This is a genomic window from Oceanimonas aquatica, from assembly GCF_030732065.1.
Lineage (GTDB): Bacteria > Pseudomonadota > Gammaproteobacteria > Enterobacterales > Aeromonadaceae > Oceanimonas.
This window is the reverse complement of the sequence record NZ_JAVBHX010000005.1, coordinates 108,880-163,964: the sequence shown is the minus strand read 5'-3', so window position 1 is coordinate 163,964 and position 55,085 is coordinate 108,880. Positions and strand designations below refer to the sequence as shown.

The 55,085-nt window shown below is 60.3% G+C and carries 57 protein-coding genes and 1 riboswitch (2 of these 58 only partly in view); of the genes, 35 read left to right on the top strand and 22 right to left on the bottom strand.

Annotation, left to right across the window (positions count from 1 at the left end):
* The 11 genes from Q9290_RS09120 to Q9290_RS09070 all read right to left on the bottom strand — a co-directional run.
* Positions 1 to 896, bottom strand: partial view of a CBASS cGAMP synthase gene (locus tag Q9290_RS09120; RefSeq protein ID WP_306079339.1) — the 5' portion only. 244 nt of this gene lie to the left of the window's left edge; 896 of the gene's 1,140 nt are visible here — the first part of the coding sequence; the start codon lies at positions 894 to 896; its stop codon lies off the left edge, out of view.
* The gene (locus tag Q9290_RS09115) at positions 890 to 1,891 is read right to left on the bottom strand and encodes a CBASS cGAMP-activated phospholipase (protein WP_306079338.1); all 1,002 of its coding nucleotides are present in this window, start codon (positions 1,889 to 1,891) and stop codon (positions 890 to 892) included. The genes Q9290_RS09120 and Q9290_RS09115 overlap by 7 nt, the downstream gene beginning before the upstream one ends.
* A 6-nt stretch (positions 1,892 to 1,897) precedes the next feature.
* On the bottom strand, positions 1,898 to 2,122 hold the full coding sequence (locus Q9290_RS09110; protein ID WP_306079337.1) for a DUF2188 domain-containing protein: 225 nt from the start codon (positions 2,120 to 2,122) through the stop codon (positions 1,898 to 1,900).
* Between the two features lie 435 nt (positions 2,123 to 2,557).
* Positions 2,558 to 2,815: a YkvA family protein gene (locus Q9290_RS09105; RefSeq protein ID WP_306079336.1), complete on the bottom strand. Its 258-nt coding sequence runs from the start codon at positions 2,813 to 2,815 to the stop codon at positions 2,558 to 2,560.
* A 14-nt stretch (positions 2,816 to 2,829) separates the two neighbouring features.
* Positions 2,830 to 3,327 (bottom strand): RadC family protein, encoded by a 498-nt coding sequence (radC, locus tag Q9290_RS09100; protein WP_306079335.1) that lies wholly within the window; start codon positions 3,325 to 3,327, stop codon positions 2,830 to 2,832.
* Between the two features lie 201 nt (positions 3,328 to 3,528).
* The gene (locus Q9290_RS09095) at positions 3,529 to 4,425 is read right to left on the bottom strand and encodes a recombination directionality factor (RefSeq protein WP_306079334.1); all 897 of its coding nucleotides are present in this window, start codon (positions 4,423 to 4,425) and stop codon (positions 3,529 to 3,531) included.
* Complete coding sequence (locus tag Q9290_RS09090) at positions 4,422 to 5,405, bottom strand: YqaJ viral recombinase family nuclease (protein ID WP_306079333.1); 984 nt, start codon at positions 5,403 to 5,405, stop codon at positions 4,422 to 4,424. Before Q9290_RS09090 ends, Q9290_RS09095 begins: the two co-directional genes overlap by 4 nt.
* A gap of 84 nt (positions 5,406 to 5,489) precedes the next feature.
* The gene (locus tag Q9290_RS09085; RefSeq protein WP_306079332.1) at positions 5,490 to 6,443 is read right to left on the bottom strand and encodes a DUF932 domain-containing protein; all 954 of its coding nucleotides are present in this window, start codon (positions 6,441 to 6,443) and stop codon (positions 5,490 to 5,492) included.
* Positions 6,444 to 6,516: 73 nt separating this feature from the next.
* Positions 6,517 to 6,846 (bottom strand): hypothetical protein, encoded by a 330-nt coding sequence (locus Q9290_RS09080; RefSeq protein WP_306079331.1) that lies wholly within the window; start codon positions 6,844 to 6,846, stop codon positions 6,517 to 6,519.
* A 112-nt stretch (positions 6,847 to 6,958) separates the two neighbouring features.
* Positions 6,959 to 7,153, bottom strand: a complete 195-nt coding sequence (locus Q9290_RS09075; RefSeq protein WP_306079330.1) for an AlpA family transcriptional regulator — start codon at positions 7,151 to 7,153, stop codon at positions 6,959 to 6,961.
* Positions 7,154 to 7,182: 29 nt separating this feature from the next.
* Positions 7,183 to 7,812, bottom strand: coding sequence for an inovirus Gp2 family protein (locus Q9290_RS09070; RefSeq protein WP_306079329.1), 630 nt, complete (start codon positions 7,810 to 7,812; stop codon positions 7,183 to 7,185).
* A gap of 458 nt (positions 7,813 to 8,270) precedes the next feature.
* On the opposite strand from Q9290_RS09070, the gene Q9290_RS09065 reads away from it, so the two are divergent.
* The 6 genes from Q9290_RS09065 to Q9290_RS09040 all read left to right on the top strand — a co-directional run bounded on the left by Q9290_RS09065 (position 8,271) and on the right by Q9290_RS09040 (position 15,509).
* Positions 8,271 to 9,449, top strand: coding sequence for a hypothetical protein (locus tag Q9290_RS09065; protein WP_306079328.1), 1,179 nt, complete (start codon positions 8,271 to 8,273; stop codon positions 9,447 to 9,449).
* A gap of 407 nt (positions 9,450 to 9,856) precedes the next feature.
* Entirely contained in the window at positions 9,857 to 10,438 is a 582-nt protein-coding gene (locus Q9290_RS09060) for an anthranilate synthase component II (protein WP_306079327.1), read from the top strand.
* A 473-nt stretch (positions 10,439 to 10,911) separates the two neighbouring features.
* Positions 10,912 to 12,126, top strand: coding sequence for an aspartate aminotransferase family protein (locus Q9290_RS09055; protein WP_306079326.1), 1,215 nt, complete (start codon positions 10,912 to 10,914; stop codon positions 12,124 to 12,126).
* 63 nt (positions 12,127 to 12,189) lie between these two features.
* Complete coding sequence (gene astA, locus Q9290_RS09050) at positions 12,190 to 13,218, top strand: arginine N-succinyltransferase (RefSeq protein ID WP_306079325.1); 1,029 nt, start codon at positions 12,190 to 12,192, stop codon at positions 13,216 to 13,218.
* The gene (gene astD, locus Q9290_RS09045) at positions 13,211 to 14,680 is read left to right on the top strand and encodes a succinylglutamate-semialdehyde dehydrogenase (RefSeq protein ID WP_306079324.1); all 1,470 of its coding nucleotides are present in this window, start codon (positions 13,211 to 13,213) and stop codon (positions 14,678 to 14,680) included. Before astA ends, astD begins: the two co-directional genes overlap by 8 nt.
* 19 nt (positions 14,681 to 14,699) lie before the next feature.
* Positions 14,700 to 15,509: a DUF1338 domain-containing protein gene (locus Q9290_RS09040; protein ID WP_306079323.1), complete on the top strand. Its 810-nt coding sequence runs from the start codon at positions 14,700 to 14,702 to the stop codon at positions 15,507 to 15,509.
* A 1-nt stretch (position 15,510) separates the two neighbouring features.
* On the opposite strand, the gene Q9290_RS09035 is transcribed toward Q9290_RS09040, so the two are convergent.
* Positions 15,511 to 16,695 (bottom strand): MFS transporter, encoded by a 1,185-nt coding sequence (locus Q9290_RS09035; RefSeq protein ID WP_306079322.1) that lies wholly within the window; start codon positions 16,693 to 16,695, stop codon positions 15,511 to 15,513.
* A 140-nt stretch (positions 16,696 to 16,835) separates the two neighbouring features.
* On the opposite strand from Q9290_RS09035, the gene Q9290_RS09030 reads away from it, so the two are divergent.
* From Q9290_RS09030 to Q9290_RS09010, 5 genes are all read left to right on the top strand, one after another.
* Positions 16,836 to 17,729 (top strand): LysR family transcriptional regulator, encoded by an 894-nt coding sequence (locus tag Q9290_RS09030; RefSeq protein WP_306079321.1) that lies wholly within the window; start codon positions 16,836 to 16,838, stop codon positions 17,727 to 17,729.
* A gap of 92 nt (positions 17,730 to 17,821) precedes the next feature.
* The gene (locus tag Q9290_RS09025) at positions 17,822 to 18,685 is read left to right on the top strand and encodes an NAD(P)-dependent oxidoreductase (protein ID WP_306079320.1); all 864 of its coding nucleotides are present in this window, start codon (positions 17,822 to 17,824) and stop codon (positions 18,683 to 18,685) included.
* A 218-nt stretch (positions 18,686 to 18,903) separates the two neighbouring features.
* On the top strand, positions 18,904 to 19,176 hold the full coding sequence (hupA, locus tag Q9290_RS09020; RefSeq protein ID WP_306079319.1) for a nucleoid-associated protein HU-alpha: 273 nt from the start codon (positions 18,904 to 18,906) through the stop codon (positions 19,174 to 19,176).
* Between the two features lie 122 nt (positions 19,177 to 19,298).
* Positions 19,299 to 19,721, top strand: a complete 423-nt coding sequence (locus Q9290_RS09015; protein ID WP_306079318.1) for a hypothetical protein — start codon at positions 19,299 to 19,301, stop codon at positions 19,719 to 19,721.
* 1 nt (position 19,722) lies between these two features.
* Positions 19,723 to 20,094, top strand: a complete 372-nt coding sequence (locus Q9290_RS09010) for a sirohydrochlorin chelatase (RefSeq protein WP_306079317.1) — start codon at positions 19,723 to 19,725, stop codon at positions 20,092 to 20,094.
* A gap of 209 nt (positions 20,095 to 20,303) precedes the next feature.
* Here Q9290_RS09010 and purD read toward each other — a convergent pair whose 3' ends face one another.
* Positions 20,304 to 21,590: a phosphoribosylamine--glycine ligase gene (gene purD, locus Q9290_RS09005; RefSeq protein WP_306079316.1), complete on the bottom strand. Its 1,287-nt coding sequence runs from the start codon at positions 21,588 to 21,590 to the stop codon at positions 20,304 to 20,306.
* A gap of 16 nt (positions 21,591 to 21,606) precedes the next feature.
* Positions 21,607 to 23,190 (bottom strand): bifunctional phosphoribosylaminoimidazolecarboxamide formyltransferase/IMP cyclohydrolase, encoded by a 1,584-nt coding sequence (gene purH, locus Q9290_RS09000; protein WP_306079315.1) that lies wholly within the window; start codon positions 23,188 to 23,190, stop codon positions 21,607 to 21,609.
* A 200-nt stretch (positions 23,191 to 23,390) separates the two neighbouring features.
* Here purH and zntR point away from each other — a divergent pair, with 200 nt between their 5' ends.
* Both zntR and Q9290_RS08990 read left to right on the top strand, forming a co-directional pair.
* Positions 23,391 to 23,819: a Zn(2+)-responsive transcriptional regulator gene (zntR, locus tag Q9290_RS08995; protein ID WP_306079314.1), complete on the top strand. Its 429-nt coding sequence runs from the start codon at positions 23,391 to 23,393 to the stop codon at positions 23,817 to 23,819.
* Between the two features lie 74 nt (positions 23,820 to 23,893).
* Positions 23,894 to 25,177 (top strand): purine/pyrimidine permease, encoded by a 1,284-nt coding sequence (locus Q9290_RS08990; RefSeq protein WP_306079313.1) that lies wholly within the window; start codon positions 23,894 to 23,896, stop codon positions 25,175 to 25,177.
* A 166-nt stretch (positions 25,178 to 25,343) separates the two neighbouring features.
* On the opposite strand, the gene Q9290_RS08985 is transcribed toward Q9290_RS08990, so the two are convergent.
* The 5 genes from Q9290_RS08985 to Q9290_RS08965 form a co-directional block, all read right to left on the bottom strand.
* Positions 25,344 to 25,766, bottom strand: coding sequence for a universal stress protein (locus Q9290_RS08985; protein WP_306079312.1), 423 nt, complete (start codon positions 25,764 to 25,766; stop codon positions 25,344 to 25,346).
* A gap of 6 nt (positions 25,767 to 25,772) precedes the next feature.
* Entirely contained in the window at positions 25,773 to 27,089 is a 1,317-nt protein-coding gene (locus tag Q9290_RS08980) for a TRAP transporter large permease (protein WP_306079311.1), read from the bottom strand.
* Complete coding sequence (locus Q9290_RS08975; protein WP_306079310.1) at positions 27,086 to 27,619, bottom strand: TRAP transporter small permease subunit; 534 nt, start codon at positions 27,617 to 27,619, stop codon at positions 27,086 to 27,088. The genes Q9290_RS08980 and Q9290_RS08975 overlap by 4 nt, the downstream gene beginning before the upstream one ends.
* A 51-nt stretch (positions 27,620 to 27,670) precedes the next feature.
* The gene (gene dctP / locus Q9290_RS08970; RefSeq protein WP_306079309.1) at positions 27,671 to 28,678 is read right to left on the bottom strand and encodes a TRAP transporter substrate-binding protein DctP; all 1,008 of its coding nucleotides are present in this window, start codon (positions 28,676 to 28,678) and stop codon (positions 27,671 to 27,673) included.
* Between the two features lie 270 nt (positions 28,679 to 28,948).
* Entirely contained in the window at positions 28,949 to 29,878 is a 930-nt protein-coding gene (locus Q9290_RS08965; RefSeq protein WP_306079308.1) for a LysR family transcriptional regulator, read from the bottom strand.
* A 167-nt stretch (positions 29,879 to 30,045) separates the two neighbouring features.
* On the opposite strand from Q9290_RS08965, the gene Q9290_RS08960 reads away from it, so the two are divergent.
* The 6 genes from Q9290_RS08960 (at position 30,046) to purT (ending at position 37,400) form a co-directional block, all read left to right on the top strand.
* The gene (locus Q9290_RS08960) at positions 30,046 to 31,509 is read left to right on the top strand and encodes an NAD-dependent succinate-semialdehyde dehydrogenase (protein WP_306079307.1); all 1,464 of its coding nucleotides are present in this window, start codon (positions 30,046 to 30,048) and stop codon (positions 31,507 to 31,509) included.
* A gap of 23 nt (positions 31,510 to 31,532) precedes the next feature.
* Entirely contained in the window at positions 31,533 to 32,813 is a 1,281-nt protein-coding gene (gene gabT / locus Q9290_RS08955; RefSeq protein ID WP_306079306.1) for a 4-aminobutyrate--2-oxoglutarate transaminase, read from the top strand.
* A 189-nt stretch (positions 32,814 to 33,002) separates the two neighbouring features.
* A complete protein-coding gene (locus Q9290_RS08950; RefSeq protein WP_306079305.1) occupies positions 33,003 to 33,395 on the top strand; it encodes a hypothetical protein in 393 nt (130 codons plus the stop codon).
* A 108-nt stretch (positions 33,396 to 33,503) separates the two neighbouring features.
* Positions 33,504 to 33,695 (top strand): heavy-metal-associated domain-containing protein, encoded by a 192-nt coding sequence (locus Q9290_RS08945; RefSeq protein ID WP_306079304.1) that lies wholly within the window; start codon positions 33,504 to 33,506, stop codon positions 33,693 to 33,695.
* A gap of 13 nt (positions 33,696 to 33,708) precedes the next feature.
* Entirely contained in the window at positions 33,709 to 36,177 is a 2,469-nt protein-coding gene (locus Q9290_RS08940) for a heavy metal translocating P-type ATPase (protein WP_306079303.1), read from the top strand.
* A gap of 41 nt (positions 36,178 to 36,218) precedes the next feature.
* Positions 36,219 to 37,400 carry a formate-dependent phosphoribosylglycinamide formyltransferase gene (purT, locus tag Q9290_RS08935; RefSeq protein ID WP_306079302.1) on the top strand — a complete coding sequence of 394 codons (1,182 nt, stop codon included), beginning with the start codon at positions 36,219 to 36,221 and terminating at the stop codon, positions 37,398 to 37,400.
* Positions 37,401 to 37,600: 200 nt separating this feature from the next.
* Here purT and chrA read toward each other — a convergent pair whose 3' ends face one another.
* Positions 37,601 to 38,731, bottom strand: coding sequence for a chromate efflux transporter (chrA, locus tag Q9290_RS08930; protein WP_306079301.1), 1,131 nt, complete (start codon positions 38,729 to 38,731; stop codon positions 37,601 to 37,603).
* Between the two features lie 327 nt (positions 38,732 to 39,058).
* On the opposite strand from chrA, the gene Q9290_RS08925 reads away from it, so the two are divergent.
* The 16 genes from Q9290_RS08925 (at position 39,059) to Q9290_RS08850 (ending at position 54,613) form a co-directional block, all read left to right on the top strand.
* Complete coding sequence (locus tag Q9290_RS08925; protein ID WP_306079300.1) at positions 39,059 to 40,144, top strand: response regulator; 1,086 nt, start codon at positions 39,059 to 39,061, stop codon at positions 40,142 to 40,144.
* 178 nt (positions 40,145 to 40,322) lie between these two features.
* Positions 40,323 to 41,204, top strand: a complete 882-nt coding sequence (locus Q9290_RS08920) for a FliM/FliN family flagellar motor switch protein (RefSeq protein WP_306079299.1) — start codon at positions 40,323 to 40,325, stop codon at positions 41,202 to 41,204.
* Between the two features lie 18 nt (positions 41,205 to 41,222).
* Complete coding sequence (gene fliN / locus Q9290_RS08915; RefSeq protein WP_306079298.1) at positions 41,223 to 41,597, top strand: flagellar motor switch protein FliN; 375 nt, start codon at positions 41,223 to 41,225, stop codon at positions 41,595 to 41,597.
* Complete coding sequence (gene fliP / locus Q9290_RS08910) at positions 41,587 to 42,330, top strand: flagellar type III secretion system pore protein FliP (protein ID WP_306079297.1); 744 nt, start codon at positions 41,587 to 41,589, stop codon at positions 42,328 to 42,330. The genes fliN and fliP overlap by 11 nt, the downstream gene beginning before the upstream one ends.
* Positions 42,331 to 42,597 carry a flagellar biosynthetic protein FliQ gene (locus Q9290_RS08905; RefSeq protein WP_306079296.1) on the top strand — a complete coding sequence of 89 codons (267 nt, stop codon included), beginning with the start codon at positions 42,331 to 42,333 and terminating at the stop codon, positions 42,595 to 42,597. It abuts the gene before it with no gap.
* On the top strand, positions 42,598 to 43,374 hold the full coding sequence (gene fliR / locus Q9290_RS08900) for a flagellar biosynthetic protein FliR (RefSeq protein WP_306079295.1): 777 nt from the start codon (positions 42,598 to 42,600) through the stop codon (positions 43,372 to 43,374).
* 3 nt (positions 43,375 to 43,377) lie between these two features.
* Positions 43,378 to 44,508: a flagellar biosynthesis protein FlhB gene (flhB, locus tag Q9290_RS08895; protein ID WP_306079294.1), complete on the top strand. Its 1,131-nt coding sequence runs from the start codon at positions 43,378 to 43,380 to the stop codon at positions 44,506 to 44,508.
* Positions 44,509 to 44,518: 10 nt separating this feature from the next.
* A complete protein-coding gene (flhA, locus tag Q9290_RS08890; RefSeq protein WP_306079293.1) occupies positions 44,519 to 46,597 on the top strand; it encodes a flagellar biosynthesis protein FlhA in 2,079 nt (692 codons plus the stop codon).
* 131 nt (positions 46,598 to 46,728) lie between these two features.
* Positions 46,729 to 46,816: riboswitch (cyclic di-GMP riboswitch) on the top strand.
* Between the two features lie 114 nt (positions 46,817 to 46,930).
* Positions 46,931 to 47,776: a MotY family protein gene (locus Q9290_RS08885; RefSeq protein WP_306079292.1), complete on the top strand. Its 846-nt coding sequence runs from the start codon at positions 46,931 to 46,933 to the stop codon at positions 47,774 to 47,776.
* On the top strand, positions 47,773 to 49,125 hold the full coding sequence (locus Q9290_RS08880) for a sigma-54 dependent transcriptional regulator (RefSeq protein WP_306079291.1): 1,353 nt from the start codon (positions 47,773 to 47,775) through the stop codon (positions 49,123 to 49,125). The genes Q9290_RS08885 and Q9290_RS08880 overlap by 4 nt, the downstream gene beginning before the upstream one ends.
* A gap of 2 nt (positions 49,126 to 49,127) precedes the next feature.
* Positions 49,128 to 49,451, top strand: coding sequence for a flagellar hook-basal body complex protein FliE (fliE, locus tag Q9290_RS08875; protein ID WP_306079290.1), 324 nt, complete (start codon positions 49,128 to 49,130; stop codon positions 49,449 to 49,451).
* A 9-nt stretch (positions 49,452 to 49,460) separates the two neighbouring features.
* Positions 49,461 to 51,155 (top strand): flagellar basal-body MS-ring/collar protein FliF, encoded by a 1,695-nt coding sequence (gene fliF, locus Q9290_RS08870; RefSeq protein ID WP_306079289.1) that lies wholly within the window; start codon positions 49,461 to 49,463, stop codon positions 51,153 to 51,155.
* A complete protein-coding gene (locus Q9290_RS08865; protein ID WP_306079288.1) occupies positions 51,148 to 52,173 on the top strand; it encodes a FliG C-terminal domain-containing protein in 1,026 nt (341 codons plus the stop codon). The genes fliF and Q9290_RS08865 overlap by 8 nt, the downstream gene beginning before the upstream one ends.
* Positions 52,173 to 52,886, top strand: a complete 714-nt coding sequence (locus Q9290_RS08860) for a FliH/SctL family protein (RefSeq protein WP_306079287.1) — start codon at positions 52,173 to 52,175, stop codon at positions 52,884 to 52,886. The genes Q9290_RS08865 and Q9290_RS08860 overlap by 1 nt, the downstream gene beginning before the upstream one ends.
* Positions 52,873 to 54,207: a FliI/YscN family ATPase gene (locus Q9290_RS08855; protein ID WP_306079286.1), complete on the top strand. Its 1,335-nt coding sequence runs from the start codon at positions 52,873 to 52,875 to the stop codon at positions 54,205 to 54,207. The genes Q9290_RS08860 and Q9290_RS08855 overlap by 14 nt, the downstream gene beginning before the upstream one ends.
* Positions 54,200 to 54,613 (top strand): hypothetical protein, encoded by a 414-nt coding sequence (locus tag Q9290_RS08850; RefSeq protein ID WP_306079285.1) that lies wholly within the window; start codon positions 54,200 to 54,202, stop codon positions 54,611 to 54,613. Before Q9290_RS08855 ends, Q9290_RS08850 begins: the two co-directional genes overlap by 8 nt.
* On the opposite strand, the gene flgN is transcribed toward Q9290_RS08850, so the two are convergent.
* Both flgN and flgM read right to left on the bottom strand, forming a co-directional pair.
* Positions 54,585 to 54,995: a flagellar export chaperone FlgN gene (gene flgN / locus Q9290_RS08845; RefSeq protein WP_306079284.1), complete on the bottom strand. Its 411-nt coding sequence runs from the start codon at positions 54,993 to 54,995 to the stop codon at positions 54,585 to 54,587. The two genes, Q9290_RS08850 and flgN, sit on opposite strands and share 29 nt — an antisense overlap.
* Positions 54,992 to 55,085, bottom strand: partial view of a flagellar biosynthesis anti-sigma factor FlgM gene (gene flgM, locus Q9290_RS08840; protein ID WP_306079283.1) — the 3' portion only. Its footprint extends 185 nt past the window's final position; the window shows 94 of its 279 coding nt (coding positions 186-279); its start codon lies beyond the right edge, outside the window — the gene reads right to left on this strand; the stop codon is at positions 54,992 to 54,994. Before flgM ends, flgN begins: the two co-directional genes overlap by 4 nt.

Here is a 55,085-nt window from a genome sequence, read left to right as displayed (position 1 = left end):
TCTGTGAGCGATTCAGACTCTTCCACGGGGTTGTTCACTCCCTCACGCAAACGTGCTGGCAGTGCCGCGACGACATCTAGCAGAGCGAGATCGTCGCGCCTATCGCGTTTTTCAAAGAGTGGGGCAGCGGCTGCCATTAGTAGGATCGAGGCAGGTCCACCGCTGGACCACCTCCAATCGCGGAAGGCCTTCAAGTAGCGAACCACACGTCGGAACTGCTCTCCCTTGGCCGCAACTTCTGCTAAGAACCACTCCTTCACTGGCCTAGGATCTGAGGGCATCCAATCGCATTCACGATGAGCAAGCAGTACCTTGTCAGCGGGGAGCGCAGTCCAAGTATCCTGCTCCGCCATGTTTACAGCCTCCAATAACGAATCGTAGCCATACCGTTCCATCGACGCCTTCAGAGCTGCAAATTCTTCGTCTGGGATGGCATACAGAGGTATATCAATATGGGCATACGTACTAATGACGATGCGGATGCACGTCGGCTTATCGGTGACAAGCTTCCACTGCTTTTCCTCGACTAACGGTTTTAATGCTTCTTCCGCAGCAGTAAAGAATACTGTAGCTGCAGTGCTGGGACGCTTCGTTTGAGAGATGAAGCTCATTGGCAGATAGCAGCCATCATCGATATCGGCTTGCTGAGGGGGTTGTGCCGGGGAGTTCAACGTCTTGTATGCCCACGACCCTTGCGTGAAGAAGCGGGGTTGGGGAACTGCCTCTGTGTATCCATTTTCCTTTAATACACGTGGAATGCCTGCGCGTAGGCAATCCCTCACATCAGTGCGGGCGCTGGCGATCAGAGTGCGCTGTTCAGGGGCTAAATCCAACTCCCCATGCATGCAGGATTCGTTATCAATGGTGGTAAAAAAAAGTGGGCTCAGATTCAGCATTTGGCCTCCGGGACATTTTTGTTGGGGCCGTGATAGAAGATGGGAGCGCCGGCCTGGTGCGCTCTAAAAGGTTGGAAAAGAGGAGCGCCGAGCGCACGCTGCGCAGCATGGCTTCCGCGATCCTTGAGCGTATTCGTGGCGCCAATGGAAACCCGATCCAGCGCCTTCACGTCCTTACTTTGATCCGGTGTCGCTTTGTCGTCGATTTGAAAGTAGTTGTCGCCTAACGTTTGCTGCAGCATGTAGTCCACCGACGATTCCTGTGCGGAGATCACCAGATCGAAGAGTCCTCCTCGCCACTTTCCAAATCCACGGTCAAGGCTGGCACCGCCTCGAACGGTCGCACCGATCGTCATCGTGCCGATGGATAGAACTCGAATCAGTGCATCCTGTTTCGGCGAGAGGAACGTCTTGACTTCGTGCAACCCGAATAGACCGGGAGCATTGCCTACCAGTCCTCCATCCGCGAAGACACCACGGTCGTTGCGTGCCAGCGGAAAGTAGACGGGGGCAGCGGCAGTCGCCAGTGCAACATCGACGATTTTCATGCGGTGATCCAGTTCAAAGGAAGGGTGGTGAGGGGTCTTGAAAAACTGTCCGCGACCTGTCGAGTAGTTTACTGCTGGCACAAGAACACGATGCTTCAAGTCGCCGATCGTGATTCCTTGAAAGCGTTCGGTCAGTACCTCTCGCAATCCCGTCGAGTCATGCTTTGCAGTCAGCCAGAATCCCAACAGCTGCCTTAGAAGGCTACGGCAACCAAAGATGCGATTACCTTCGTCTTCGAACAATGCTTTGAGTTCGCTAGCCGGAATCTCCGCTGCTAGCCCCAAAGCCAACATCCCTCCCGCCGATGTGCCACAAATCAGGTCAAAGTGGGAAGCAATAGGGCGACCCAGCACTGATTCAAGCTCGGCAAGAACTGTAGCCGTATAGAGGCCGCGATAACCACCACCCGACAGGGCGAGCACATGGTAGGTAGGGATGTCGGTCATGACGTTTTAACCTCTCGGAGGGAAAGGGTCGTTGCCGTGACTATCCTTGTTACGGATACGGCCATCTGGGCGATGAATGACAAGTTCAGATTTTTGGTTACGTGCAATATCTCGCCCTGCATCTATTGCCTGTTGCTGCGTCTCATGCACAGATGTCGCCCGCTGGTTGCCTGCACTTTTAACGGCCCAACCGTTTTGATGAGGAACAATATGCTGATTTTTACCTGCCATAGTGGAGCACCAAGTCTTGAATTATCGGGATTTCGGCCAGTCGGGGTTTTGTCATTGGATGGCCGCTGTAGCAAGATTTCTGCGTATTCAAATAGTAGGAAGGTCAAGATACTTAACCTAGATCATGCGTAAACCTACATTTATTCTGTTTCTGGTCAAAAATTTATCAGAGTCAGTGCTTTGCGGCAAATATTGGGCGGCTACCATTGAAGAATAAAAAGGGTGCTGTGTGTAACTGCGTAGATATCCCTACAGCAGAACGGAACTTATAAATAAGGCCACAGCCGAGTTCGAGCAGGAAATCTCCCTAGTGCTGAATCAAACCTGCCCTTGGTCGAAATTCGACTACTCATCACTATTTTACTTCCAGTACCTCCGGTCCATGATTCTTGGTTTCAAGTGAAAAAAAAAAGCGACGGCAGGTCGCTTTTTTTTTCAGTCCCCAAACCACTCCCGCAGCTTGCGGTCGGCTTGGCGCTCTACCTCGGCATCCAGCGGGATTAGGAAGTAGGCCAAGGCACCATACACCACCGTTTTGGCCCAGAGCGGGGTCTCCGGCTTCTGAGCCGCGTAGTGCAGGCACAGGCAGTGGCGGATCACTTCTTTACCTGCCCGGCGCAGGTTGGCCCTGAGCTTGCGCCAGAACTGTTGCTCATTGAACTGGGGCTCCAGCTCATTCGGGTTGAACTCCATGTGGGCTCCTTGGGTTAAATCTGGCCGCGCTCAGCCAGAGACACGCAGCCTTCCAGGCCGACAACCACATGATCCAGAGTGCGGATATCTACCAAGTTAAGCGCATCGCGCAGGCGCTGAGTAATGGCTACGTCCGCCCGGCTGGGCTCGGGATCGCCGGACGGGTGGTTATGCACAAAGATGGCGGCGGCTGCGTTACAGGTTAAAGCCAGCTTGACCACTTCTCGGGGGTAGACGCTGGCGGCGTCGATGGTGCCGCGAAACAGCTGCTCGAAGCGCAGAATGCGGTGCTGATTGTCGAGCAGTACCACCGCAAAGATCTCATGCTCACATTCCTGCAGCAGGGTTTGCAGCGCCTCAAAGGTTTTGCTCGGGGCGTCGAGTACACGGCCCTTGGCCAGTCGCCGGCGGGCCAACTTGTGGGCCATGTGCAGAATGTCGGCCTCGGTTACCAGGCCAAGAGCCAGATAAGTGCCGGACTGTTCGCCGGCGATAAAGGTGTTATTGCTCATGGGATCCTCCATGCATAAAAAAACGCCGATCAGGGGCGGCGCGTAAAGGGATATGTATAACCAGGGCGTGAGGGCTAGAAGCGCTTCACTTCCAGATAAACTGAAACGCCAGCGATGACGATTAGCAGCCCCCAGGCAAGCCATTCGATCCAGGACTTGTTCATTTTGAATCTCGTATTTGCTTGTCTGATGAGAGCTTAGTTACTCAACCGTACCGAGTTTGTTGGTCAGGCGAGTTGCTTTGACCAGGTTGGCAGGTTTGGCGTTTAGGGTTGGTTCTGGCTGCTCGGTTTGTTCCGGGTAGAATTCGTCCAGCAACAGCGGGACTTCATCTTCACCGTCTTCAAACTGGCCGTTGTGCAGCAGTTGTCTGGCGGTGTGTTCCAGGTTGGCAATGTCCACGCCGGACTGCCGGTAGTGTTCGGCTTCCTGCAATGCCGTGCTGACCGCTTGCGCCAGGGTGTCCTCGTCGCGCAGGGTCAAATCCACATAGAACACTGGGGTGCGGTAAGACTGGGTGGTGCTCTTGGCTCTGAGCTTGAGTTGCAGCGCCAAATGTCGCGTATAGCCACCGGTCACTGCCTCAAAGTAGCGTAGCCGTGCCGCCAGGGTTCGCACCGAGTTATAACCCGTGGTGCGAAAGATAAAGCTGCCCAGCTCGTCGTTCTGGCCTTCCACCTGTAGGTTAAGGCGGCCATAAAGCTTGCAGCCCTGTTCATGGGCGAAGCGGCAATACTCCGGCCCCGGACAAGTCACTTCTTCTATTCCTCCTTCATTGACTCGTTTGGCGGTATCGCCATTACCCACGCACAGCGGCCGTCCGGTGCTGCGATCAAAGGCGCTGTACTCGGCCCGCAGGTTCAGCTCGCTGTCATTGAACAATACCCGCACCGGGATCGCCCGGATCTTGCCGTTGGCCGCCGTTTCAGCGTATTGCTGGTGCAGCGGGTGTAACATCCAGCCGTTACGGTTTTGAACCTGAGTGGTGAGGGTAAAGCTGTCGTCTTTTTCCGGTAGCCACTTGTCGTTCTTGTTGACCAGCTTGCCAATGCTGATCCGCCCAATGATGGGCGGAGTGATGGCCAGTCCTTTGATCATGACTTGCTCCTTTGCAGTTGCACGGTAAAGCGGCGAGAGCCAGGTACGATTTTGCTGCAATGCTGCAGCCATTCCGGATGGGAGTTACTGAGCTTTTCCATATCGGGCACCACGCGATCACGGCTGCGTTTCCAGCTGATCTTTCCTTCCTGAAATACCGCGCCACCGGCATCGCCCAAAGCGGCCTGCAGTTGCTGCTTGAGCCTGGCCTCACTGGCTTCGGCTTCTTCCTTCTTCTCCTTGGCGCTGAGAAAGTGGCTGAACAGGGTGTTCATTTCTGCCGACTCGGTAAGATCCAGCACCGGTGTCTTGTCTTCGGGATAGAGCGATTGCAGGGCCTTGCCGGCATCTGCCGAGCCGTCGGGTTCCGGCTGGGTGTCGTCGAGCACATGCTGCCAGAAAGCATTTTCCCGCCTTATGAGATCGGCAATTTTGTCGTCGTCCCGATTGATGCGGTAAATACGAAAATCCTGCCCGGCGATCAGTACCGCCACATCGGCCCAGGCATGGCCGGTAACGGCCAGCTGGTGCAGCACCTGACACTGGTAGGCGAGGGGAATGCCCTGCTCCCATTGTGGTGCAGAGTGATAGCCGGCGGTCTTGATCTCCAGCGTGCCCACGCCATCGGGGTGTCCCAGCACTTCCCGATCCAGATTGGCGAGCATGAAGGGATGGTCCGGGTGTTGCAGCACCGCATTCACCCGGCGCACCTTGAGCCTGGTGCGTTGGGCGTAAACGTAAGCCAGCACCGGCTCCAGGGTAGTGCCCCAGAACACCGCTTCGTTGTTGCTCAGATCTGGTGCCGGGCGGCGACCAGTTTTCTCCAGCCACAGTGACAAGGGGCTCTTGTAGGGGGACAGGCCAATGGCCACGGCGGCATCGGATGAGCCAATACCAGACTGGCGCACTTCCAGCCATTGTTGGTGAGTGAGTGCCTTGGTGTCGGCCAGACGCAGGGCTTGGGAATAACGAGTTTTCATGGTGAGTCTCCTCAAACGCATAAAAAACATACCCCCCGTTGGCTCATGCCAACGGGGGATATAAAGAAGTAATACTGGTGAGAATTAGTCGAGTAATGCCATGGCCTGGCCGTAGGCTTTTTGCTTGAGTTGAGCACCGAGTCCGAACCAGGCGGAGTCGAGCCGGTTATCCTGGCTGCGGGCACGACGGTGATGATCTACAAACTCGGTCATGGCGTTTACCAGGCCCCAGGCGGTGTTTTTGCTGGAAGCCAGATCAGCACCCATACCTGCACCGTCGTACAGGCTCAGCAGTTGTTGCATGGGTTTTGAAGGTGTCAAATCAGTTTCTGTTAAGCATGGGTCTTCCAGTACTTCTGCAAAGAAGCGGTGCGCTTCTTCTGGTGAAACCGGACGTTGGCTCATGGCCTTCAGGTCGTGCATAAAGGTATCCCAGCTCGACAGGCCCAGCCCCAGAGCCTCTTTTACTTGCTTGGGATCAAACACGGTGGAGTGGGGCACCTTAATGGCTCCGGCTTTCTTGTTAACGGCTACCTGCAGGGTGTTGTTGCACACCACCCGTACTGAAGTGAATTGTGCTGTGGTACACAGAGTGCCATCGCAACTGGTGGCCAGCAGCAGATAACCCTTGATGTGGTCGTTCCCCTTGAGCTTGTCTGCCTGGCCGGTTTTAGCCAGGGCCCACAGCTTGCGGCCGCCCTTGAGCACGCCGGCGGTTTCCAGCTCAAAGCCACCGGCATGCACCAGGTCTTTATAAAAATGCAGCACCTCCTTGGGCTGCACCACCTTGTAGCGATTGGACACTACCGACAGGGGAGCCAGGGTATCGGAGCGATACAGCACCTGAGCGCCATCGTGACTGCGCAAGAACAGTCCATCATCGGCGGCGTTGAACATGACATCGCTTTGCTTGATGGACCAGTCCATGCCGGCCTCCCTGAGCCAGACCGACAGCGGCTGCTGACGGCTGAGCTGATTGCCCAGGCCATGCCAGGGCGTTTGGCCCACGTAGGCCATGGACTCGATGAGGTGAGACATAACCGCCTCCTGAGAAAGTGGGTGAGTGAAGCTGTGTTGAGAGTGAGCTGCCAGAGCTGGCAGAGTTTGGTGGTTAGCCTTGCTGACGAAAGCAATGACCACAGTCGGCGCACTGGAAGTTATCCAGCAACTTGTTGTCGATCTCTTCTCCAAGTTTGGATCCTGCAGCACCACCGGCGGCACTACCCACAAGCCCCCCGATAATGGCACCAGCAAGGCCACCCAGAGTCATTCCTAGGGGGCCTCCTATGGTTCCTACCAGGGTGCCGACTCTGGCTCCACCGGCAGCGCCAGCCATGCCTGAAGCGCCTCCGGCAATAGCGCCAGTGGTGCCGCCAATTTTTCTGGCAATGTCTCGGGTAATAATGCGTTGGGAATTACAGGAAGGGCATTTAATAGACATAGGTATTCTCCTTGAGGGACGTTGTTTAACTCAGCGTTGAGTTAGCTCAAGGGAATGAAATATGTCTGAAGTTTTTTTTGGTTACTGGTTACTGGTTACTGGTTGGTTTTTCTTAGTGTGACTTTCCGTTATCTCGTAGTGCTACTTTTTCAAGTATCCAGTCCTGAATTTCGTTTTCAACCCAGGCTACGGCTCTCTCACCCAGTGGAACAGGTTTGGGAAATGCCTGCTCAGATATGTATTTGTAAATCGTAGAGCGAGCCAGGCCAGTGCAGTCCATGACTTCTTTAAGTTTGATGAGTCTCATGATGGTACCCCTTTCTGATGCTGTAAGTATTAGCTCTGGCTCGTGCCGAAAGAGCGGCCGCCATCTGCTGTGTATTTGCTGAATTCTTTCGCTAGGTAGAGGGCTCGATTTACCAACGAGTGATAGTCCTCTTCAAAGATATGGCGGTCGGCGTTTTTATTTATGGTGTAACTGGCGTTGTCTGGGAAGTGCACAAGGCTCTCTGCATCTTCAATACTTAACCCGATTGCGCTAGCCCAAGCGGAATAAACCATCCCGCTTACTCCACTATTGATTAATCGGTAGTTACCCGGTGATTGGAAGGTATCTTTATTGAGCAGTATAAGAACGTGATAGTGGCAGTGGATTGAATTATTTATTTCTCTGCACCAAATGTACCGAATGCTTGTTGGATGAACTCGCTTACCTTCACTCTTTCTTTTTCTTAGTGAATGGTTGATTTTTGACTTTAAGGATTTGAAGAACCTGGTGATGACTTCCCGATCTGCTCTGAAGTATTGAGACGGTGAGTCATAGTGAAGTGAGTCAAGTAGATCCCAGGGGAATCTAAGATCAAATCTTATCGCTATGGTTCTGGGGTGATCAGCCAATGCTCGATTGATGACAGAGATAACTTTGTCGGCTTGCTTGGGGTTTGTTGCAGTCTTGTTTGTTCTCATGGTTTGTCTCCTGTGTATCTTCCACAGGAATGACTGCTCTGGTTATTAAATATGACTGAGTTCTCTTTAGATAAGGTCTACTGATATACGCATATTAAACATACAGACATGTAGCAAGGGGGTGAGAGAGCTGCTGCGCTCTGGGTTGGAGAGGGGTAGTGCGGGAGGGAAGTGCTCGCAAGTTATAAGTTTTTGAAGTGTTTGTTTTCTACAGGCAAGCACAAATAGTAGTGGCTTAGCTTAGCTAGTCGCTTGTGTGATCTGAGTGCAAACTCTAGAGTTATCTGAATATAGACTTGACTGTGGTAGCTGATTGTAAAGCTACACTTGGCTTCAAAAAGGAGGTTTAGCTTATGAGTATTTGCGTTTTTGTAACGAAAAACCATTGACAATGCGCTGATAAGAGGATGATATTGTAATGATAAAGATATGTAATTATTACTGCGTAAGGAGTTTTTGTGGCATTTCATAGACCTGCTGATTATGAAGATTACAATTTTTTAAAATGCCGGTTTGAAGAGATTGGTTCTAAAGATCAATATAAATTGAGATATTTGGTTAGGCGAGTAGCTGAGTCGGAGGGTGTTGAAAAGATTGTTTTTGTTGATGTCAAATCAATGGCGGATTATTTAGCTAAGTTTTATATTGATAATGTGGCTGTAGGGCTTAATTCAAAAAATAAATCGAAAAAAGCTGCTGGAGGCGGTTCTGGTAGAGATAACCACCGCAAGATGGAGCCTATTATTGATTTTGGGTTTGAATGTGAAACTGAGGTTAAAAGGGATCCCATATTGGATTTTGGGTTTGAAGATATTTATAAGGAAAAGGAAAGTTCCCTGGTAGAATTTGATGATTTTTCTGATAGAAGAATAAAGCCTATTTTGGATCTTGGTATAGATTTAAATGAAGGGTTAAATGGTGTTGATAAAGTAAGTGATGAGTTTTTGTTTTTTAAATTTTTAGATGATTATAGCCTTGGTTATTCTGGTTTGTCAGCTTTTGACTGTGGTGAGTTATCTTTTCTTAAAGGAAGGGAGCTTGAGTCTACTATAGCTTGGTTAGTTATTCGTAATTTTAGAGGTGGTTATCTTTATGATAGCCTTAATCTACCGCTTGATTTAGATGACCATAGGCGGATGTATTTTTCAACACTTGAATTCTTCATGTTCTTAGATGTGGATTCTAATATTAAGATGGAACTTCTACAAAATGTAAAGGATGCTTGTAATAGAGTTAATGACGAAAAAGATCCCTTTGAATGGGTCGATGTTAATAATGATAGTTTTGTTTCTTGGGTCTGGAGGTATATAAAGGGTAAAAGTGATGATGCACATGGTGGAATGTTGGCGAAAAATATCAAAGTGATTGTAAAGTCTAGCAGGTTGAGGTTTTTATCTGCATCTTATTTTACATGGGATGTAGATGCCAATACTAAGAAGTGGTTTATGAGAGAGTTGAGAGGAGCTTGGTCACAGAAGAAGTTTAGAGATAAAAATAAAGATAATGGTCGTCTAAATACATATATAGGTAAAAGTGCAAAAGAGGCACTTGATGAGCTTGTCTCTAGAGATGGAACTAATGCAAGTGATGTGTTGAAGAAAATTATACTGGCTGAGTATTCTCGCCATAAAATATGAAGTTATTATTGTTAAAGCTGGCTGCCACTAATTAAGTCGTGACAGCTATGATCTGAAAAGTAACTTGCAGAGTGCATCTTAATTATCACAAAAATAGTCTTAGCTTAGTTAGGTGGTTTCCATTTAGGCACCGTGTCAACCCATGAGGTTCGTCAGGGGGAGCTGTGGTGCGGAGAAGCTGCTGGACGTAACCAGGTCATTGTTTTCAGGGGGGTGCTGCTCGAGGCTGCCTTTTTGTTGAGTCGTCGAGGTTTGACGCTAACCGGATAGATGCGAAAATACGGCCTCCTCATGTGTGCTGTTGAGGTCTCGGTCTTGGGTATCAAATGAAATTGCGGGTATCAGAGCGGGTATCAAAGCAGTGTTAGGCTAATCACTATCAATATAATCAAAGAGATAAGTTCAATATGCTGCTGATGATCGACAACTACGACTCCTTTACCTGGAACCTGGTGCAGTATTTTGGTGAGCTGGGGCAGGAGGTGGTGGTGCGCCGCAACGACGATATCGGCCTGGACGAGATAGCGGCGCTGCGGCCGGCAGGGTTGATCATTTCTCCCGGCCCCTGTACGCCGAACGAGACGGGCGTATCACTGGCGGCCATCGAGCGTTTTGCCGGTGAACTGCCGATACTGGGGGTGTGTCTGGGGCATCAGGCCATTGCCCAGGCCTTTGGTGGCGAAGTGGTGCGGGCCCGACAAGTGATGCACGGCAAAACCTCGGCCATTCGCCACACCGGCAAAGGTCTGTTTGCGGATCTGCCCGATCCCTTGACCGTCACCCGTTACCATTCTCTGGTGGTCAAGGCCGACACCCTGCCGGCCTGCTTTGAAGTGACCGCCTGGAGCGAAAACGAGCAGGGTGAGCGGGATGAGATCATGGGCATGCAGCACGACACCCTGCCGGTGCACAGTGTGCAGTTTCACCCGGAAAGCATTCTTACCGAAGCTGGCCATCAGCTGCTGCGTAACTTCCTGAAGCTGCTGTAGCCGCATTTCATTCGCGGGGAAAACCTCGACCCACCCCGTTATTCCGGCTTTCGCGCCGGAATCCATTCTGCGTACAGCCGTGTTGCCTGTTTTAGACTCCGGGTCAGGCCCGGAGTGACGAAATCTGTAAGACCCGCCTTTATCAGTCGCACTATAAGTTTTTCTTATATTTCTTATCAGGCTTTCTCGCTCGCAAGGTGTTCGGCCACCGGGAATAATAGCGGTGAGTCCGGCGCAAAAATTCTTTTTTCTGCCTGTTTATGCAGACGGCACCTGACTGTGGCCGGTCCGGGCTTGGCGCGTTGCGAGCTTATGCAAGATAAATGACTACAATCACTCACTCTGCAAAATAAACGACTAAAATTGTGACTCTGTGTAGAGACAAGTTGCGGTCACTTTGCAATAATGCTCGCGTGTTTACATGGATTTAACTTTTATCGCAGAGCATGCTGCGGTAAGCGGAGGAAGAACGCATGTCTGATATGGCTGTTACCCGAGAAACCTTTGACCAGGTGATGGTGCCCAACTACGCCCCCGCCCAGAGCATTCCGGTGCGGGGCCAGGGGGCCCGGGTCTGGGATCAGCAAGGAAAGGAATTTATCGACTTTGCCGGCGGCATTGCGGTGAATTGCCTGGGCCACTGTCATCCGGCGCTGGTCAATGCGCTTAAGGAGCAGGGCGAAAAGCTCTGGCACCTGAGCAACGTCTGGACCAACGAGCCGGCCCTGCGCCTGGGCAAGAAGCTGGTGGACGCCACCTTTGCCGAGCGGGTGTATTTCTGTAATTCCGGCGCCGAGGCCAACGAGGCCGCCCTCAAGCTGGCCCGTCGTTATGCCATCGATCAGTTCGGCCCGGAAAAGACCCAGATCATTGCCTTTCAGCAGGGCTTTCATGGCCGTACCTTCTTTACCGTCACCGTGGGTGGCCAGGCCGCCTATTCCGACGGCTTCGGCCCCAAACCCGCCGATGTCGATCACGTTCCCTACAATGATCTCGAGGCACTCAAGGCCATCATGTCCAGCCGCACCTGTGCCGTGGTGATGGAGCCGCTGCAGGGCGAGGGCGGCATCATCAGCCCGGACCCCGAATTTGTGCAGGCGGTGCGCGCGCTCTGCGACCAGCACCAGGCGCTGCTGGTGTTTGACGAAGTACAGACCGGCGTGGGCCGCACCGGCGCCCTCTATGCCTACATGGATACCGGCGTGACTCCCGACATTCTTACCAGTGCCAAGGCCCTGGGCGGCGGTTTCCCCATCGGTGCCATGCTGACCCGCGCCGACATTGCCGCGTCCCTCAAGCCGGGCACCCATGGCTCCACCTATGGCGGCAATCCCCTGGCCTGTGCCGTGGCCGAGGCCGCCTTTGACACCGTTAACACCCCCGAGGTATTGGCCGGCGTCAAGGAACGTGAAGCTTGGTTCCGCGAAGAACTGGCTAAAATTAATGATAAATATCAGTGTTTCGAGGAATTTCGTGGCAAGGGCCTGCTGCTGGGCTGTGTGGTGAACGAGCAGTATCAGGGCCGCGCCAAGGACTTTCTGCAGGCCGCTTCCGAAGAAGGCCTGATGGTGCTGATCGCCGGCGCCAACGTGGTGCGCTTTGCCCCCTCGCTGGTGATCACCAAAGAAGAAGTACAGGAAGGCCTGGCCCGCTTTGAGCGCGCCGTGGCCCGGGTGGTCAACGGCTAAACGACCACCGTTATTACCGGCGGGGCAGGGGTGCCCCGCCCACATTGTCATAAGGAGTGCTGCATGCTGGTGATCAGACCCATAGAGCAGCGTGATTTCGCCATTCTCAAGCAGATCGCCGTTGAGTCCGGCCACGGTTTTACCTCGCTGCCGGTGAACGACGAGCTGCTGCAAAACAAAATCGATCACTCGGTGGCATCCTTTGCCAGCCGGGCCGGCGGCAAGGGGGAATGTCTTTACTTTTTCGTGGCCGAAGACAGCGACACCGGCGAGGTGCTGGGCACCACGGCGCTGGAGTCGGCGGTGGGGCTGTCGTCCCCCTTCTATACCTACCTGCTGGGCAAGCAGGTGCACAGTTCGCGCAAGCTGGGCATTCACAATGTGGTGGAAACCCTCACCCTGACCAACGATTACACCGGGGTCAGCGAGCTGTGCACCCTGTTTCTGCGCGAGCCCGCCCGCCACGGCCTGAACGGCCGGCTGCTGTCGAAATGCCGGTTTCTGTTTCTGGCCGAATTTCCCGAGCTGTTTGATCAGCGGGTGCTGGCGGAGATGCGCGGCGTGTCCGACGAAGGCGGCAACAGCCCGTTCTGGAGCTGGCTGCAGGAGCACTTCTTTTCCATGGACTTTCCCACGGTCGATTACCTCACCGGCATCGGTCACAAGGGCTTTATCGCCGATCTCATGCCCAAATACCCCATTTACGTCAGTCTGTTGTCCAAAGAGGCGCGGGCGGTGATCGGCAAGACCCACGACAAAACCCGCCCGGCCCTGCATATGCTGGCGGAAGAAGGCTTTTGCTGGCGCGGCTACGTCGACATTTTTGACGCCGGCCCCACGGTGGAGTGCGAGGTGCGTCATATTCGGACCATTCGCAACAGCCGCCGGCTGACGGTGCAGATCGGCCACCCGGTACAGCCGGAGCATTACCTGATCAGCAATACCCGCTTTGAGGATTTTCGCGCCCTGCTGGGCGACATGGCGGTGAACGAACAGAAAGGGCAGGCGGTGATGACCGCCGAGGTGGCGCGCCTGCTGAAGGTGGAAGACGGAGATACCGTCAGGGTAGCGGAGATGAAACGCAATGACTGAAGCCGTGCAATACATCAATGGTCAGTGGCTGGCGGGAGCGGGCGAGCAGTTCGACTCCCTCGATCCGGCCAAAAACGAGGTGGTCTGGCAGGGCGCTGCCGCCGATGCCGCTCAGGTGGATGCCGCCGTGGCCGCGGCCCGTAACGCCAGTGCCGACTGGGCCTTTCGTCCGGTGGAAGAGCGGCTGGCGCTGATCAAGACCTTTGCCGGCTTGCTGGAACAACACAAGCCGCAGCTGGCAAAACTGATCGCCCGGGAAACCGGTAAACCCGAGTGGGAGGCGCTGACCGAAGTGGGTGCCATGGTCGGCAAGGCCGGCATTTCCGAAAAGGCCTATTTCGAGCGCACCGGCACGGTGGAAAACCCCATGCCCGGTGCCCGCGCCTTTGTACGCCACAAGCCTCACGGTGTGGTGGCGGTCTTTGGCCCCTACAACTTTCCCGGTCATCTTCCCAATGGCCATATTATTCCGGCGCTGATCGCCGGCAATACGGTGGTGTTCAAGCCATCCGAACTGACCCCCATGGTGGCCCAGGAAATGGTACGGCTGTGGCATGAGGCGGGCCTGCCCGCCGGCGTGCTCAACCTGGTGCAGGGGGAAGTGAATACCGGCAAGGCGCTGGCGGCCCACGAGGGCATTGACGGCCTGTTTTTCACCGGCTCCTCTAACACCGGCAAGTTGCTGCACCAGCAGCATGCCGGCCAGCCGGGTAAAATTCTGGCGCTGGAGATGGGCGGCAATAACCCCCTGGTGGTCACCGGTGTGGCCGATGAAGACGCCGCCGTGCATGCCATTGTGCAGTCGGCCTTTATCACCTCCGGCCAGCGCTGCACCTGCGCCCGCCGCCTGCTGGTGCCGAATGGTGAAGCCGGAGACCTGCTGCTGGTGCGGCTGGTGGCGGTGACCAAAGCCATTCGTGTGGGCCAATATGACGCCGACCCCCAGCCCTTTATGGGCGCCATGATCTCCGAGCGCGCCGCCCGGGGCATGGTGGCGGCCCAGGCCCACCTGCTGGCCTTTGGTGGCGAGTCGCTGCTGATGCTGAAACACCTGCAACCGGGCACAGGCCTGGTGTCGCCGGGCATTGTGGACGTGACCGGCGTCAGTCAGTTGCCCGATGAAGAATATTTCGGCCCCCTGCTGCAGGTGATCCGTTTTAACGACTTGCCCGAGGCGCTGACCATTGCCAACCGCACCCGCTACGGCCTGTCGGCGGGACTGTTATCCGACAGCGAAGCGGACTGGGATTACTTCTATCGCCATATTCGCGCCGGCATCGTCAACCGCAACCGGCCCATCACCGGTGCCTCCAGCGCCGCGCCTTTTGGCGGCGTGGGAGAGAGCGGCAACCACAGGGCCAGCGCCTATTATGCCGCCGACTACTGCGCCTATCCGGTGGCCTCGGTGGAAGGCGACAACCTGGCAATGCCCGAGACCCTGTCACCGGGGCTGAGCTTTTAAGCGAACAAAGGAGATCGTCATGCATACGTCGGTAAAGGAACTGTTTGAGGCGCTCTGGCAGCACTACCTGACCGTGACCCCCAGCGCCCTGAAAATTCACGATCTGCTGGGCGGCGGCGAGGCCATCGTCAACGATCACGTGGCCTTTCGCACCTTTAACCACCCCAAACTCGGCTTGAATAAGCTGGCGGCCCATTTTCTGGCCCTGGGCTATGAGCAAAAGGGCGAATACCACTTCGAGGCCAAAAAGCTCTATGCCCGCCACTACGAGCATTCAGATCCGGACGCACCCAAGGTGTTTATCAGCGAGCTGTTGCTGGAGCAGTGCTCGCCCGAGCTTCAGCGCATTGTGGCCGGCTTGATCGACCAGGCCGATGAGCATCTGGCGGAGCGGGAGGATTTTCTTTATTCCGGCGCGCCCTGGCGGGTCTCTCACGCCGATTACAAAACCCTGCTGGCAGAAAGCGAGTATGCCGCCTGGCTGGCGGTGTACGGCTACCGCGCCAATCACTTTACCGTGAGCGTGAACCACCTTCAGCATTACGACAGCCTGGAGGCGGTGAACAGCGCCCTCAAGCAGGCGGGGTTCCGGCTTAACGACGCCGGCGGCGAGATCAAGGGCTCCCCCGATGTGCTGCTGGAACAGTCCTCCACCCTGGCCGACACCGCCCTGGTAACCTTCACCGACGGCGAAGCGGCGCTGCCCAGCTGTTTTTACGAGTTTGCCCTGCGCTACCCCAAACCCGATGGTGAGCTCTACACCGGCTTTGTGGCGGCCTCGGCAGACAAGATTTTTGAAAGCACCGACGCCGGCCGTAACGAAAGCTGAGTCAGGGCAGTGGCACTTCCGGCACCGCAGTGACCGGCGGTGCCATAGTGGGACGCTGGCCTTGAATCCAGGCTCCCACCATCACCAGCACCAGGGCGGCACCCGCCAGGGTCATGAAGACCGCATCCAGTGAGCCGGTGGCGGCGCGCAGATAGCCGGCCAGCAGGTTGCCCAGGGTGCCGCCCAGGCCAAAGGTCACCATGCAGGCCCCGCTTATCTGCATGGTGGCGGTGGCGGAATAGGTTTTGCTCAGCCAGCCGGCCAGAATGCCCCACATGGGAAAGTACATCAGGCCATAGCCAAAACCGGCCACCAGGGCAAAACGGGCCGGATCATACACAAACGCCAGCAGGCCAAGGGCAAAGCCGCTAAAGATCACCAGCAGGGCTACACCGTGACCCTTGCGGTCGGCCAGCCGGCCGGTGAGCAGACCGGCCACCATGCCGGTGAGGCCCACCGTGGTCCAGGTGTAACCGCCAAGGCTGGCGGCCAGCCCCTGCTGATCCAGGTAGGTATTGAGCCAGCTGGAAAAGGGCATGGTGGTAAAACCGGCCAGAAAGCAGATCAGGCAGGCCAGAAAGGCGGTGCGCTCGCGGCAGATGGTGGCGAGCAGCCTGGAGGCGGGAATACTCGGCTCGGGATCGGCGGTGGCCACGGCGGGCTTTTTCAGGCTGTTCAGCAGGCGCCAGGTCAGAACCAGTACCAGCAGGCCGGTGATGCCGGCCAGTTGCCAGGCCTGCTGCCAGCCCAGCACCGGCACCACCAGCAGGATCAGCAGGCCGTTCAGGCCATAACCCCAGGCGGTGCCGCTGGAGGCGGCCGAGAGCGCGGTGGAGCGCTGACCGGGCTGCGCATGGCGACTGATGATCTCCACGATGGCGCCCCAGCTGATGGCCGCGCTGGCGGCCAGGCAGGTCAGCGCCAGCATAATGAGCCAGGGGGTTTCAAGCTGCGCCATGGTAAACAGCAGGGCGGTAGACAGAGAGCCCGTGGCCAGTGACAGGCGGGCCGTGCCCAGGCGGGGGCCGAGCACTCCCAGCAGCATGGCGCCGGCGAGGTAGGCCAGCTGGGTGAGCGCGCCAATGGCGGCCAGATGCCAGTGGCTCAGGTGAATGGCGTCCCGCATCAGCGGTACCAGGGCGGCAAACAGAAACATGCCAAATCCATGGCTGACAATCTGATTCATTCCAAAAACAACGGCCAATCTCATCCTGAATACTCCCTGATCCGGTGATGAACTGCTGACCTGTTTATCCTGAATTCTTGCCGGCATTCGGTAAATCGATGAATATTAATATCTGCGTTCAACAAGGTTGAAATCTGACCATGCGTGACTTGCCCATCACCCTGCTGCGCACCTTTGTGGTGGTAGCGGAAACCCTCAACCTGACGGTGGCCGCCGGCCGGCTGCACCGTGCCCCCTCGACCATCAGCATGCAGCTGAGCCGGCTGGAAGATCTGGTGTCCACCGAGCTGCTGGAGCGGGGGCAATACGGGGTTCGGTTAACCCCGGCGGGAGAATTGCTGCGCTCCCATGCCCAGCTACTGCTGAACCAGCATGACCGAATACTGGGCGCCTTTCTGAACGCGGAGATCGGCGGTAAGGTGCGCTTTGGCACCCATGATCAGTACGCTACCCGCAGCCTGCCGCCGCTGCTGGAAACCTTTGTGCTCAACTACCCCGAGGTGCGGCTGGAGGTGCAGTGCGACCACCGTCCTCAGCATCTGGTGGCACTGGTGCAGCAGCGCAAGCTGGATCTGGCGCTGGTGGAAATGCCCTTGCTGTCCGATGGCGGACAGCGCCTGGGGCGGGATGATCTGGTCTGGGTTCGTTCACCCCTGCACCAGGCCCATTTGCGTGAGCCCCTGCCGCTGGCGGTGTTTGTGGAAGGCTGTTACCACAGAGATGCGGCCCTGCAGGCCCTGGAGCAATGGGAAACCCCGTTCCGGGTTGCCTTTACCAGTCAGAGCCGGGCGGGCGTGCTGGCGGCGGTACGGGCGGGAATTGGGGTGGGGGTGATCCCCCGCAGCACCCTGGAAGAGGGCCTGGTGGTGGTAGAAGAAGGCTTGCCGCCCCTGCCCAAAACCGGAACCACCCTGTTCGTGGCCGAGCAGGTGAATGAGGCCACCACCCGGCTGGCGCAAATCATTCGGGAAAGCCCGCAGTTTACCCATGCCGGGTTCGAGGCCTCTCACTGGCTGTTGCACCAGCTGGGCTGAGCGGCCTTGTTTCCTGCAAGGGGCTCTGGCTTGTTCCCCGACGGCGGGCATGGGATCATGACCGCCGTTCACTATAACCAAGGAGCCAAAGCATGAAACTGGCATTTATCGGACTGGGCGTCATGGGGTTTCCCATGGCCGGGCACCTGCAGCAGGCGGGCCATGAGGTATGTGTATATAACCGCAACCCGCAAAAGGCGGCGGACTGGGTGGCCCGCTGTGGTGGCACCAGTGGCGCCACCCCGGCCGAGGCGGCCAACAATGCCGACATGGTGATGGTCTGCGTGGGCAACGACGACGATGTGCGCTCCGTTATCTACGGCGACGACGGCGTGCTGGCCGGAATGAAAAGTGGTGCCTTGCTGATCGATCACACCACTACCTCCGCCAAACTGGCTGAGGAGCTGGCAGAAGCCGCTGGCAAGCAAAATGTGCGCTTTATTGACGCGCCCGTGTCCGGCGGTCAGCTGGGCGCGGAAAACGGCGCCCTGACCATCATGATTGGCGGCAGCGAGAATGATGTGGCCGAGGCGGCGCCGGTACTGGCAGCCTATGGCAAAAAGGTGACCCGGCTGGGGCCGGTAGGCGCCGGCCAGCGCTGCAAGATGGTCAACCAGATCTGTGTGATCGGGGCCGTGCAGGGCATTGCCGAGGGCCTGATGATCGCCCAGAAGGCCGGCCTGGATATTCCCACCCTGATTGAGGTGCTGGCCGGCGGTGCCGCCCAGAGCTGGCAACTGCAGAACCGGGCCCAGACCATGGCCGATGATCAGTTTGATTTTGGCTTTGCCGCTCAGTGGATGTACAAGGATCTGGGCATTTGTCTGGACGAAGCCGAGCAGCAAGGACTCAGGCTGCCCCTTACCGAGCATGTGCACCAGGTTTACGAGCGGCTGCTGGAGCAGGGCATGGGCCGCTGCGATTCCACCGTGGTGATTCGGGATCTGAAGTCCTGAGCCGGGCGCAAGCCTTGGCAGAGCCCGGCCCGCTCGGCTATGCTGAGCACTGCTTCGGGCGCGGCCCGGGCTCGTTACTCGCGGTAATGTGATATTTTCCGCAGTTTCCGCACAAAACAACGGCACTTGATAGCAGGCCTCAAGCCAAAGGCTTTGCTTGAGCCTCGAATTTGACTAGAGTGGGCAACCGCTTAATGCCAAGTGAGAAAGGATACCCTATGAACAAGACTCAGCTTGTCGATGCAATCGCCGCCAAGGCCGATCTGAGCAAGACTCAGGCCAAGGCTGCCCTGGAAGAAGTACTCAACGGTATCACTCAGAGCCTGAAAGAAGGTGATCCTGTTCAACTGGTGGGCTTTGGCACCTTCAAGGTTAACCACCGCGCTGCCCGTACCGGTCGTAACCCGCAAACCGGCAAGGAAATCCAGATTGCAGCGGCAAACGTGCCCGCCTTTGTGGCCGGCAAGGCGCTGAAAGACGCGGTCAACTAAGACGCGAAATCAGGACACAACAAACCCGGCCCCGGCCGGGTTTTTTTAACACTACGCTTGCCCCGGCGATCATTAGGTTGTTATAACTGAAGCAGGTCCTGTCCCGAACCAGGGAGGCTGTTATGGAAGTGAACGCAATTCGTCAGGTCGCCGTGCCGTGGGCTGGTGCCCGCGGACTGACACCGGGCCTGATGCTCACCGAGCTGCATCAGGATGTCTGGAGCGGCTGCCTGGAGCTGGCCATGGGGGTGCCGTCCGATATGGACACGCCACCGCACATTGTGTACTGGCTCAGTTTTGGCCACCTGTATGGTTATCGCGTGCTGGAAGGGGCCGATGTGCCCGAGCTGCTCGAAGACGAAGACGACGATATCGACAGCCAGATCCAGCTGATCACCCCATCCCGTTTTCTCACCTGGTTTCACCAGGAAACCCAGGGGGCCCACCTGGATGAGGACATTCAGCACTATCGCATTGCCTGCTGGGACTTTTGTGTGGACGTGCTGGCGGCTCAGCCGCCTGAAGTGTGTATCAACAAGGAGTAGCATGAAAGGCTTTATTCTGGTCGCCCATGGCAGTCGGCGGGCGGCCGCCAACGAGGAAATCGCCGGGTTTGCCCAGCGTATGACGGCCGCCATGAATGGCGGCTTTGATTTGGTGGGGTATGGCTTCTGGGAGCTGGCCGAGCCGTCTCTGGCCCAGGTGATCGACGCCCAGGTGGCCGCCGGTGCCCGGGACATTACCCTGTTTCCCTATTTTCTGGCCGAGGGCAAGCATGTGGTCAAAGACCTGCCCTCGGTGCTGGCAGAGAAGAAAGAACAATATCCGGGGGTCAAGCTCACTCAGTTGCCCCACCTCGGCGCCGTGCCCGGTTTTGATCACTGGCTGGCGGCGCAATTGCAGGCCAGTGACGACTGACGTGTATCTTTGTCTATGAAGACGAGCAACTGGTATCCAGGTTGTCATGCCCGTGGAGTGTGCATCCATGAATACGCTTCAGATGCCGGCGTGGTATGCAACATGGACCCCCGTCCCCGCCTTCGCTGGGGATGACGTTCCTGCGCGGGGGTGACGTTTCATAAAAAACGGGGCCAATCTGGCCCCGTTTTACTTTCGGCTTTCAGCTTTTATTTTGCCTGTTCCCGCGCGATCGCCCGCCAGGCGATGTCGTTGCGGAAGAACACGCCGTCCCACTGGATCTGGCGAGTCAGCTCATAGGCTTTTTGCTGAGCCTGGCTGACGCTTTCGCCCAGGGCGGTGGCGCACAGCACACGGCCGCCGGCGGTGACCAGGTCATCACCCTTGAGCTGAGTGCCAGCATGGAACACCTTGGCCCCCTCGGCCTCGGCGGGAATGCCGGTGATGGCGTCACACTGGCGATAGGCGCCCGGGTAGCCGCCGGCGGCCAGTACCACACCCACGGCGGCGCGGGTGTCGAACTCGGCGTGAGCCTTGTCCAGCTCACCCTTGCAGCCGGCCTGGCACAGTTCCACCAGATCGGACTTCAGCCGCAGCATGATGGGCTGGGTTTCCGGGTCGCCGAAACGGCAGTTGAACTCGATCACCTTGGGCTGACCGGCCTTGTCGATCATCAGACCGGCATAGAGGAAGCCCTTGTAGACATGGCCTTCTTCCGCCATGCCGCGCACGGTGGGCATGATCACCTGCTCCATGATGCGATCATGGATTTCGGCGGTCACCACGGGCGCCGGGCTGTAGGCGCCCATGCCGCCGGTGTTGGGGCCGGTGTCCTTGTCGCCCACGCGCTTGTGATCCTGGCTGGTGGCCATGGGCAGCACGTGCTCGCCGTCGACCATCACGATAAATGAAGCTTCTTCGCCGTCGAGGAATTCCTCGATCACCACCCGGCTGCCGGCATCACCAAAGGCGTTGCCTGCCAGCATGTCGCGCACCGCGGCTTCGGCTTCTTCCAGGGTCATGGCCACAATCACACCCTTGCCCGCGGCCAGGCCATCGGCCTTGATCACGATGGGGGCACCCTGCTGACGCAGGTACTCCAGCGCCGGCTCCACCTCGGTGAAGTTTTGATAGGCGGCGGTAGGAATTTGCTGGCGCGCCAGGAAGTCCTTGGTAAAGGCCTTGGAGCCTTCCAGCTGGGCAGCGCCGGCGCTGGGGCCGAAAATGGCGAGATCTTCGGCTTCAAAAGCGTCAACCACACCGGCCACCAGGGGCGCTTCGGGGCCGACAATGGTCAGCTCAACCTGCTCCTGTTTGGCAAAGGCCAGCAGGGCCGGAATGTCGTTGGCCGAGATGGCCACGTTGGTCAGCTGAGGCTCAAGCTCGGTGCCGGCGTTGCCCGGAGCCACAAAAACCCGGCTTACCTTGGGTGACTGGGCGGCTTTCCAGGCCAGGGCGTGTTCACGCCCGCCACCGCCAATAACCAATACGTTCATGCTTGTTTCCTCGCAATCAGTGGCGGAAGTGGCGCATGCCGGTGAAGACCATGGCCATGCCGTGCTCGTCGGCGGCCTGGATCACTTCCTCGTCGCGCATGGAGCCACCGGGCTGGATCACACAGCTGATGCCGGCGGCGGCGGCGGCGTCGATGCCGTCACGGAAGGGGAAGAAAGCGTCGGACGCCATCACGGAGCCCTCTACTTTCAGGCCTTCGTCGGCGGCCTTGATGCCGGCGATCTTGGCGGAGTACACGCGGCTCATCTGGCCGGCGCCCACACCGATGGTCTGGCTGCCCTTGGCATAGACAATGGCGTTGGACTTGACGAACTTGGCCACTTTCCAGCAGAACAGCAGGTCTTTCAGCTCTTCCTCGGTGGGCTGGCGCTTGGAAACCACCTTGAGGTCGGCCAGGTCGACCATGCCCTGATCCCGGTCCTGCACCAGAATGCCGCCGTTCACGCGCTTGATGTCGAGGGTGCTGGTCTGGCTGCTCCACTGACCGCATTCCAGCAGGCGCACGTTCTTCTTGTCGGCCACGGCGGCCTTGGCGTCGGCGCTGATGGAGGGGGCGATGATCACTTCCACAAACTGGCGCTCGATAATGGCGCGGGCGGTGGCTTCGTCCAGCTCGCGGTTAAAGGCGATGATGCCGCCAAAGGCGGAAGTGGGATCGGTCTGGTAGGCGCGGTCGTAGGCTTCCAGCAGATCCTTGCCCAGAGCCACACCACAGGGGTTGGCGTGCTTGACGATCACACAGGCCGGCTCAATGAATTCCTTCACACACTCCAGGGCGGCGTCGGTGTCGGCGATGTTGTTGTAGGACAGTTCCTTGCCCTGCAGCTGGGTGGCAGTGGCCACGGACGCTTCGTCAACGTTGTTTTCCACGTAGAAGGCGGCACTCTGGTGGCTGTTTTCGCCGTAGCGCAGATCCTGCTTCTTGGTGAACTGGTAGTTGACAGTGCGCGGGAACTTGGAGCCCTCGGCGGACTGGTGGTAGGCCGGAACCATGGTGCCGAAGTAGTTGGCGATCATGCCGTCGTACTGGGCGGTGTGCTCAAAGGCGGCAATGGCCAGATCGAAGCGGGTGGCCTGGCTCAGGCTGTTGCCGTTGGCATCCAGCTCGGCCAGCAGGCGATCGTAGTCGCTGGCGTTGACCACGATGGCCACATCGTTGTGGTTCTTGGCCGCGGCGCGCACCATGGTGGGGCCACCGATGTCGATGTTTTCAATCGCGTCTTCCAGGCTGCAGTCGGCCTTGGCAACGGTGTTGGCGAAAGGATAGAGATTGACCACGACCATGTCGATGGGCGCAATGCCGTGCTCGTTCATGATGGCGTCGTCCTGGCCGCGACGACCAAGAATGCCGCCGTGTACCTTGGGGTGCAGTGTCTTGACGCGACCGTCCATCATTTCCGGAAAACCGGTATAGTCGGATACTTCGGTCACGGACAGGCCTTGTTCCGCCAGCAGGCGGGCAGTGCCGCCGGTAGACAGCAGTTCCACGCCACGGGCGTGCAGCCCCTGGGCGAATTCAACAATGCCTTGTTTGTCGGACACACTCAGCAGAGCTCGGCGAATGGGTCGGGCAGTTTCCATTATGTTCTCGTTCCTTTAACGATTCATCGGGGGGTTTGGTAAAATCGGCGAACGCGACGCCACCGGCTTTACCAAACCGCCTGGTACGCCAGAACAGAAGGCGGCATATTCTACTGTATTTTGTCGCGCCATGCCGGACTATTTGGTTTGGTGTCAAGAGATTTTATGTGTAACCAACCCCGCTCAGACAGGAGGAGCGAATGTATCGCATCGGCGAGCTGGCCAGGGCCTTCGGTATCAAGACCGATACCCTGCGTTTTTATGAGAAGCAAGGGCTGCTGGTGCCCAGTTTGCGCACGCCCACGGGTTACCGGCAGTACAGTGAGGAAGACAAAAAACGCCTGCACTTTATTCTGCGCAGCAAGAAGGTGGGCTTTTCCCTGAAAGACATTGAGGAGCTGCTGGCCTTGCGTATCAGCAGCTGCGAGGTCACCTGCCGCGAGGTGAAGGCGGTGGCCGATACCAAACTGGCCGACGTGGAAGAGCGCATTCGCGAGCTGGAGCAGTTTCGCCGCTCCCTGCGACAGCTGTCTGACGCCTGCTGCGGCGGCCAGGAAAGCGCCGAGCATTGCTCCATTCTGGAAGCCCTGGACGGCCGCCTGGAGAATACCGACAATAACGCCCGTTAATGCTCACCTGAAAGGGCCGCCTGCGGCGGCCTGTCCTTGCTAACTTTTCTTCTTTTTATCGCGGGAGATCTTCAATGCGACACCACCTGGGGTGGGGACTGAGCGTGACTCAGTGGTTTGTATTTTTGCTGGCCAACGCCCTGGCGTTGCCCATCGTGCTGGGGCAGGCTTTTGGTCTCGACAGCACTGAGGTGGCGGGCCTGGTGCAGCGCACCCTGCTGGTGGTGGGGCTGAGCTCCGGGCTGCAGGCCTGGCTGGGGCACCGTTACCCCATTGCCGACGGCCCGGCCGGCTCCTGGGCCATCGTATTTGTGGTGATGGCCTACATAGGCAAGGAGCAGGGGCTGGACAGTTTCGAGACGCTGCGGCTGCTTTCCGGCGGTGTGCTGGTCGCCGGCCTTATCATGCTGGTGCTGGGGCTGGCGCGTCAGGTGCACCGGCTGCTGTTTTTGTTTACGCCCCTGGTGACCGGCTGCTTTATTCTGCTGCTGGTCATTCAGCTCGCCGGTGTGTTCGTGCGTGGTATGGTCACGGATCCGCGTACCGGCACCATGAGTCTGCCGGTGCTGCTGATTGGCCTGCTGGTGTTTCTGGGCGTCTTGCTGTGCTCTTTCAGCCGTCACAATGTGCTGCGCACCTATGCGGTGCTGGTGGGCATCGTGCTGGGCTGGCTGGCGTTCTGGCTGTTCGAGCTGTCGCCGGCCACCACAACCGACAACGCCGGTCTGGCTCTGCCCGAATTGTTTGCCTGGGGTCTGCCGCGGCTGGATGCCGGCATGCTGGTGGTGGCGGTGCTGTTCTCCTTGCTACTGTTTTCCAACCAGATAGCGGCGGTCACCGCGGTATCGGCGGTGGTGCGCGAACGACAGGGCGACGACCACGCCGTGATCAACCGCAGCAGCTGGGCGTCCGGCATCAGCCATGGCCTGGCGGGCAGCTTTGCCACCATCGCCGTGGTGCCCTTGCCGGTCACCGCCGGTTTTATTCAGTTGAGCGGTGAAGACAGGCGTGCGCCCTTTCTGCTGGCCTGTGCCTTGCTGGCATTGGTGGCGTTGTTTCCTGAAGCGGTCGGCGTGCTGTCGTTGCTGCCGGCGCCGGTGGCCAATGCGGCTCTGCTGGCCACCTTTATCAAGCTGGTCAGCCTGGCCTTTCAGCTGATCACCAAAAACGGCCTCGACAACCGGGCCAGCACCATAGTGGGCGTGGCCCTGCTGCTGGGGGTGGGCTGCATGTTCCTGCCTGCTGGCCTGTACCGTCATTTCCCGAGCATGGCGCAATACCTGCTGGGCAACGGTCTGCTGACCGGCACTTTGCTGGCGTTGGCCATGGAGCAGCTCTGGCCGAAAGGGAAGGGGTAATTATTATTCTGTGAGAAACGCCGGAATTCGATGAAGCAGCAACAGGGAGTACCGGAGCCGACCGTCACATGCCACGGAAGGCATGTGCCGAGCGTCCCAAGGAAGGGCTCGAAGCGTGTCGGCGCAGGTAGCCCTGTTGCTGCTTCTTGTTGCGGGGTTTAGAGCTTTACCGCACCACCAGCACGGCGCAGTCGGCGTGGCGCACCACCTTGGACGAGTTGGAGCCCAGCAGGTAGGTTTTGGCGCCCGGACATGAGGCGGGCATGATGATCAGGTTCACCGCCAGCTTTTTGGCCCGGGCCAGTATGGTGTCGTACACCACGCCGTGGCGTACTTCCAGCCGGCCACGATGCTCGGCCGGAATATGGCTCTGCATAAAGTCGTCCAGTTGTGCGGTGATCGCCTGATCCTGCTTTTCCAGCAGTTCTTTTGAGTAAAAGGGCGCGGCAGCGTGATGTACTCGGGACGGATTCACGTACAGCAGGTGAATGCGCCCTTGCGAATGACACAGCCGCAGTGCCGATTCCACCACCTGCGGGTACAGCTCCTGGTGCTCAAAATCGAGCGGCAGCAGTATTTCCTTGAACATGAGTCGTTACCCCATCAGTTTGTTGGGCAGCCAGGTCACGATTTCCGGCACCAGCATGCACAGGATCAGTACGCCCAGCTTGAGCAGTACAAAGGGCAGGATGGACTTGTAAATATCCATCATGGTCACCCCGGGAGGGGCGATGCCCTTGAGGTAGAAGAGTGCAAAGCCGTAGGGTGGGGTCTGCACCGCGATCTCGATATTGAGGATCATCAGAATGCCGAACCAGATGGGGTCGTAGCCCAGGCTCACCGCAATGGGGGTGAACAGGGGCGCGCAGATCAGCACGATGATCATCTCGTCGATGATAAAGCCGAGCAGCAGCATCACCACCTGCATCATGATGATGATGGCGATGGGGGGCAGATCCAGGCCGGCGGCAAAGTCGGCCACCATGCCCTGTACCCCCATCAGCAGATGAAAGTTGCTGAATACCGAGGCGCCCAGCACGATCCAGATGGCCACGCTCACCAGCAGTGCGGTTTCGGCGCCGGAGCGTTTCATCATGTTGAGCTTGAACCGCCGGTAGAGAATGGCCAGCAGCAGAGCACCCACCACGCCGATGGCGCCGGATTCGGTGGGCGTGGCGATGCCGCTGATGATGCTGCCCAGTACCAGCACAATCAGCCCCAGGGCGAGAAAGCCGTCGCGCAGGGTGATCAGTTTTTCCCGCCGGTTTTTGGGGGCGTCCAGGGCATGGCCCATGGGGGCGCGCTCCGGGTTCAGCTTGCAGGAGATCACCACGTACAGCATCAGTACGGTAATGGAGATCAGCGCCGGTACCATGGCACCGATAAACATTTTGCCCACCGAGTTCTGGGTGGTGGAGCTGAACAGGATCATGGGAATGCTGGGCGGGATCAGAATGCCGAGGCCACCGCCGGCCATGATCACCCCAAGGGCCAGCTTCTTGTCGTAGCCGCGCTCCAGCATGGGGCGCAGGGCGATGCTGCCAGAGGTCATGATGCCGGCACCAATGATGCCGACCATGGCGCCGATCATGGAGCAGACGCCGATCACGCTGATCGCCAGTGAGCCGCGGATACGGCCAATTACCAATTGGCTGGCCTTGAACATGGCATCGCCAATGCCTGAGCGGGTCAGCAACTGGCCCATGTAAATGTAAAGGGGAATGGCCAGCAGTACAAAGCTGAACAGGGTGCTTTCAATGGTGGTGGGCACTATGTTGAAGATGCCTTCGCCCCAGGTGGCGTACCCCAGCAGCATGGCCACGCCGCCCAGCGCCAGACCCACCTGGGCGCCCATGATAAAGGACACCATGACGCCCACCAGCAGCAGGCCGGTGATCAGTTCAATACTCATTGTTGTTCTTCCTCGCTCAGCAGGGGCTCACCGGTGATCAGATGCCAGGTGTCCTTGATCATGTCGGCGGACAGCTGCAGCAAAAACAGCACGGCAGCGGCGGTGACCATGATCCAGAAATGGGAGATGGACGGTGCCCACTCCGACTGGCGGGTGTAGCCGAATTCCATGGCTTCCACGGCCTTTTCCCAGCCCTTGGTGGCGATCACCAGCAGGAAAAAGCCCCCCAGCGCGTTGGCCAGCAGGTCAAAGGCATTTTTCCAGCGTTGGGACACCGCCAGATACACGATATCCACGTTGATATGGGATTTTTTCAGCTGGGCATGGGCACCGCACAGGGCACCGATGTAGCCGAACAAAAACAGCGATACGTCGTAGGCCCAGAGCGTGGGGCGGTCGAGTACGTAGCGGGAGAACACCTCAAAGGCGACGGTGCCCGCCAGCAGTGGCAGGGCCAGGGAGATGGTGTGGCTGGTGGCCGACACCAGCCAGCCGGTGGCCCTGCACCAGATACTAAGCAGAGTTTTCATGATACATCCGGGTCATACAGACTGCCCCGCAGTGCGGGGCAGTAGTGAGGTTTACTTCAGCAGTTCTACCAGGCGGGCGCTGTACTTGTCGGTCTTGCCGTAGTGGGCCCAGACCGCTTCGGCGGCGTCACGCCACTTATTCTTGTCGGCTTCAGAGGCTTCCGGGCTCCAGGTCATGCCCAGTTGCTCCATGTCGGCCACGGCTTCCTTTTCCCACAGGGCGGATTTCTCGGCCTGCTGAGTGGCGTGCCACTTGGCGGCGTTGCGCACCACGTCTTTCAGATCGTCCGGCAGTTTGCTCCAGGCGTTCTTGTTGACCAGTATCGGCAGGGCCTGGGCGCTGGAGACCGGCAGCGGGTACATGAACTTGGCCACTTCGGCGAAGTTGCCGTCGCGGTGATCGATCAGGTTGGAGCCGATGGTGCCGTCGATGACGCCGGTGGCCAGGCTGGTGTAGGTTTCACCCCAGGCCAGGTTGACCGGAGAGGCACCCAGCTCACGGAAGAAGCGGCCGTAGGCACCCGGAGCTCGAATCTTCAGGCCCTTGAAGTCTTCAATGGACTCGATCTTCTTCTTGGTGATGACGTACACGCCGGGCTGAAAGTAGGGATCCAGCCACACCAGGTTGTGACGGTCGTAGGCTTCGGTCAGCACGTCACTCCAGCCTTTTTCATGAAACAGCTGGTTCAGCTCGTCCAGGCTGCCGTTGGAGCCGGGCAGGCCTACCTCTACCACACCAAAGGGAATTTCGCCGGCGTGCATGGGCTGGAAGGGCGCGGCCATGTCCAGCAGGCCGGACTTGGTGGCGCTGATGATGCCCTTGGTGTCGACGCCTTCGCCGGCGTAGAGCATGTTGATCTTCATGCGGCCGTTGGAGTCGGCTTCAATCTTGTCGGCAAAGGATTGGTAAACATCGCCAAAGGCGGTGCCGCGGGAATAGAGATTGGTAAAGCGCCAGGTGACGTCGGCGGCCATGGCTTCCATGGTGGCTCCCATGCCGGCAACGGCAATCAGGGAAGCGGCGATCTTGGTGCGGGCAGAGCTCCAGAGTCTGGTCATGTGGTTAGTCCCTTGTGTTATCACGTTCCGTTAGTGTCGGGCGAGGCCCGAGGTTGTATTTGTTTTGGCGGGAGAAGTCTGCGGCAGGTTAACGACCGGTTAAATACAGGCGAATTCAACTTGAGTTTGATGGCAATCAAACAAAAAACGGAAAACCTTTGTTTATGTAGTGGTTAGCACCGACATCGAGCTGTTGACCAGCACAACTTGTGGCAGGAACTGTGAGTGTGATCATATTGTTATGGCCGGCGAGAGGTGCCGACCAAGGGCTCAGGGGCGGTCGAGCTGCGCTTTCAGTAATTGCAGGAACAGTTGCCGCACCCGGCTCTGGCGGCCGTGGCTGCGGGTAATGGCGGACACACCCAACAGATGGGTTTTCTGCCGGGGCAGCAGGGGCCGCAGGCGGCCGCTGTCCACCCATCGGCGGGCGTAGCTTTCGGGCAGAAAGCCGATGTACTGGCCCGAGAGGATCAGCGCCGCACGAGGCTCGTAGTGATAGGCGCGCCCGGCCAGCTGCATGCCCGCCAGCTGGGCGCTGGTTTCCGGGTTGGTGTGAATGCCGGGATGAATGAGCTTGAACTCGCCCAGACGCTTGGCAATGACCTCGTCATCCTGCTCGTCAAACAGCGGATGGCGATCGCTGCAGTAAAGAAAACAGCGCACTTGGTACAGGTGATGGTAATCCAGCCCTTCCAGATCTCTGTGGTAGTGAATAAAGCCGATGTCGGCGTCCTCACTCAGCACCCGGCGCTCGATCTCGCCCATGTAGGCCACGTCCACGCTCACGTTGACGTCCGGCGCCTGCTCGCCCAGAGCTGCGAATACTTCTACCATGGAAAACTCGTCCTCCAGCCAGATGCTGTCACTGGAGACGATTTTGAGTTCGCCACTGAGTTGCTCATGCAGCTCGTTGACGGTGTAGCGAAATTCTTCCAGCCGGCTGAACAGTCGCTTGGTGGACTCGTAAATCACCTCGCCGTCGTCGGTGAGGGAAAATCCCGAGCGGCCGCGACGGCACAGTTTGAGCTTGAGCCGGCTTTCCAGGTTGGCCATGTGCACACTGATGGTGGAGCGGCTGATATTGAGCTCGGTTTCCGCCGCCGAAAAGCCACCGCACTCCACCACCGTCTTGAACAGCTTGAGCAGGCGGATCTCGTAATCACCGATCTGGCCCAGCACGGGCCGGTTGGTCTGGCTCATAGTTTGAAATTCTTCAATGTGTATGTTGAGAGGGCATCATTTACCGGACTTTGCGCCCAGGGCTAGCATGTTGTCAAACCATGGCCCGTGCCGTTGTGGTGCCGCTCACGGCAAAACCGGAATCTTGGACTCACGGGCGCGGATGGAATCAACATGAGGCAGCCTATATGAGCATTTCTGCAGTCAACAGCACCCTGGTAAGGGAAAGCGGCCATATCGACGGTCGCTGGTGTCAGGCCGAGAGCGGCGTCACCATTGCCGTTTACAACCCCGCCAACGGCGATCCGCTGGGCCGAGTGCCCGACATGGGCGAAACCGAAACCCGCGCCGCCATCGACGCCGCCAGCCGGGCCCTGCCGGCCTGGAGCGCGCTCAACCCCAAAGAGCGTGCCCGCCTGCTGCGGGACTGGTTCGATCTGATCATCGAGCATAAGGAAGATCTGGCCCGGCTGATGACCCAGGAACAGGGCAAGCCGTTGTTCGAAACCCGGGGCGAGGTGCTGTACGGCGCCTCCTACATCGAGTGGTATGCCGAAGAAGCCAAGCGCGCCTACGGTAAAGTGTTCTCCGCACCTACCGGCGACAAGCGTGCCCTGAGCATTCAGCAGCCCATCGGCGTGGTGGCGGCCATCACCCCCTGGAACTTCCCCAACGCGATGATCACCCGCAAGCTGGCTCCGGCGCTGGCGGCCGGTTGCACCACAGTGGTCAAGCCCTCGGAAGAAACCCCGTTTTCCGCCCTGGCGCTGATGGCACTGGCCGAGCAGGCGGGCATTCCCGCCGGCGTGATCAACATGGTGACCTCGAGCCAGGCCGCCGTGGTGGGTAGCGTGCTGACCAGCGATGCCCGCGTGCGCAAGCTGTCGTTCACCGGCTCCACCCGGGTGGGCAAGCTGCTCTACGGCCAGAGCGCCGACACCGTGAAAAAGCTCAGCCTGGAGCTGGGGGGCAATGCGCCCTTTATCGTGTTTGACGATGCCGACCTCGATGCCGCCGTGACCGGCGCCGTGATCTCCAAGTTCCGCAACGCCGGCCAGACCTGTGTCTGTGCCAACCGCATCCTGGTACAGGACGGCATTTACGACGAGTTCATGGCCCGCTTCAAGGCCGAAGTGGAGAAGTTCGTGATCGGCAACGGTCTCGACGCTGCCACCACCCTGGGTCCCGTGATCAACAAGGCCGCCGTCGACAAGGTGGCCGGCATGGTGGACGCGGCCCTGACCGAGGGCGCCGATCTGGTAACCGGTGGCCGTCGCCACGAGGCTGGCGAGCTGTTCTACGCCCCGACCATTCTGGGCAACGTGACGCAGCAAATGGCCATTGCCAACCAGGAAATCTTTGGTCCGGTTGCGCCGGTCATTCGCTTCAGTGATGAGGCCGAGGCCGTGGCCATTGCCAACGACACTCCCTATGGCCTGGCGGCCTATTTTTATACCGAGAGCCACAGCCGTATCTGGCGCGTCGCCGAGCAGCTGGAATACGGCATGATCGGCATTAACGAGGGCATTCTGTCCAACGAAATCGCTCCCTTTGGCGGCGTGAAGGAGTCGGGCCTGGGTCGGGAAGGCTCCGCCGAGGGCCTGGCCGATTACATGGAAACCAAATATCTGTGCATGGGCGGCATTCGCTGAGCAGCAAAGACAGGAGAATTATCATGAGCAAGAATCAGCAACTTCAGCAGCGCAAGGACGCCGTCTTTGCCCGCGGCATGGGCAACATGGCCCCCGTGTATGTGGACCACGCCAAGAACAACGAAATCTGGGACGTGGACGGCAACCGTTTTATCGACTTCGCCGCCGGCATCGCCGTGGTCAACACCGGCCACAGTCACCCGCGCATTGTGGCGGCGGTGAACGAGCAGCTGCAGCGCTTCAGCCACACCTGCGCCATGGTCACCCCCTATGAGAGCGCCGTCGAGCTGGCCGAGCGGCTGGTGGAACTGGCCCCGGGCAACAGCGCGAAAAAGGCCATTTTTGTCACCACTGGTGCCGAAGCGGTGGAAAACGCGGTGAAAATTGCCCGCGCCCACACCAGGCGCAGCGGTGTCATCGCCTTTAACGGCGGCTTTCACGGTCGTACCAACCTGGCCATGGGCCTGACCGGCAAGGTCGCTCCCTACAAGGCCGGCTTTGGTCCTTTCCCGGGCGAGATCTACCACCTGCCGTACCCGAATGCCTATCACGGCGTGACCGAAGAGCAGTCCCTCAAGGCCCTGGACGAGCTGTTCCACTGCGATATCGAGCCCGGCCGGGTCGCCGCGCTTATCATCGAGCCGGTACAGGGTGAGGGCGGCTTCTACCCGGCACCGCCGTCTTTCCTGCAAAAGCTGCGCACCCTCTGTGATCAGCACGGCATTGTGTTGATCTGTGACGAAATCCAGACCGGTTTTGCCCGTACCGGCCGACTGTTCGCCACCGAATACGCCGGCATCGAGCCGGATCTGATGACCATGGCCAAGGGCATTGCCGGCGGTTTCCCGCTGTCTGCCGTGGTCGGCAAGGCCGACATCATGGACGCCGCCAACCCGGGCGGCCTGGGTGGCACTTACGCCGCTTTTCCGCTGGCTTGCGCCGCCGGCCTGGAAGTGCTGAACATCATTGAAGAAGAGCAGCTGTGCGACAAGGCCCTGGCCATTGGCGAGCTGATGAATAAGCGCCTGTGCGAGCTGCAGGCCAAGCATCCTCACCATATCGGCCAGGTACGCAACCTGGGCGCTATGGTGGCGATGGAGCTGGTGCACAATGGGGATGTGGATCAGCCCAACCCTGAACTGACCAAGGCCGTGGTGGCCAGGGGCATTGAGAAGGGCGTGATTTTGTTGTCTTGCGGTGTGCGCGGCAATGTCATTCGCTTCCTGCCGGCCCTGACCTCACCGCTGGACGTGGTAAGTGAAGGTCTGGACTTGCTTGAGCAGGTGCTGTCCGAGCTCATCTGAGCCGGAGAATACGTCGATGTCAAAGTTATTTGGCGGGCCTTGTGCCCGCCTTTTTTATTGCTCGACTCGACGGCAGCCGGTCTCCCGCCAGATGACAGTAATGTCATGGTGATGTCAGCCTTTCGTCAGTGCCTCCTTGTTATGCTTTCTGCCGTTCACAAAGCCCACTCAAATCCGCGAGGAAACACCATGCGTAAGTTCAGCACCCTGATGATTGCCCTGACCACTGTTCTGATGCTGCCCCAGGCGGCGCTGGCCGTTGAGAGCCAGGCGCCGGCCCGGGTTTGCCTGAGCCAGACCAATATGGGCACCGACGGTAACGATCTGTTCCATGCCAAACTGGCCCAGCGCCGCGCCGAGAAAACCGGCAGCACCGAACAGGAATGTGTACCTGCCCGCGTCTTTATCAATGGTGGCAGCAACGGGACCGATGGGGTGGATCTCCATCAGGACCGCATGAGCCGCCAGGCGTCCGGCGATGCCGCCAACCTGGGCTTCGAGGCCAGGGTGTATCTTTCCAAAGGCAATATGGGAACGGATGGCGTCGACCTGCTTCAGCGTCGCCTGGCCGACGATTCCTGAAGGCGGTTGTAACGCCGACACCGGCACCGCAAAATAAAGTGGTTGACCTTACCGTGGCGGTAACCCCGATACTGGGTACTGATTACCACACTGATTGAGGAAACCACCATGATTACCCTGACGATTCCCGACATGACCTGTGGCCACTGTGTAGGCGTGATTTCCGGCATTCTGACCGAGCTGGATCCGGACTGTGAGCTCAACTTCGAGCTGGCCACCCGCAAGGTGAGCATCAGCTCCAGCCTGCCCCGGGAAGAGATTATCGAGGCGCTGAGCGACGCCGGTTACGACTGCGAGTAAAGCGGAGGCGGCCATGACCACTAAATCAGCAGAACTGCGTTTGCCCATCGAGGGCATGAGCTGCGCGTCTTGTGTCTCCCGGGTCGAAAAGGCCCTGAGCGGTGTGTCGGGGGTGCGTTCGGTCAGCGTAAATCTGGCGTCCGGCAGCGCCGAACTGGCGCTCGACAAGGGGGCGGCTACGGGCGAGCTGGTGGCGGCGGTGGAAAAGGCCGGTTATGGCTGCCCCAGCGAGCAGCTGGAGCTGGTGATTGGCGGTATGAGCTGTGCGTCCTGCACCGGCCGGGTGGAAAAGGTGCTGCGCCGGCTGCCGGGCGTGCTATCGGCCACTGTGAATCTGGCCGCCGGGCGAGCATATGTTGAGCTGCTTGCCGGCAGTCAGGATATCAGCGCCCTGAGTGCCGCAGTGGAAAAAGCCGGTTTTACCGCCGAGGCTGCCGATGATGCCCCCAAATCCAATAAGAACGACGACCATGAGCGGGAACAGCACTCACTGAAACGTTCGTTGTTAACGTCGGCCGTGCTCACCCTGCCGGTGTTTGTGCTGGAAATGGGCTCCCACTTTGTGCCCGGCATGCATCACTGGGTTGAAGCCACGCTGGGGCAGTCCCTGAACTGGCAGATTCAGTTTGTGCTGGCCACCCTGGTGCTGTTCGGCCCGGGGTTGTTGTTTCTGAAAAAAGGCTTGCCGGCGCTGCTGCGCGGCGCATCCGAGATGAATTCCCTGGTGGCGCTGGGGGGGCTGGCGGCCTGGGGCTATTCCACCGTGGCCACCTTTGCCGGTCACTGGCTGCCCGCCGGCAGCCGCCAGGTCTATTTCGAGGCGGCGGCGGTGATCGTCACCCTGATTTTGCTGGGGCGATTTCTCGAGGCCCGGGCCAAGGGGCGCACCGGCGAGGCCATTCAGAAATTGCTTGGCCTGCAGGCACCGACGGCCCGGGTGGAGCGGGATGGCAGCACTGAAGACATTCCCCTTGAGCGGGTCAAGGTCAAGGACAAGGTGCGGGTTCGCCCGGGGGAGCGTATTCCGGTGGACGGCACCGTGATAGACGGCAGTTCCTGGGTGGACGAGTCCATGCTCACCGGCGAACCCGAGCCGGTAGAAAAGGGTGAGGGCGATGAGGTCACCGGTGGTACCGTCAACAACAAAGGCTCCCTGCTGGTGCAAGTCACGCAGGTAGGCAAACAGACCCGGCTGGCACAGATCATTCGCATGGTGGAGCAGGCCCAGGGGGCCAAGCTGCCCATTCAGGCGCTGGTCGACAAGGTCACGGCCGTGTTTGTGCCCGTGGTCATGAGCCTGGCATTGCTCACCTTTGTGCTCTGGTGGTGGCTGGGGCCGGAGCCGGCGCTCAGCTTTGCCCTGGTCAACGGGGTGGCGGTGCTGATCATCGCCTGCCCCTGCGCCATGGGGCTGGCCACGCCCACCTCCATCATGGTGGGCACCGGCCGGGCCGCCGAGCTGGGCGTTTTGTTTCGCAAGGGAGAAGCGCTGCAGGCCCTGCGTGCTGTCAAGGTGATCGCCTTTGACAAGACCGGCACTCTGACCGAAGGCAAGCCCGAGCTGACCGATCTGGAGACCGCCGACGGGGTGGAGAAGGACGGCGTGCTGGCGCGAATCGCCGCGGTGGAGCAGCGCTCCGAGCACCCCATCGCCGAGGCCCTGGTGGCGGCGGCGAAAGAACGCAACCTGAACCTGCCCGAGGTGAGCGAGTTTGATACCGTCACCGGCATGGGCGTCAGGGCAAAGGTCGATGGTGTACGGGTGGAGGTGGGGGCGGACCGCTATCTCAAGTCCCTGAATATGGACCTCTCGGTGTTTGCCGACACCGCCAAAAGGCTGGCCGGTGAGGGCAAAACGCCGCTGTATGCCGCCATCGACGGCCAGCCGGCGGCCATTCTGGCGGTGGCCGACCGGGTCAAGGAAGGCAGCCCCGAGGCCATTGCCGCGCTGCATGAACAGGGGCTCAAGGTGGCCATGATCACCGGCGACAACAAGGGCACGGCCCGGGCCATTGCTGATGAGCTGGGCATTGATGTAGTGGAAGCCGAGGTCATGCCCGACGGCAAGGTGGAGGCGCTCGAACACCTGCGCCAGCAGCACGGCACAGTGGCCTTTGTGGGCGATGGCATCAACGACGCCCCGGCGCTGGCGGCGGCGGACGTGGGCTTGGCCATCGGCACCGGCACCGACATTGCCATCGAGTCGGCACAAGTGGTGCTGATGCGCGGTGATTTGCGCTCCGTGCCTCAGGCGCTGGCCATCAGCCATGCCACCCTGCGTAATATTCGCCAGAACCTGTTCTGGGCCTTTGCCTATAACGTGTGTCTGATCCCGGTGGCCGCCGGTGTGCTCTACCCGGCCTTTGGCCTGCTGCTGTCGCCCATGCTGGCCGCCGGCGCCATGGCGCTGTCGAGCGTGTTCGTGGTCAGCAACGCCCTGCGGTTGAAGCGGTTTTCGCCCACTGGCCAGGGAGCGTCATAACTCTCTATAATGTGCGCTTTCTCACAAAACAGGACTCCGTTATGACGACTCTGGGTACCCCCCTTTCGGCAACTGCCACCCGAGTGTTGATGTGCGGCGGCGGTGAGCTGGGCAAGGAAGTGGTGATCGAGCTGCAGCGCCTCGGCGTTGAAGTGATCGTCGTGGATCGCTACCCCAATTCCCCGGCCATGCAGGTGGCCCACCGTTCCCATGTCATTTCCATGCTGGACGGCGCCGCCCTGCGTGCCGTGATCGAACAAGAGCAGCCCCACCTGATCGTGCCCGAGATCGAGGCCATCGCCACCGATACGCTGGCCGAGCTGGAGCAGGAAGGCTTTACCGTGGTGCCCACCGCCCGCGCCACCCAGCTCACCATGAACCGGGAAGGCATTCGCCGGCTGGCGGCGGAAGAGCTTAATCTGGCCACTTCGCCTTACCGCTTTGCCGGTACCCAGGACGAGTTTCGCGCCGCCGTGGCCGAGATTGGTCTGCCCTGTGTGGTCAAGCCGGTGATGAGCTCGTCCGGCAAGGGCCAGAGCACGGTGAAGACCGAGGCCGACATCGACGCCGCCTGGCAATATGCCCAGGAAGGCGGCCGTGCCGGCGGCGGCCGGGTGATCGTGGAAGGCTTTGTGGAGTTTGACTACGAGATTACCCTGCTCACCGTGCGTCATGCCGGTGGCACCAGCTTCTGCGCGCCCATCGGCCATATTCAGGTAGACGGCGATTACCGGGAGTCCTGGCAGCCCCAGGCCATGAGCCCGGTGGCGCTGGCGGCGGCCGAAGAAGTGGCTGAAAAAGTGACCAGCGCCCTCGGTGGCCGTGGCCTGTTTGGGGTGGAGTTGTTTGTGCGTGGTGACGAAGTGCTGTTCAGCGAAGTGTCGCCCCGGCCTCACGATACCGGCATGGTCACCCTGATCTCCCAGAACCTGTCGGAATTCGCCCTGCACGCCCGGGCCATTATCGGCCTGCCCATTCCCACTATTCGTCAGTACGGCCCGGCGGCCTCGGCGGTGATCCTGCCCGAAGGCAGTTCCAGCCAGACTACCTTTGGCAACCTCACCGAAGCCCTGGCCGAGCCCGATACCGATCTGCGCCTGTTCGGCAAGCCGGAGATTCACGGCCGCCGCCGCATGGGCGTAGCCCTCAGTCTGGCCGACAGCATTGAGAACGCCCGAGACAAGGCCCGCCGAGTTGCCGCGGCGGTGAAGGTAGAGTTTTAAGCCTTAAATCGCCTGTGGGGCCGGCAAAGGTCGGCCAAAGGAACCACTTCGCGACACGCTTCAAGCCCCTCCTTGGGGCGCTCGGCAAATGCCATCCATGGCATTTGATCGGTCGCGAAGCGGCCTCCTTTGGCCGCCTTTATATAGGCCGGTATTGTCTGTTTATAGTAATCCTGTCCTCAATCCCCAATCCCTTGCATTTACAACCAGAACCCCACCAGCATAAAGGCCGGGATCAGCACCAGCAGCGGGCAGCGAAGCACCCGCAGCGCCAGCAGGCCCAGCGCTGCCGCGGCCAGGGCCGGCGCACCGGTGACGCTGGCCACAAACACCGGCTGATACAGGGCCGCCAGCAACAATCCCACCACGGACGCATTGACCCCGGCAATGGCCCCCGCCATGCGCGGGTTGGCGGCCAGCGCCTGCCAGCCATTGATAAACGCCAGCACCAGTAAAAAGCCCGGTAAAAACACGCCAAAGGTGGCTACCAGCGCCCCCAGTATGGGGCTTGCCGGCAGCAGCTCGGCGCCGAGAAAGGTGGCCAGGGTGAACATGGGGCCGGGCATGGCCTGGGCGGCGGCGTAGCCGGTCAGAAACAGGTCACTGGAAAGCGTATCCGCCAGCAGGTTTTGCAGCAGCGGCAGCACCACGTGACCGCCGCCAAACACCAGGCTGCCGGCCTGGTAAAAGTCGGCGAACAGGCCTGCCGAGCCGCCCAAGCCAAGTACCGGCAACAGCACAAACAGGCCGGCAAACAGCAGCAAAAACGGCCAGTTGAGGGATGGAGAGCGACCCGGCTCGCCACTGTCTCGACGCAGCCAGAAGGCGCCAATCAGTGCCGCCGCCAGCAGGGCGACAAACTGGGCGGCCAGCCCGGGCCACAGCCAAAGCCCCGCGGCGGTGCCCACCGCCAGGCTCAGCGGCAGGCGCTGGCGGCAGAACTGGCCGGCCATGGTCAGCACGGCGTCGGCCACCACCACCAGCGCAAACAGCTTGAGGCCGCCGACCACCGCCGAGGTGACCGGAGAGTCCGCGTAGTGTTGTCCCAGCAAGGCCAGCACCAGCATCAGAGTAAAGGAAGGCAGGGTAAAGCCGAGAAAGGCGGCAATGGCACCGCCCAGACCGGCGCGCTGGTAACCGATGGCAAAGCCCAGCTGGCTGGAAGCGGGGCCGGGCAGAAACTGGCACAGCGCCAGGGTAGAGGCAAAGCGGTCTTGCGGCAGCCAGCCGAGCTTTTGCACGAAATGGCGCTGAAAATAACCGATATGAGCAGCCGGTCCGCCAAAGCTGACCCAACCCAGCATAAAGAATTGCCAGAACACCGAAAGCATAGTGTGAATTCACTCCAGATTAATTATTGCGACATCATGATGGCTCGCCAACATGACACCAGAAATACCGGCAAGGTAACAAAAAATGTAAAAAAATGTGCGGTGGCTATACAAGCGGGGGCCGAGGTTTAATACTACGAAAGATTCCATTTGAGTAACAAAAATAACGGGCCGCCGGCCCTCAACAAATAATAAAAAAGCAGGCCACTTCCGACATGGCTTGAGGTGCACCTCGGCAATGGATGCGAAAGCCGGATGCTTTCGAATTGAATAAGCCGGGCTGGAACATACCAGACCGTTCGCCCGGCATTACTGGAGAGCAAGGGAATGAATGAAGAATCCAGCCAGCCGGTATTTGTGGCCGCCGGCAGTTCCGATACCCGTGAAATGGTGACCGGCATTCTGGAAAATGACCATATCGATGTTGAAGTGCCCAATAAGGATCAGAGTCTGATCAAGGCCTTTGATGCCAGTCACGCCCGGGTACTGATCTTTGCCTTCAAGCAGGTGGAGCAGTCCCTGAAACTGGCGGAGCTGTTCAGGGCCAAGAGCCGGCGTTTTCAGGATGAGAACTGCCGGCTGGTGCTGCTGTGCGACAAGCTGGAAGCGAAACAGGCCTACCAGTTGTGTCGCCAGGGCAAGTTCAACAACTATGTGGTGTTCTGGCCCCTGTCCTTTGATCCCTTTCGGCTCAGCATGGCCATTTATCAGGAATTTTACGAACTGGAGCAGCAACGGGCCGCTCAGGGCCGGCAGGACAAGCTGGACGGTCAGCAGCTGGTGGTGAGCGAGCTGGAAGCCATATTGTCCCGGCAGCTGGATGGCGGTGAGGATCTGACCGGCAGTCTGAGAACCCTGCTGAACCTGGCTGCCGGTACCGAGGCACAGACGCCGGAGCATGACATGCCCAGCCCGAACCGCTTGTATGAGCAGATAAAACAGCTCGACAGCTCGGTCCGCAACTTTGAATCCCTGTCATCCAGCAGTCTGCGCGACTTGCGCCAGGCCCTGAGCAAGGTCAGTCACCACAACGGCACCATACTGGTGGTGGAGGAAGATCCGGCGTACCGCAAAATGATGACCTCCATTCTCAAGTCCCACGACTTTCATATACTGACCGCCGACTCAACGGCAGCGGCCATCAGCCTGCTCGAGCAGCACATGCCGGATCTGGTGCTGATGGAGATTCTGATGCCGGGCCTGAGCGGCGCCGAGGCCGTTCGCCTGCTCAAGGAAGTGGAGCCAATGAAGGAGGTACCGGTGATCATCATCAGCAGCCAAAGCCAGAAGAGCGTGATTGTGGAATGCGTGCAGCTGGGCGCCACCGCCTTTGTGGCCAAGCCCTTCAGCCAAAAGCTGCTGATGGACAAGGTGCACGGTGCCCTGGGGCTGCCAGGCCTGGTGCCCGCGTAACTCCGCCGAAGCACGGCGCCCTGCCGTGCTTCCCCTGATTTCCTTTCTGCCGAACATCTCCGCGTCATTGTGGAACGCTAATTGCTAATACCCCTGCCAATGAATGTAAAAGCCGGCAGCGCCGCCCTGGTGGCGCTGCCGGCGCGTCAGGCGGCACGCCGCCGCGGAGGTAAAGGCAGTGAGCAACAAGCAGCGGGCCGCGAACACCCTGTTCGCCCCGGCCAGCGGAAAAGTCCACCCGGCAGGGGAAGCCGGGTTTCCCCTTTATGACTTTTTTCAACAGGAGCAAGCCGGTGAGCGGCAGAGTGAGCGCCTGCTTCCGGCCCTGGAAGCATGCCGGGACGGCTGGCGTCGCCGGCTCGAGGCCATGCTTTACCGCAGCGAGCTGAGTCTGGACTGCCGTGTGCGGGAAGGCGCGCCGGCACCGGCGGAGCAGCTTCATTTTTTGATGGAACATCAATGGGATGGCCGGCTGCAAGCGTCCGCCGCCCTGCACATTGAGCACGCCACCCTATACCGGCTGGCGGAAATGACCTTTGGTGGCCAGCCATTGGACAGCATTGGCCCGCTGCGTGCGGTGTCCGAAACCGAGCGCCGGCTGGGCGCCAGTCTGCTTGGCATGATCACCGACGACCTGGTGGCACGGATATTGCCAGAAGCCGTGCCGGGATGCGCCCGCATGCTGGCCGGCGCAGCGGAGTTTGAGGTGGAAACGCAGCTGGCCTTTGACATTCACTTCGCCGGTCAGCATCTGGGCTGGACCCTGACACTGCCCGCGCTGCGGTCGGCCGAGCCGGAAGCCTTGCCGGTGCCCGCCGATGGCGGGCTCACCGAGGCCCTGAACGCCAGCCTGCCCCGGTTGAGTACGCACTTGTCGGTGCCCCTGGCGACCTTTGAGCTGCCTTTGGGGCAAATCGCCGAACTCAATGAAGGCGACGTGCTGCCCATCAACCTGTTGCAGGAGGTGGTGGCCCGGGCCGGCGAACAGCCGGTGCTGAAAGGGCGGGTGGCCGAGCGCGACGGCATGCTGGTGTTTGCCAGCCACGGATTCATAGACTGAGCAGTTACGGAGCGGCAAATGATGGATACACAACAAGACAACGGCCTGTTGCTGGGCGATGACCTGGACAGCCTGTTTAACGATGCGGCCATGGAGCCGGAAAGCGCGGCCTCACCGGCGGATGAGACCCGGGGGCTCGGTTATTTTCAGCAACTGCCGGTCAAGGTATCGCTGGAAGTGGCCAGTGCCGAGGTCAGCCTGGGTGAGCTGATGCAGGCGGGCGAGGGCGCTGTGATTGAGCTGAACAAAATGGCCGGCGAGCCCCTGGATGTCAGGGTGAACGGTGCCTTGCTGGCCCAGGGAGAAGTGGTGGTGGCCAATGGTCGCTATGGGGTGCGCCTGACCCGCATCATCAACCGGCCCGCAAGCCAGGCGGGAGCGAATGAAGCATAAGCTCTGGCTGGCCCCGCTCCTGGTCACTGTGCTGGCGCTGTTGCCGGGGCAGGCTTCGGCCGACGTGCCGCTGTTGTCGGTCACCGGCCCCGACGGCGACACCGAATACAGCCTGAAACTGCAGATTCTGCTGCTGATGACGGCGCTGGGGCTGTTGCCGGCGTTTTTGCTGATGCTCACCAGCTTTACCCGCATTATCGTGGTGCTGGCGGTGTTGCGTCAGGCCCTGGGTCTGCAGCAGAGCCCGCCCAACCGGGTGTTGATCGGCATCGCCCTGTCGCTGACCCTGCTGATCATGCGGCCGGTATGGCAGGACATCTACCACAACGCCTTTGTGCCCTATGACAATGGCGCCATCGGCTTTGAGCAGGCGCTGGTGACCGCCAGGGCGCCGCTGCAGAGCTTTATGCTGGCCCAGACCCGGGAAACGGATCTGGAGCAGATCCTTAATATCGCCCAGGAGCCCACGGATCTGGCCCCGGAGGAGGTCCCTTTTGAGGTACTGATCCCGGCCTTTGTGCTGAGCGAGCTCAAAACCGCCTTTCAGATTGGCTTTATGCTGTTTATTCCCTTTTTGGTGATCGACCTGGTGGTGGCCAGCGTGCTCATGGCCATGGGCATGATGATGCTGTCGCCCCTGGTGATCTCATTGCCGTTCAAGCTGATGCTGTTTGTGCTGGTGGACGGCTGGGCCATGACGGTGGGCACCCTGGCCCGCAGTTTCGGAGGCTGAATGACGCCCGAGCAGACGGTGGACATCATCAGCCAGGCGGTACTCACCATCATCGCCATGGTCAGCGTGCTGATCATTCCCGGCATGGTGGTGGGCCTGGTGGTCAGCATTATTCAGTCGGCCACGCAAATTCAGGAGCAGACCCTGAGCTTCTTTCCGCGCCTGCTGGTGACCCTGCTGATGCTGATCTTTGCCGGCCATTGGCTGCTGCGGGAGCTGATGGAGCTGTTCGATATGCTCTACACCATGATTCCTGGAAGCCTGTGAATGACGCCTCTGCTCAGCCTGACCACCCCCGAGCTGATGGCCTGGATAGGCAAGGGCTGGTGGCCCTTTTGCCGGCTGGCGGCGTTTTTCTGGGTGCTGCCGCTGTTTGGTGACGGCCACCTGAGTCCGCAAATCCGGCTGTTGTTGGCCTTTGCCCTGGCCATGGTGCTGATGCCGCTGTTGCCGAAGGGGCCCGAAATCGACCTGTTTTCCTTTGCCACCCTGGTGATCACCCTGGAGCAGTTGCTGTTTGGTGCCCTGCTGGCGCTGATGCTGCAACTGCTGTTTACCGTGGTGACCATGGCCGGGCAAATATTGTCGATGCAGATGGGCCTGGCCATGGCGGTGATGAACGATCCGGTCAATGGCGGCTCGGCACCGCTGCTGGGCCAGTTGTTGTGGATTTTTGTGGCGCTGCTGTTCCTGGCCTGGAATGGCCACTTGCTGGCACTGGATGTGATCGTCGAGAGTTTTCGCAGTTGGCCGGTGGGCCACAGTCTCTATGAGCTGGACCTGTCACTGCTGGTGAACCTGGCCGGCTGGATGTTTGGCGCCGCCCTGTTACTGGCGCTGCCGGCGGTGATCGCCATGCTGCTGGTCAACATCACCTTTGGGGTGATGAACCGCAGCGCGCCCTCGCTCAATATCTTTGCCCTGGGTTTTCCCATGACCATGATGCTTGGGCTGGTATCGCTGCTGCTGATGCTGGCCAATATTCCCCAACGCTACCTGGAATTCAGCCAGGACGTGTTTGATCTCATGCGTCACTGGAGCTGAGCCATGGCCGGGCAGGATTCTTCTCAGGACAAAAGCGAACAGCCCACGGAGCAGCGCAAGCGCAAGGCCCGGCGCGAAGGCCAGGTGGCCCGCTCCAAGGATCTCAATACCCTGGTGCTGCTGTTGCTCGGCGGCCTGGTGCTCTGGTGGCAGACCGCGGCGCTGGGCGCCTTTTTTCGCCGGCTGTTTACATCGGCCATGGAACTGCCAGCGGCGGCCACGCGCGAGCCGGCGCGCATGCTGGAGCTGCTGGAGCAGGCGCTGATGGCCACCCTGTGGGCGCTGCTGCCGGTCTTCCTCACCATCTCGGTGCTGCTGGTGTTGTCGGGGCTGGTGCCCGGCGGTCTGCTGTTTTCCTGGGACAGCCTGCAACTCAAGCTCAGCCGGCTCAACCCGCTGTCGGGGCTCAAGCGCATGTTCTCCAAACAGACGCTGGTGGAGCTGTTCAAGTCCATGCTCAAGGTCACCCTGCTGGGCGGCACCCTGGGCGTGCTGCTGGTCAGCCAGTGGCAGCGGCTGATGTTTCTCGGTCGCATGCCGCTGGTCAGCGGCTTTGGTCAGGGCCTGGGGCTGCTGGTGCTGGCGGTGCTGGCGCTGTGTGCGGCGCTGGCGTTGATTGCGATTATCGACGTGCCCTTTCAGAAATGGTCGATGAACCAGAAACTGAAAATGACCAAGCAGGAAGTCAAGGAAGAGCAGAAAAACACCGAGGGCCGGCCCGAAATCAAGCAGCGCATTCGGCAAATTCAGTTTCAGATGGCCACCGGCCGTATCGAGCAGCGAGTGCCGGACGCGGACGTGGTCATCGTTAACCCCACCCATTTCGCCGTGGCGCTCAAGTACGATCCCGAGCGCGCCGAGGCGCCCTTTGTCATTGCCAAGGGCACCGATGCCCTGGCCACCCGCATTCGCGAGCTGGCCCGGCTACACGATCTCGAGGTGATCAGCCTGCCCCCCCTGACCCGCGCCCTGTATTACTCCACCCGGGTGGATCAGCAGGTGCCGGCGGGCCTGTACAGCGCCGTGGCCTATGTGCTGACCCATGTGTTGCAGCTCAAGGCCTGGCGCGAAGGGCGAGGGCGCCGTCCCGGCAACCTGCCCGAGTTTCGAATTCCCGAGAAATACCAACATTAAGAGGTGAAGTGTGAACTGGAAAGGCCTTGGCCGCCCTTATGCGGCCGTTCCCCTGCTGCTGATTGCCGTGCTGGCCATGGTGATACTGCCGCTGCCGCCCTGGCTGCTGGACGCGCTCTTTACCTTCAATATCGTGCTGGCCATTCTGGTGTTGCTGGTGGCGGTATCGGCGCGCCGGCCGCTGGACTTCTCGGTGTTTCCCACCGTGCTGCTGGTGGCCACCCTGATGCGGCTCACGCTCAACGTGGCCTCGACCCGGGTGGTGCTGCTCAGCGGCCATGAGGGGGCGGGGGCCGCGGGCAAGGTGATCGAAGCCTTTGGCGAGGTGGTGATCGGCGGCAACTACGTGGTGGGCATGGTGGTGTTCGTGATCCTGATGATCATCAACTTTGTGGTGATCACCAAGGGCGGCGAGCGCATCTCGGAAGTGGCGGCGCGCTTTACCCTGGACGCCCTGCCGGGCAAGCAGATGGCCATCGACGCCGATCTCAACGCTGGCGCCATCGATCAGGAGCAGGCCCGCAACCGCCGTCAGGAGGTGGCCCGGGAAGCCGACTTCTACGGCTCCATGGACGGCGCCTCCAAGTTTGTGCGCGGCGACGCCATTGCCGGCCTGTTGATCCTGTTCATCAACCTGCTGGGCGGCTTCATGATCGGCATGTTCCAGTATGAACTGAGTGCCGCCGAAGCCTTTCAGCGTTTTGCCCTGCTCACCATAGGTGACGGCCTGGTGGCGCAGATCCCCTCACTGCTGCTGGCCACCGCCGCCGCCATTATCGTCACCCGGGTCAACGACGACAGTGACATGTCCACTCAGGTCGGGCAGCAGCTGCTGGCATCCCCTCGCGTGGTATGGACCGGGGCCGCCGTCATGCTCATTCTGGGGCTGGTGCCCGGCATGCCGACCCTGGTGTTTCTGCTGTTTGCCGCCGTGCTCGGCTACGCCGCCTGGCGCCTGCAGCAGGCCGAAGCCAGGCAGGCCGAGCCGCTGGAGCAGGCCGAGACCCTGCTGGCCCGTGAACAGGACAGCGCCGCCAGCCTGGGCTGGCAGGACCTGCCCCGGGTCGATTTGCTGACTCTGGAGCTGGGCTACCGGCTGGTCAATCTGGTCAATGAAGAGCAGGGCGCGCCGCTGCTGGGGCGTATTCGCGGGGTGCGCAAGAGCCTGTCGGAGCAGGCCGGCTTTCTGCTGCCCGAGGTGCGGGTGCGCGACAACCTGCAACTGTCACCCCAGGAATACCGCATCAAGCTGGCCGGGGTGGTGATGGCCAGCGGCAGCGCCGACGGCGAACGCATGCTCGCCATCAACAAGGGCGACACCTATGGCGAGGTGGACGGCGAGCTGACCCAGGAGCCGGCCTATGGCATGCCGGCGGTGTGGATCGAGCCCGGCAACAAGGCCAAGGCCCTGAACTACGGCTATGCGGTGGTGGACTCCGCCAGCGTGGTGGCCACCCATGTCAGCAAGCTGATGCGTGAGCACCTGCCGGAGTTGCTGGTGCTGGACGATGTGACTCACTGGCAGGAGCGGTTGCAGCAGCAGGCACCCAAACTGGCCGGGCTGCTGGCCGAGGCAGTGCCGCCGGTGCTGCAGCTGAAAGTGTTTCGCTACCTGCTGAAGGAGCAGGTTAGCCTCTCTGATGTGGTCACCATTGCCACCGCCCTGGTGGAAGGGGCCGAGATCACCCAGGATCCGGTGCTGCTGGCGGCCGATGTGCGCTGTGCGCTGAAGCGGGTTATTGTGCGCCAGATCATGGGAGAACGCGACGTATTAAGCGCATTTACCCTGGCCGATACCCTGGAGCAGACCCTGCTCGGCGCCCTGGGGCAGGCCCAGCAACAGAACGCCAAAACCAGCATCGACAGCTTTCCGGTCGAGCCCAACCTGCTCTCCCAGTTGCAGCAGAAAATGCCGGCAGTGGCCGAAACCCTGCAGGAGCAGGGCGTGCCGGCAGTGCTGCTGGTGATGCCTCAGCTGCGGCCATTACTGGCCCGCTACGGCGCCGTGTTTGCCAGGGGGCTCAAGGTGCTGTCCTACAACGAGGTGCCCGAGCACATTCAAATCGACGTGGTCGGCACCCTGGGCTGATCGCCATTCCCTTACGGAGGAAGGGGGCTTTCCTTCCTCCCGCCACTCAATACCCATAAGAAAAATGCCGGTTTGGGGTTGAAATTTTCCTGTTTTTTTAGTCAACTACTGTCGCACTGAAAAACGATTGCTGATGACAAGGGCAAACTGCGTGAAAACGCAGGACGCAAAGCTTCCGGTCTAAGGGAATGATTTTCCTACGATAGCGGGGCCGCCAAGGCAGGTTACCTTCCGGCGTTTCGCCACCTGTAATACCTTTCTCAGCGTTATTTCCCATCCTGGCCTGGTGCCGGGCCGGCACTCTGCTGCCGGAAGTAAATGACAAGAAACAAGATGAACAACCTTGCAAGACTGAAAGGCATGGCCTGCCTTGGTGTGTTGCTGGGCAGTCCCGGAGCATCGGCCGATTACGTGACCGATCTGGATCAGGCTGTCTGGCGCGCCGAACGCAGCGCTTCCCGTTGTGTGCTGGAGCACCACATCGGACAGGTGGCCATTGCCCGCTTCAGCGCCGGTCGTGGTGAACGCCCGGTGCTGAGCGTGGACTGGCGCGCCCGGGGTATTCAGGGCGGCCAGGCCACCCTGTCCATTGTGCCGGCCCCCTGGCAACAGGCACCCGAGCAGCCCCTGACTCAAAGCCACTGGCAGCGCCAGCAGCTGCGCTTTGACCAGCACACCTCCGAGGCCCTGAACGCCCTGGCAAATGGCCGCTGGCTGGCCATTGCCGAGCCGGGCAATCCCCACCGCCTGGTGATGTCGGGCATTCATTTTCAGCTGGCCCACAACGATTTTCGGCTGTGCCGGGGCGAGGACGGCGTGGACCACGCCGTGAACGGCGAACGCCTGACCCTGCACTTTCAACGCGGAGCCAGGGAGCTGAGCCCGGAGCAGCGCCGGCAGCTGGCGGCCCTGGCCGCCCACATCGGCACGCAGAAGCCGGGTTCCCTGCTGCTGGAATCCCACACCGACAACAGCGGCGACGAGACGCTGAACCTCAAGCTGTCCCGGCAACGGGCGGAGCGGGTGGCCGATGAGCTGCGCCGTTTTCATCCTTCGCTGCCAATGGCCATTCGCGCCTTTGGCGAAGCCTATCCCTCGACCGACAACACCACTCCGGCTGGCCGTTACCAGAACCGGCGCGTCGTTATTTCTTTCATCAAGGCGGAACAAGCATCATGAACATGGGTACTCAGTCTTCTTCTTTGCTGTGGCTGATTTCAAAGGGCGGCCTGTCCGACGTGTGTCACGGCGCCCTGCTGGCCGAAGGTTACCGGGTCGAGGCCATGAACCTGATGTCCCGCAGTGAGCACAAGCCGGGCGTGATCCTGGTAGACAGCGACACTGGGGCCGGCTTTGCCGAGCAGATCCAGACCCTGGTGAGCCGGTTTCCTCAGGCCGTCATTCTGGCCATGGTGGAGCAGGGTGAAAGTGCCCTGGCGGGGGAGGCCCTGCGCGCTGGCGCCAGTGACTATGTGCTCAAGCCGTTTCAGCCCAGCCAGCTGCTGCGGGTGCTGGGCCAGAGCCTGGCATTGCGCAACAGCACCGGCGACATGGTGGTGCGCTCCCGGGCCGGCCTGCAGGTGCTGCAGCTGGCCTACCGGGCGGCACAGACCCCGGCGGCGGTGCTGATCGGCGGCGAGTCCGGCACCGGCAAGGAGTGTCTGGCCCGTTATATTCACCAGGTGTCCGACCGAAGCGATGGCCCCTTTGTGGCGGTGAACTGTGCCGCCATTCCCGAAAGCATGCTGGAAGCCGTGCTGTTCGGTTACAGCAAGGGCGCCTATACCGGTGCCAGCCAGGCCCAGGCGGGCAAGTTCGAGCTGGCCAACGGCGGTACCCTGCTGCTGGATGAGATCTCCGAAATGCCCCTGGCGCTGCAGGCCAAGCTGTTGCGGGTGCTGCAGGAAAAGGAAGTGGAACGCCTGGGCAGCCATCAGAAGGTGCGCCTGGATGTGCGCATTGTGGCGGCCAGCAACAGGGATCTGCGCGAGGCGGTGAGCGCCGGTGAATTCCGCGAAGATCTGTTCTACCGCCTCGACGTGCTGCCCCTGGGCTGGCCACCGCTGCGCGAGCGGGCCGAAGACATCATGCCGCTGGCCCGCCACTTTCTGCAGAAATACGGACAGGGCGAGTCATTCCGCTTCAGCGCCGAGGCCGAACGCGCCCTGCTGAGCCACCCCTGGCCGGGCAACATTCGTGAGCTGGAAAACGTCATTCAGCGGGCGCTGATCCTGGCCCGCAGCGCCATTATTGACGTGGTTGATCTCATGCTGCCCGAGTCCGCCCAGAGCCGCTCGGCCAACAGCCTGATCACCCTGAGTCAGCCGGTGGCCGACACCCCCGCCGAGGGCCTGCAGGCCAGCCGTCAGCGCGCCGAGTTCGACTACGTGCTGCAGATACTGCGTCAGTACAGCGGCCACCGTTCCCGCACCGCCGAAGCCCTGGGCCTGACCACCCGGGCGCTGCGCTACAAGCTGGCCGCCATGCGTGAGCAGGGCATTGATATTGACCGTGCCGTAGGAGCCTGACCATGACCATTTCACCCGAAAGCGCTCAGCAGGCCATGCTGGTGCGGCTCAGTCAGCTGCAACAGCAGGCTCAGGGCGGCGTTGCCATCACGCCGGCGGTGGAGCAGGGCTCCTTTGGCGAACTGATGAAAACCACGGTGCGCGCCATCAACCACGAGCAGGTGCAGGCGTCCAGCCTGATGACGGCGGTGGAAACCGGCGCCAGCGAGGATCTGGTGGGGGCCATGCTGGCCAGTCAGAAGGCGGGCCTGAGTTTTTCCACCCTGGTGCAGGTGCGCAACAAAATGATGACTGCCTTTGACGACATCATGCGCATGCCGCTGTAAGGAGCTGTTATGGCACAAGCAAGCACACTGATGGCCGCCGGCCAGCCGCTGATGGCGGGCGTAGGCAAGGCTCGGGCCCGCTGGCAGGGGCTGTCGGATCATCATCGCCAGGTATTGCTGCTGGGCAGCCTGGCACTCATCATCGCCGCCGTGGTGGTGGCGTTTCTGTGGCAGGCCGGGCGCAGCTTCGTGCCCCTCTATGGCAAGCAGGAACTGTACGATCAGTCCCGTATCGTCGAGGTGCTGGAGCAGGATCAAATTCCCTTTCGCCTGGATCCTCACAGTGGTCAGGTTCTGGTGGAAGAGCAGCAGCTGGGGCCGGTGCGCATGCGGCTGGCGTCTCAGGGCGTCAAGGCGATGTTGCCCTCCGGTATGGATGAGCTGGCCCTGAACACCGGCTTTGGCACCAGCCAGTTTATGGAAACCCGCCGTTACCGCCACGCCCTGGAAGGGGAGCTGGCGCGTACCATCATGGCGCTGGACTGGGTGCGTCAGGCCCGGATTCATCTGGCCATGCCCGAGCGCACCCTGTTTATCGGCCGCGCCGAGCAGGTACCCACCGCTTCGGTGATGCTGGACGTGGTCCCCGGCCATGGGCCGGATCCGGCCCAGGTGGAAGGTATCATCAATCTGGTGTCGGGCAGCGTGCCGGGCATGACCCGTAAAAAGGTGTCGGTGATCGATCAGAGCGGCCAGCTGCTCAGCGATGAGCTGTCGCTGAACGGCCAGAGCCGGGGCATGAGCCTGCGCCAGGTGGAATATACCCGCCAGCTGGAGCAGCAACTGGCCCAGCGGGCCCGGGACATGCTCTATCCGGTGCTGGGGGCCAGCAACTTTCGTGTACAGGTCACCGCCGATCTCGACTTCAACGCCGTGGAAGAAACCCGGGAGAGCCTGGATCAGACGCCGGTGCTGCTGCGGGAAACCGGCAGTGAAAACACCACCCGGAACAGCCTGGGGCTGGGCATTCCGGGCGCGCTGTCCAACACGCCGCCGAAAACCGATGCCGACGGTGAAGAGACCGAGAGCAATAACAATCAGAGCCAGCGCAAGCAGCGGGAGTACCAGCGTCAGTTTGAAAGCGGCCGCTCCGTGGTGCATACCCGCTACCAGAGCGGACGCATCAATCAGCTGAGCGTGTCGGTGCTGCTCAACAAGGGGGCGGCGCCGGAAGGGGGCTGGGGCGAGGACCAGCTCACTCAGCTGGGGCAAATGGTGCAGGGCGCCGTGGGCTTCAGCCAGGTTCGGGGAGACAGCTTTGCCCTGTCGAGCTTTGACTTTGCGCCCCAGGCGGTGCTGAGCGAGTTTCCGGATCAGCTGGCCTGGTGGCAGCAGCCCGAAACCCAGACCTATGCCCGTTACCTGCTGGGGGCCTTTATGGTGCTGGCGGTGCTGCTGTTGGGGGTTCGCCCGCTGGTGCGCCACCTGGGTACCAACCAGAAGGCGGCGGCCCTGCGTGAACTGCAGGCCACCCTGCCCGCAGCGGGCCAGAGTGAGGGCGCCACGGCGCTGGCGAGCAAAACCGACAGCGAGCGGCCCGGGCCGCACACCACCCTGCCCTGGGAAGCCGATGAGCGCGAGTGGCAACTGCCGCCGCCGGGCAGCGAGCTGACGGTGCAGGTGACTCACCTGCAACTGCTGGCGGAGCGGGAAACCGACAGGGTGGCGGAAGTCATCAAGCACTGGATTAAAGATCATGACTGAGCAAGTGACCGAGCAGGCCGCGGGCCTGACCCTGAAAGAAACCGAAAAGGCCGCCGTGCTGCTGCTGAGCATGGGTGAAAACGCCGCCGCCCGGGTGCTGCAGCGCCTGGACCGTGACGACGTTAACAAGGTGACCACCGCCATGGCACGGCTTGCCGGTGTCTCCGCCGAGTCGGCCCGGGGCACCCTGCAGGAATTCTTTGACCTCTATCGTCAGCAGAGCGGCATCAATTCGGCGTCCCGGGAATACCTGGAGCGCACCCTGGATCTGGCTCTGGGCGAGAAACTGGCCCGGGGCCTGCTGGACTCCATGTACGGCGACGTGGTGCGTCAGGAAATTCAGCGTCTGCAATGGGTACAGCCCGAGCTGCTGGCGCGCTTTCTGCAGCAGGAGCACCCTCAGATGCAGGCGGTGATCCTGGCCTTTTTGCCCGCCGACTCCGCCGCCGCCGTGCTCTCGCTGCTGCCCGCAGACAGCCACGACGAGCTGTTACTCAGGGTGGCCAACCTCAATGAAGTGAGCGAATTCGTGGTGGTGGAGCTCAAGGCGGCGCTGGCCCGCTGCATGGAGTTTGTGGCCCACAATGCCGGCGCACGGGTCGATGGCGTGCGTCAGGTGGCGGACATCGTCAACCGCTATCAGGGCAACCGCGGTGAGCTGATGGAGTCCATCAAGCTGCATAACGCGGAAAAGGCCGGCGACATCGAGCGCAACATGTACGACTTCACCAGCCTGGCCCGGCAGACCCAGGAGACCCTGCAGCGCATTGTGCAGGATCTGCCGCTGGAAGTACTGGGGCTGGCGCTCAAGGGCGCCGAAAGCCCGGTTCGCCGGGTGATGCTGGAAGCCATGCCCCGGCGCATGGCCCAGCAGATGGAGCAGGATATGCTGCGTCAGGGCGCGGTGGCCGTGAGCCGGGTAGAAAATGCCCGCCAGGACGTGATGAACCTGGTACGCGATCTGGTGGAGCAGGGCGAGCTGGAATTCCAGCTCTATGAAGAGCAGGTGGTGAACTAGTGACAGGACACACAAAGGGCACGCGCGCCTATCGCCGCTACCGCTTTCCGCCCCTCTACGGCGAGCCGTCGGTGCAGGAGGCGACCCAGGAAGAAGAGCCGCCGGCCTACAGTCAGAGACTGGAGCAGGGGTACGAAGAAGGCTTTCAGCAAGGCCGTAATGCCGGTCTTGAAAGCGGTCGTCAGGAAGGCCTGAAATTGGGGTTGGCTCAGGGCATGGAGCAGGGCACCGAGCAGGGCCGTCAGCAGGGCATGGCCCAGCTGCGCGAGCTGCAGCATACCCTGGCCGATGAGCTGCGCCAGTGGCAAAGCGGCGCCGAACAGCAGTGGCAGCAGCTGTCGATGTCGGCCCTGCGCCAGCAGCGGGAGCAACTGTGCGAGCTGGTGGAGCAGGTGGCCCGGCGCGTGATCCGTACCGAGCTGACCCTGAACCCGGAGCAGGTGCTGGCCATTGTGGAAGAAGCCCTGGCCGGCATTGATGCCCGCACCCAGGAACTGCAATTGTTCGTTAATCCCGACGACCGCGCCCGGCTGAGCGAGATCGGCATTACCGAGTGCCAGGGCTGGGCGCTGCATGAGGATGCGGCATTGGCGCCGGGGGACTGCCGCATCGAAACCGAAACCCTGACCCTGGAAGCCCTGACCGAAGAACGTCTGCAAAAGGGCATGGCTCGGGTCGCCCAAAGCCTGGATGCCCCCGATGAGCCTGCTTGAGCACCGGCTGCAGCTGGCCCGGGCCGCCCTCAGTGACGAGCTTGATATCGGCCAGGTTTACGGCCGTCTGCTCAGGGTCACCGGCAACCTGCTGGAAGTGTCCGGCTGCCGGCTGGTGCTGGGCCAGCGCTGTAGCATCGACACCGAGGGTGGCGGCGAACTGGAGGCGGAAGTGGTGGCCCTGGACCGGGAGCAGGCGCTGCTGCTGCCGCTGACCTCAGCGTCGGGCTTGTATACCGGCGCCCGGGTTCGCCCCTGTGCCAGCGAGGCCAGGCTGTCGGTGTCGCCGGCCCTGCTGGGGCGCATCGTCGACGGCCTGCTGCGCCCGCTCGATGGCCGGCCGCCCTCCAGGGGCCAGCCAGTCTCCTGGCATACCCCGGTGCCCAACCCGCTGTTGCGCCGCCGCGTGACCGAGCCCCTGGACGTGGGCGTACGCGCCATCAACGGCCTGCTGACACCGGGCAAGGGCCAGCGCCTGGGATTGTTCGCCGGCCCCGGCGTGGGCAAGAGTGTGCTGCTTGGCATGATGGCCCGTTACACTCAGGCCGACGTGGTGGTGGTGGGGCTGATTGGCGAGCGGGGCCGGGAAGTCAGGGAGTTTATCGACGACTGCCTGGGTGAAGAGGGCCGGGCCCGGGCGGTGGTGATCGCCGCCCCCGCCGATCAGAGTCCGCTGCTGCGGGTGCGGGCGGCGGAAAGCTGTCACCGGGTGGCGGAATATTTTCGCGATCAGGGCAAGGATGTACTGCTGCTGATGGACTCGCTCACCCGTTACGTGCAGGCCCGGCGGGAAATCGGTCTGGCGGTGGGCGAGCCGCCGGTGGCCCGGGGCTATCCGCCCTCGGCCTTCAGTGCCCTCACCGAGCTGGTGGAGCGCGCCGGCAACGGCGAGCAGCCCGAGGGCAGCCTGACCGCCTTTTATACCGTGCTGGCGGAAGGGGATGATCAGCAGGATCCGGTGGCCGATGCGGCCCGGGCGATCCTCGATGGCCATGTGGTGCTCAGCCGGCAGCTGGCGGAGCAGGGCCACTATCCGGCCATTGATGTCGGCGCCTCCATCAGCCGGGTGATGAGCAAGGTGGCGAGTCCCGAACATTTGGCTCGGGCGGTGCAGTGCAAGCGCTGGTTCGGCCTCTATCAGCAGATACGCGAGCTGCTGCCGCTGGGGGGCATTCAAAGTGGCAAAAGCCAGGAAACCGATGACGCCATCGCTCACTATCCGGCGCTGGCCGCCTTTTTGCAACAGGGCGAGCTGGAGCCGGTGAGCCTGGCGCAGACGTTGCAGCAATTGACGGAACTGACCGGAGGAGAGCATGCGTAAACGGCTTATTGGTCAGCAACGGGAGCAACTGGACAGCCTGGTGCAGCAGCGGGACAGACTGAATAAGCGGGCCGAACAATTGCAGCGCCAACAGTCGGCCCTGGAGCAGGCCAGAAATGGTCTGGCCGGTGCACCACTGGCCGCCAGTGCCATCAGTCTGCTGAATCAGGGACACATTCGCCAACAGCTCAATACCGTGATCGACGGCCACTTGCATCAGCTGAAAGCGGCACAGCAGGACAGCGAACGCCTGCAGCGGCTCAGCCGGCAACAGGCGGGCAAGGTCAAGGGACTGGAACTGCTGGAGCAACGCCGGGAGCAAGAGGCCCGGCGTGATGCGCAGCGACGGGAATGGGAAGCCCAGCTGGAGTGGTGTATCAGACCGGCTGATAAACCGCTTCGGTAACGCCCAGGCGCCGCTCCAGCCATTCCTTCTGGCTGGCCAGCAGCCGGCCATTGCTGTCGTTCAGGGCCCGGCACAAACGAGCCTGTTGCTGCAGACCCTGCCAGAGTTCACCGAGCCGCCCGGAGAGCGGGGCGGGCAGCTTGTGACAAAGCTGCTCAAGGGAAGCGGCACCGAGTTCGACCTGCAGGGTTTCACGCCGGGCGGCCAGGCCGGCCAGTTGTTCGGTCAGCCTTATTTGCCCGGGGTTATGACTCAGCAAGCCCTGATGATCCTGACCGGTGAGCAGGCGGGCCTGGTGTTGCAGCAGCCGGTGCAGGCGCCGGTAGCCTTCCAGCTCCTGTTGCAGCGCCTGCCAGAGTTGCTTCAGGATCACCTTGTTCATCGACGATGCAGCTCGAGTATGGCCTGGGACAGGGCGTCGAGATCCAGCGGCAGCTCGTCATTGGCGATGGCCTGGCGCAGCCGGGCGACC

What these genes read in the sequence shown, in the direction of transcription:
- Q9290_RS09115 (WP_306079338.1), bottom strand. Translation starts at nt 1,891, where the DNA reads ATGACCGACATCCCTACCTACCATGTGCTCGCCCTGTCGGGTGGTGGT.
- Q9290_RS09110 (WP_306079337.1), bottom strand. Translation starts at nt 2,122, where the DNA reads ATGGCAGGTAAAAATCAGCATATTGTTCCTCATCAAAACGGTTGGGCC.
- Q9290_RS09105 (WP_306079336.1), bottom strand. Translation starts at nt 2,815, where the DNA reads ATGGAGTTCAACCCGAATGAGCTGGAGCCCCAGTTCAATGAGCAACAG.
- radC (WP_306079335.1), bottom strand. Translation starts at nt 3,327, where the DNA reads ATGAGCAATAACACCTTTATCGCCGGCGAACAGTCCGGCACTTATCTG.
- Q9290_RS09095 (WP_306079334.1), bottom strand. Translation starts at nt 4,425, where the DNA reads ATGATCAAAGGACTGGCCATCACTCCGCCCATCATTGGGCGGATCAGC.
- Q9290_RS09090 (WP_306079333.1), bottom strand. Translation starts at nt 5,405, where the DNA reads ATGAAAACTCGTTATTCCCAAGCCCTGCGTCTGGCCGACACCAAGGCA.
- Q9290_RS09085 (WP_306079332.1), bottom strand. Translation starts at nt 6,443, where the DNA reads ATGTCTCACCTCATCGAGTCCATGGCCTACGTGGGCCAAACGCCCTGG.
- Q9290_RS09080 (WP_306079331.1), bottom strand. Translation starts at nt 6,846, where the DNA reads ATGTCTATTAAATGCCCTTCCTGTAATTCCCAACGCATTATTACCCGA.
- Q9290_RS09075 (WP_306079330.1), bottom strand. Translation starts at nt 7,153, where the DNA reads ATGAGACTCATCAAACTTAAAGAAGTCATGGACTGCACTGGCCTGGCT.
- Q9290_RS09070 (WP_306079329.1), bottom strand. Translation starts at nt 7,812, where the DNA reads ATGAGAACAAACAAGACTGCAACAAACCCCAAGCAAGCCGACAAAGTT.
- Q9290_RS09060 (WP_306079327.1), top strand. Translation starts at nt 9,857, where the DNA reads ATGCTGCTGATGATCGACAACTACGACTCCTTTACCTGGAACCTGGTG.
- Q9290_RS09055 (WP_306079326.1), top strand. Translation starts at nt 10,912, where the DNA reads ATGTCTGATATGGCTGTTACCCGAGAAACCTTTGACCAGGTGATGGTG.
- astA (WP_306079325.1), top strand. Translation starts at nt 12,190, where the DNA reads ATGCTGGTGATCAGACCCATAGAGCAGCGTGATTTCGCCATTCTCAAG.
- astD (WP_306079324.1), top strand. Translation starts at nt 13,211, where the DNA reads ATGACTGAAGCCGTGCAATACATCAATGGTCAGTGGCTGGCGGGAGCG.
- Q9290_RS09040 (WP_306079323.1), top strand. Translation starts at nt 14,700, where the DNA reads ATGCATACGTCGGTAAAGGAACTGTTTGAGGCGCTCTGGCAGCACTAC.
- Q9290_RS09035 (WP_306079322.1), bottom strand. Translation starts at nt 16,695, where the DNA reads ATGAATCAGATTGTCAGCCATGGATTTGGCATGTTTCTGTTTGCCGCC.
- Q9290_RS09030 (WP_306079321.1), top strand. Translation starts at nt 16,836, where the DNA reads ATGCGTGACTTGCCCATCACCCTGCTGCGCACCTTTGTGGTGGTAGCG.
- Q9290_RS09025 (WP_306079320.1), top strand. Translation starts at nt 17,822, where the DNA reads ATGAAACTGGCATTTATCGGACTGGGCGTCATGGGGTTTCCCATGGCC.
- hupA (WP_306079319.1), top strand. Translation starts at nt 18,904, where the DNA reads ATGAACAAGACTCAGCTTGTCGATGCAATCGCCGCCAAGGCCGATCTG.
- Q9290_RS09015 (WP_306079318.1), top strand. Translation starts at nt 19,299, where the DNA reads ATGGAAGTGAACGCAATTCGTCAGGTCGCCGTGCCGTGGGCTGGTGCC.
- Q9290_RS09010 (WP_306079317.1), top strand. Translation starts at nt 19,723, where the DNA reads ATGAAAGGCTTTATTCTGGTCGCCCATGGCAGTCGGCGGGCGGCCGCC.
- purD (WP_306079316.1), bottom strand. Translation starts at nt 21,590, where the DNA reads ATGAACGTATTGGTTATTGGCGGTGGCGGGCGTGAACACGCCCTGGCC.
- purH (WP_306079315.1), bottom strand. Translation starts at nt 23,190, where the DNA reads ATGGAAACTGCCCGACCCATTCGCCGAGCTCTGCTGAGTGTGTCCGAC.
- zntR (WP_306079314.1), top strand. Translation starts at nt 23,391, where the DNA reads ATGTATCGCATCGGCGAGCTGGCCAGGGCCTTCGGTATCAAGACCGAT.
- Q9290_RS08990 (WP_306079313.1), top strand. Translation starts at nt 23,894, where the DNA reads ATGCGACACCACCTGGGGTGGGGACTGAGCGTGACTCAGTGGTTTGTA.
- Q9290_RS08985 (WP_306079312.1), bottom strand. Translation starts at nt 25,766, where the DNA reads ATGTTCAAGGAAATACTGCTGCCGCTCGATTTTGAGCACCAGGAGCTG.
- Q9290_RS08980 (WP_306079311.1), bottom strand. Translation starts at nt 27,089, where the DNA reads ATGAGTATTGAACTGATCACCGGCCTGCTGCTGGTGGGCGTCATGGTG.
- Q9290_RS08975 (WP_306079310.1), bottom strand. Translation starts at nt 27,619, where the DNA reads ATGAAAACTCTGCTTAGTATCTGGTGCAGGGCCACCGGCTGGCTGGTG.
- dctP (WP_306079309.1), bottom strand. Translation starts at nt 28,678, where the DNA reads ATGACCAGACTCTGGAGCTCTGCCCGCACCAAGATCGCCGCTTCCCTG.
- Q9290_RS08965 (WP_306079308.1), bottom strand. Translation starts at nt 29,878, where the DNA reads ATGAGCCAGACCAACCGGCCCGTGCTGGGCCAGATCGGTGATTACGAG.
- Q9290_RS08960 (WP_306079307.1), top strand. Translation starts at nt 30,046, where the DNA reads ATGAGCATTTCTGCAGTCAACAGCACCCTGGTAAGGGAAAGCGGCCAT.
- gabT (WP_306079306.1), top strand. Translation starts at nt 31,533, where the DNA reads ATGAGCAAGAATCAGCAACTTCAGCAGCGCAAGGACGCCGTCTTTGCC.
- Q9290_RS08950 (WP_306079305.1), top strand. Translation starts at nt 33,003, where the DNA reads ATGCGTAAGTTCAGCACCCTGATGATTGCCCTGACCACTGTTCTGATG.
- Q9290_RS08945 (WP_306079304.1), top strand. Translation starts at nt 33,504, where the DNA reads ATGATTACCCTGACGATTCCCGACATGACCTGTGGCCACTGTGTAGGC.
- Q9290_RS08940 (WP_306079303.1), top strand. Translation starts at nt 33,709, where the DNA reads ATGACCACTAAATCAGCAGAACTGCGTTTGCCCATCGAGGGCATGAGC.
- purT (WP_306079302.1), top strand. Translation starts at nt 36,219, where the DNA reads ATGACGACTCTGGGTACCCCCCTTTCGGCAACTGCCACCCGAGTGTTG.
- chrA (WP_306079301.1), bottom strand. Translation starts at nt 38,731, where the DNA reads ATGCTTTCGGTGTTCTGGCAATTCTTTATGCTGGGTTGGGTCAGCTTT.
- Q9290_RS08925 (WP_306079300.1), top strand. Translation starts at nt 39,059, where the DNA reads ATGAATGAAGAATCCAGCCAGCCGGTATTTGTGGCCGCCGGCAGTTCC.
- fliN (WP_306079298.1), top strand. Translation starts at nt 41,223, where the DNA reads ATGATGGATACACAACAAGACAACGGCCTGTTGCTGGGCGATGACCTG.
- fliP (WP_306079297.1), top strand. Translation starts at nt 41,587, where the DNA reads ATGAAGCATAAGCTCTGGCTGGCCCCGCTCCTGGTCACTGTGCTGGCG.
- Q9290_RS08905 (WP_306079296.1), top strand. Translation starts at nt 42,331, where the DNA reads ATGACGCCCGAGCAGACGGTGGACATCATCAGCCAGGCGGTACTCACC.
- fliR (WP_306079295.1), top strand. Translation starts at nt 42,598, where the DNA reads ATGACGCCTCTGCTCAGCCTGACCACCCCCGAGCTGATGGCCTGGATA.
- flhB (WP_306079294.1), top strand. Translation starts at nt 43,378, where the DNA reads ATGGCCGGGCAGGATTCTTCTCAGGACAAAAGCGAACAGCCCACGGAG.
- Q9290_RS08885 (WP_306079292.1), top strand. Translation starts at nt 46,931, where the DNA reads ATGAACAACCTTGCAAGACTGAAAGGCATGGCCTGCCTTGGTGTGTTG.
- Q9290_RS08880 (WP_306079291.1), top strand. Translation starts at nt 47,773, where the DNA reads ATGAACATGGGTACTCAGTCTTCTTCTTTGCTGTGGCTGATTTCAAAG.
- fliE (WP_306079290.1), top strand. Translation starts at nt 49,128, where the DNA reads ATGACCATTTCACCCGAAAGCGCTCAGCAGGCCATGCTGGTGCGGCTC.
- fliF (WP_306079289.1), top strand. Translation starts at nt 49,461, where the DNA reads ATGGCACAAGCAAGCACACTGATGGCCGCCGGCCAGCCGCTGATGGCG.
- Q9290_RS08865 (WP_306079288.1), top strand. Translation starts at nt 51,148, where the DNA reads ATGACTGAGCAAGTGACCGAGCAGGCCGCGGGCCTGACCCTGAAAGAA.
- Q9290_RS08855 (WP_306079286.1), top strand. Translation starts at nt 52,873, where the DNA reads ATGAGCCTGCTTGAGCACCGGCTGCAGCTGGCCCGGGCCGCCCTCAGT.
- Q9290_RS08850 (WP_306079285.1), top strand. Translation starts at nt 54,200, where the DNA reads ATGCGTAAACGGCTTATTGGTCAGCAACGGGAGCAACTGGACAGCCTG.
- flgN (WP_306079284.1), bottom strand. Translation starts at nt 54,995, where the DNA reads ATGAACAAGGTGATCCTGAAGCAACTCTGGCAGGCGCTGCAACAGGAG.